Source organism: Streptomyces cavernicola (genome assembly GCF_029968035.1).
In the GTDB taxonomy this organism is placed as follows: domain Bacteria; phylum Actinomycetota; class Actinomycetes; order Streptomycetales; family Streptomycetaceae; genus Streptomyces; species Streptomyces cavernicola.
In genome coordinates, this window is the sequence record NZ_JASCIQ010000004.1 from 170,712 (window position 1) to 227,912 (window position 57,201).

Here is a 57,201-nt window from a genome sequence, read left to right on the forward strand (position 1 = left end):
ATCGCTGTGCGCCATGGGCGGGTTGACGCCGATGCCGGTGCGCAGCGCCATCGAGCACTTTCCCGACGACTTCCTCGCGAGGGAGGGCACGGCATGAGCCTGATCAAGGAGCCGGATTTCGGAACCCCGGAACGGCCCGGCGAGGCGACCGTCTCGGTCGAGGTCGACGGAATGCCCGTGAAGGTGCCCGAGGGCACCTCGGTGATGCGCGCGGCAGCGCTCGCCGGCATCGACATACCCAAACTCTGCGCCACCGACAGCCTCGAACCGTTCGGGTCCTGCCGGCTGTGCGTGGTGGAGATCGACGGCCGTCGCGGCACCCCGGCGTCCTGCACCACGCCGGTCACCGACAGCATGGTCGTACGGACACAGACCCCCAAGGTCGAGAAGCTGCGCCAGAACGTGATGGAGCTGTACATCTCCGACCATCCGCTGGACTGCCTCACCTGCTCCGCCAACGGCGACTGCGAACTGCAGGACATGGCCGGCGTCGTCGGGCTGCGCCAGGTGCGGTACGGCTACGAGGGAGAGAACCATCTCGACGCGGCGCCGGACCTGAGCAACCCCTACTTCGACTTCGAACCGGCCAAGTGCATCTCCTGCTCCCGCTGCGTCCGCGCCTGCGGTGAGGTGCAGGGCACCTTCGCTCTGACCATCGAGGGCCGCGGCTTCGACTCGAAGGTCTCCCCCGGCGCCGGTGAGTCGTTCATGGACTCCGAGTGCGTCTCCTGCGGCGCCTGCGTACAGGCCTGCCCGACGGCGACGCTGCAGGAACGGTCGGTCGTCGAGCTCGGCATGCCGTCCCGCTCGGTGGTCACCACCTGCGCGTACTGCGGGGTCGGTTGCTCCTTCAAGGCCGAGCTGCGCGGTGACGAGCTGGTCCGGATGGTGCCGTACAAGGACGGCGGGGCCAACGAGGGGCACTCCTGCGTCAAGGGCCGCTTCGCCTTCGGCTACGCCACCCACCCCGACCGCGTGCTGAAGCCCATGGTCCGGGAGAGGATCACGGACCCCTGGCGCGAGGTCGAGTGGGACGAGGCCATCCAGACCGTCGCCCGGAAGATGCGCACCATCCAGGAGACGTACGGACCGAGCTCCGTGGGGGCCATCAGCTCCTCGCGGTGCACCAACGAAGAGGTCTACGTCGTCCAGAAGATGGTGCGTGCGGCCTTCGGCAACAACAACATCGACACCTGCGCCCGCGTCTGCCACTCCCCCACCGGTTACGGGCTGAAGCAGACCTTCGGCGAGTCGGCCGGGACGCAGGACTTCCGCTCGGTGTCGAAGGCCGACCTGATCATGGTGATCGGCGCCAACCCCACCGACGGACACCCGGTGTTCGGTTCGCGGATGAAGCGCCGGCTGCGTGAGGGCGCGCAGCTCGTCGTCGTCGATCCGCGCCGTATCGACCTGGTGCGCTCGCCGCACGTCGAGGCCGCGCACCATCTGCAGCTGAAGCCGAGCACGAACGTCGCCGTCATCAACGCCATGGCTCATGTGGTGGTCACCGAAGGCCTGGTCGACCGGTCCTTCGTCGACGAGCGGTGCGAAGGGTTCGACGCGTGGGCGGAGTTCGTCGCACTTCCCGAGAACAGCCCGGAGGCCACCGAGGCCATCACCGGGGTGCCCGCCGCCGAGGTCCGGGCCTCGGCCCGGCTGTACGCGACGGCGCCCAACGCGGCCATCTACTACGGCCTCGGCGTGACGGAGCACAGCCAGGGCTCCACGATGGTCATGGGGATGGCCAACCTGGCGATGGCGTGCGGCAACATCGGCCGGGACGGCGTGGGCGTGAACCCGCTGCGCGGCCAGAACAACGTGCAGGGCTCCTGCGACATGGGCTCGTTCCCGCACGAACTCACCGGCTACCGCCACGTCTCGGACGACGCGGTCCGTACCGTGTTCGAGGAGCTGTGGGGCCGTTCGCTGCTGCCCGAGCCCGGACTGCGGATCCCCAACATGTTCGACGCCGCGATCGACGGCTCCTTCCGGGGCCTGTTCGTGCACGGTGAGGACATCGCGCAGTCCGACCCGAACCTGCAGCACGTCAGCGCGGCGTTGGAGGCCATGGACCTGGTCGTGGTGCAGGACCTGTTCCTCAACGAGACGGCCAAGTTCGCGCACGTCTTCCTGCCCGGCGCGTCCTTCCTGGAGAAGGACGGCACCTTCACCAACGCCGAGCGCCGGATCAACCGGGTGCGGGCGGTGATGAAGCCCAAGACGGGCAAGCACGAGTGGCAGATCGTCTCCGAGATCGCCACCGCCATGGGCTACCCCATGTCGTACGACCACCCCGGTCAGATCATGAGCGAGATCGCCCAGGTCACACCGACCTTCAAGGGCGTCTCCTTCGAGCTCCTCGACGAGCTCGGCAGCGTCCAGTGGCCGTGCAACGACGAGGCCCCGGAGGGCACTCCGACGATGCACGTGGACGGATTCGTGCGCGGCAAGGGCAAGTTCGCCGTCACCGCCTACGTGCCGACGGACGAACGCACCACCTCGCGCTTCCCGTTGGTGCTGACCACGGGCCGCATCCTCAGCCAGTACAACGTCGGGGCGCAGACCCGCCGGACCGGCAACGTCGCGTGGCACGCGGAGGACGTGCTCGAACTGCATCCGCTGGACGCCGAGAACCGCGGCATCACCGACGGCGACATGGTGTCGCTGGCCAGCCGGGTCGGCGGTACGACACTGCGGGCGCGGGTGTCCGACCGGATGCCGCCGGGCGTCGTCTACACGACGTTCCACCACCCGGTCACCGGCGCCAACGTGGTCACCACCGAGAACTCGGACTGGGCGACCAACTGCCCGGAGTACAAGGTGACCGCCGTCCAGGTCGCCCTCGCCCACCCGCTCGGGCGCCACGCCACCGAGTCGTCGGAGACCGACCGGCTCGCGGGGGTGGACTGACGTGGCCGCCGTGCATCCCGAGCAGCGGATGGCGAACCAGATCGCCGCGAACTTCCGGCACGTTCCCGGCGACCGGGCCGCCGAGGCGATCGCGGCCCACATCCGTAAGTTCTGGGACCCCCGGATGCGCCGCCGTCTCCTGGAGGTCGCCGACTCCCGGGCGGACGACCTGGATCCCGTGGTCCTTGCCGCAACGCAGCTGCTGCGACCGCCGCAGGAGGCCCGGGGAGGCTGAACCGCCGGCACCTGACATCGCCTCATCTCCCCCTGCCCGAGGGAGAGATGAGGCGATGTGCTGTACGCCGGAGCCACCGGATCGCGGGGGCCGTCGGCCTCCCTTCTCGGATCAACATCTGCATCGGTATGGCCACCTCATTTTGAATAAGGGATACTGCATACAAAATGCGGGACTCGGCGTACCGACCGGGCTCCGGCACACCACCACGGCCGGCCTGCGCGGCGGCCGCAGGCACGAGACGGACAGGAGCCGCTCATGCTGTTCCGGCAACTCGAGTACTTCGTGGCAGTCGCCAAGGAGAAACACTTCGCGCGCGCCGCAGACGCCTGTTACGTCTCACAGCCGGCGCTGTCGGTCGCCATCGCCAAACTGGAACGGGAGCTCAATGTCACCCTGATCAACCGAGGGCACTCCTTCGAAGGCCTGACGTCGGAGGGCGAGCGGCTCGTCGTCTGGGCCAAGCGGATCCTCGCGGAGCACGACGCGTTCAAGGCCGAGGTGGCCGTCATGCGATCGGGCATCACCGGCACACTGCGGCTGGGGACCGGCCCCACCGTGTCGACGACGACGGCACTGCCCGTGGCCGCGTTCTGCGCGATGCATCCGCTGGCCAGGGTGAAGGTCAACTCCCGGCTGTCCTCCGCCGAGTTGATCCGGCAGCTGCGCGATTTCGAACTGGATGCCGCCATCGCCCACTTCGGACCCGACGACCGGGAGGGCCTGGATGTGGTGCCGCTGTACCAGGAGCAGTACACGCTGCTGGTCCCCGAGCACCTGGCTCCCCCGCACCCGACCATCACCTGGGCGGAGGCGGCCCAGCTGCCGCTGGCGCTGCTCTCGCCGGACATGCGCTTCCGGCAGTTCATCGACCGCGCTTTTCAAGACGCCGGGGCGGCGGCGACCCCCCAGGTGGAGACGGACTCCGTCGCCTCTCTCTACGCCAACGTCGCCTCCGGCGCGTGGGCGAGCATCGTCCCGCACACCTGGCTGAACTCCATGCCGGTGACCGGCGGGACCAGAGCGGTCCGGCTGGTCGAGCCGGACGCGAGAGCGCAGATCTCCGTGGCGATCCACGCGGCGACTCCCGGCCCCATCGCGGCCAGGACGTTCCTCAACGTGGTCGCGGGCTTGTCCCTCGACGAGGTCTTCGCACCGCGGCGGACGGACCTCGCCGCCTTGGCGCGTACCGCCGTCGAGGGGCCGCACGACCGGCCGTTCGCGGATCTCTGCAGCACCGACTGACGGGCGCCGACCGGCGACCGGCAGACCCACCCCATCCACACCCGCCTCCGCCGACCGGCGTCCGCACGCGTCCCGACGCAGCCGGACGCACCTCGCTCACCTTGATAAACGCCGTCAACCAACTGGTTGGCAGCAGATCTTGGACGCGCCGCCCTCATGGCGCGGATGGTGAGGACAGCAGACGAACGAGGCGAACCCTCCAGGGAGGAACCTGACCATGACCGACGCCGTACAGGACGCGGGAGCAGAGGGAGCCGACGAACCGCCCGCGCTCACTGATGGAATCCATCTGGTCGTCGACGCACTGAAGCTCAACGACGTGGAGACCCTCTACGGGGTGGTCGGCATCCCGATCACCGACCTGGCGCGTCTCGCCCAGGCGTCGGGCATCCGCTACATCGGGTTCCGGCACGAGAGCGACGCCGGGCACGCGGCCGCGGCAGCCGGATTCCTCACCCGGAAGCCGGGCATCTGCCTGACCGTGTCCGCGCCGGGATTCCTCAACGGGCTCGTCGCGCTGGCCAACGCCACCACCAACTGCTTCCCGATGGTGCAGATCTCGGGCTCCAGCGAGCAGCACCTCGTCGACCTCCAGCGGGGCGACTACGAGGAGATGGACCAGCTCGCCGCCGCCCGGCCGTTCGCCAAGGCGGCCTACCGGGTCCACCGCGCCGAGGACATCGGCCGCGGCATCGCCCGCGCCATCCGCACCGCGGTCTCCGGACGCCCCGGAGGCGTCTATCTGGACATCCCGGCCGCGGTCCTCGGCGAGGTCATCGACGCCGAGAAGGGCGCGGAGTCGCTCTGGCGGCTCGTCGACCCGGCTCCCCGCCAGGTGCCGCAGGCCGAGGCCGTGGACCGGGCGATCGACCTGCTCGCCGGCGCCGAGCGGCCGCTGGTCGTGCTCGGCAAGGGCGCGGCGTACTCGCAGGCCGACGACCAGATCCGGGAGTTCGTCGAGTCCACGGGCATCCCCTACCTGCCGATGTCGATGGCCAAGGGCCTGCTGCCCGACGACCACCCGCAGTCGGCTGCCACCGCCCGCTCACTCGCCCTGCGCCGGGCGGATGTCGTCATGCTGGTCGGGGCGCGCCTGAACTGGCTGCTCGGCCACGGCGAGGCACCGCAGTGGAATCCGCAGGCCAAGTTCATCCAAGTCGACATCGCCGCAACGGAGATGGACAGCAACCAGCCCATCGCCGCCCCGCTCGTCGGCGACGTCGGCTCGGTCCTCGAAGCCCTCGCCGAGCGGAGCAAGCCCGGCCGGATCAGTGCCCCGGCGCCGTGGCGGGAGGAGCTGGCGGAGCGTTCGGCGAAGAACGTCGCCAAGATGGCCGGCCGCCTCGAGGCCGCCGAGACGGCTCACCCGATGAAGTTCCTGGGCGCGCTGCAGTCCATCCGCGACGTCCTGCACGAGAACCCCCGTGCGTACGTCGTCAACGAAGGCGCCAACGCACTGGACCTGGCCCGCAACACCATCGGCATGCAGGTGCCGCGCCACCGGCTGGACAGCGGCACCTGGGGCGTGATGGGCATCGGTATGGGCTACGCGATCGCCGCCGCCGTCGAGACCGGCGACCCCGTCGTCGCCATCGAGGGCGACAGCGCCTTCGGGTTCAGCGGCATGGAGATCGAAGCGATCTGCCGCTACGACCTGCCGGTCGTCGTCGTGGTCCTCAACAACAGCGGCGTCTACCGCGGCGACGACCCCTCCGCCTCCGACGATCCGGCTCCGACCGCCCTGAAGGCCCGCCACGACCTGATGATCCAGGCGTTCGGCGGCAAGGGCTACCAGGCGACGACACCCGCGGAGGTCGCCACCGCTCTCCGTGAGGCCCTGGCCTCCGGCCGTCCGGCGCTCATCGACTGCGTGATCGACCCGACGGACGGCACGGAGAGCGGCAACATCGCCCACCTCAACCCCAAGGGCATCACCGTCCAGCGCTGAGGAAATCCACCCGCGCACCGCAGATCCACCTTCGAAAAAGGGAAAGCAATCATGACTGAACTGCCTCTCTCCGGGATCAAGGTCATCGACTTCACCGGTGTCCAGGCAGGCCCGGCGTGCACCCAGATGCTCGCGTGGTTCGGGGCCGACGTCCTGAAGGTCGAGCGTCCCGCCGGCGGTGACGTGACACGCAATCAGCTGCGCGACGACCCCGACATCGACGCGCTGTACTTCACCATGCTGAACAGCAACAAGCGCTCCCTGGCCATCAACACCAAGTCCCCCGAAGGCCGGGAGGTCATGGAGAAGCTGATCCGCCAGGCCGACGTTCTGGTGGAGAACTTCGCACCGGGCGCCATGGACCGCATGGGCCTGGACTGGGAGACGCTCCAGAAGTGGAACCCGCGGCTGATCTTCGGCTCCGTCAAGGGCTTCAACGAGGACTCCCCGTGGAACGACCTCAAGGTCTACGAGAACGTGGCCCAGTGCGCCGGCGGTGCGGCCTCGACGACCGGGTTCTGGGACGGACCGCCGACGGTCAGCGGCGCCGCTCTCGGTGACAGCAACACCGGTATGCACCTGCTGATCGGGCTTCTCCTTGCGGTGATCGACCGGGACAAGACCGGGAAGGGCCAGAAGGTGGCGGTGTCCATGCAGGACGCCGTGCTCAACCTGTCCCGGGTCAAGCTGCGCGACCAGCAGCGCCTGGAGAAGGTCGGGTACCTGGAGGAGTACCCGCAGCACCCGCACGGCGAGTTCGGGGACGCCGTGCCGCGCGGCGGCAACGCGGGCGGCGGCGGCCAGCCCGGCTGGGTGCTGAAGTGCAAGGGGTGGGAGGACGACCCCAACGCGTACATCTACTTCACCCTCCAGGAGCAGAACTGGAAGCGGACCGCTGAGGCCATCGGCCACCCCGAGTGGGTCGAAGACCCGGACTACAGCACTCCGCTCGCCCGGCAGCCGCGCATCTTCGAGATCTTCGAGGCGATCGAGAAGTGGCTGGCCGACAAGACGAAGTACGAGGCGGTCGACATCCTCCGCGAGTTCGACGTGCCCTGCGCACCCGTGCTCAGCATGAAGGAGATCGCCAACGACCCCGCGCTGCGCCGGAGCGGGACGGTGGTGGAGGTCGAGCAGAAGGGCCGCGGCAAGTACCTGACCGTCGGCAGCCCCATCAAGTTCTCCCGGTTCAAGCCCGACATCCAGGGCGCCCCGCTGCTCGGCGAGCACACCGAGGAGGTCCTGAACGAACTGGGCTACGACGCGGATGCCATCGCCGGACTGCGCGCCGACAAGATCGTCGCCTGATCCGAGCGCCTCTGGGCGCCTCAGGGTGCCTCTGGGCGCCTCGCGCCGGCCTCCCTCCTCTGTGCGAGGTGAGGCCGGACGTGCCCCATGTGTGGAACCGGCCCCGGGCCAACGGCTCGGGGCCGGTTCCATGCGGTCAACCCGCTCGGCCCCCGTTGCTTGCCGACTCGGCCGGGCCGGCAACACGGCACGCCCGCATCGCGTCGGCGCCGCTCCGCCTCATGCGGCAACAACTGGCTGAAGACCTGCACAGGCACCACGGGACGCCCAACTCCTGTGGTTCGTAAGCCACTTGCCTCCCCAGGGGCGCCCGGCCGGGCCGCGCCCCCGACCGCCACCGACTCTCGTCGGCGCGCGCACCCGCATGGCCGAACACCGGCTCCCGGCGGCCGCTTCACGACCCGTCAGAGCTTCCAGTGCGAACCCACGTCCAAGAAAGCAGGGCAACCTCGTGAGCCGAACGGCAGTGCCTCCCTCCGGCATATCGGAGCAGACCCACGAGCGGGCTTGGTACGAGAGCAGGGCCCCGCGCGCGGCCGGCCCTCGCGCCGTCCTCACCTCCACCGCTCTCAGCGTCGTCGCCCTCACGCTCCTCGCCGGCATCGGCGTGTGGTTGCACCAGGCCGTACTCATCCCGCCGCTCGCGGCGAGCATGGCCCTCATCGCCGGAGCGAGCGCCAGCCCGCTCGCCCAGCCCCGCAACGTGGTCGGCGGCCATGTCGTCGCCGCGCTCACCGGCTATCTGGTCGTCGCCGTCGCCGGTGCCGGGTTCTGGAGTGCCGCGGCGGCGGGCGGCCTGGCGTTGGGCGTCATGCTCCTTTTCCGCGTCAGCCATTCTCCGGCTGCGGCCACCGCGGTCATCGTCGGCCTGGAGCACCCTCCACCCGCGCAGTTCCTTTCGCTCCTCGTCATGTCCGCGGTGCTTCTCGTCCTCATCGGTCTCCTCGGAAACCGCATCAACCGCCGCCACTATCCGGTCTACTGGTGGTGATCGTCGCTCCCGAATTCTCTTGGACCGCGCGGACGCCTGGGCGGCGCATTTTCTTTCCGTATCGCAACTTTGGCCCCACCGGCCGATAATCCGGTGGGGCCAAAGATTTTGCGCTGTCTCGATTTCCGGTGGTGCTGGTCGGGGATTGTCAGCCGAGGCCCAGCCGTGGAATCTCCCGCCCCGGGGAGCGGTCCATCACCATCAGCAGGCCGGATTCACGGGTCCGCCGGTACGCGGCCTCGTCGATGACATCCAGCTGGAACCACACCGCCTTGGCGCCGATGGCAACCGCCTGATCAGCTATTTCACCGGCCAGTGCGGCATTGACGAACACGTCCACGACATCCACCCGGAAGGGGATGTCGGCGAGCGAGGAGTACCCCGGCTCGCCGTGCACCGTCTCCGCCTTGGGGTGGACGGGAACGATCTTCTTTCCTATCCGCTGCAACTTCTCGGCCACCCGATAGGCGGCCCGCTCCGGATTGCCGGACAGGCCGACTATGGCCCAGGTGTCTCCGGCTTCGGTGAGGATTTTCGTCATTGTCGCGTCATCGCTGTATTGCGTCATGACGGCAGTATTAATGAACGTCGAGAAAACCGGAAGCGGTTTCCCAAAACATGGGCAGATAAGCCGGTGCGGGCAATATTTTCCACATCGTCGGCAAATTCCATGGGGGCGGATCTACGAGGCCTCCATTCCCCGCTCCACGCCCCGAGGGTGGCGCCGCCGGCCGCCGAGTCACGTGCTCCGTGGCCTACGCCGCGACTGCTTGCAGTGTACTGTATGCAGTATCCCTTTGTTCACGCCGCTGACTCCGGCGGCGGGAAGGAGAAGCATCGTGGGCGATGTCAGGACCACGGAATCCGTCGCCTGGCTGGCGCAGTCGGCCGTGTGGGAGGCGCCCGAGGCCATCGTGGTGACCGACCCGGAGGGGATCATCCGGTTGTGGAACCGCGGGGCGGAACGCGTGTTCGGCCACTCGGAGGCCGAAGCGGTGGGCCAGAGCCTCGACCTGATCATCCCGGAGAAGCTGCGGGAGCGGCACTGGGAGGGCTACCGCAAAACGATGGCCACCGGCCAGACCCGCTACGGGGACACGCCGTTGAACGTCCCGGCCACCCACCGCGACGGCCACCGCCTCTCGATCGAGTTCAGCGTGGCCCTGTTGCGCGACGACGCAGGCCGTACCGTCGGGATCTCGGCGATCATGCGGGACGTCTCGGACCGCCGCAAGGCCGAGCAGGAGCTGCGCACCAGGCTCGCCGAGGTCGAGCAGCGCCTCGCCCGGGAGTCACAGATGCAGGTGACCGTCGACGAGGACAAGTGCTGTGGCGCGGGCCAGTGCGCGCTGCTCGCGCCGACGGTGTTCGACCAACGGGACGACGACGGAACCGTGGTGCTGCTGAACGCCGCGCCGGACAGGTCCGAGCACACCGCCGTACAGCAGGCGGCCGACAGGTGCCCCTCCGCTGCGATCCGCGTGAGCAGGTCGGCGTGAGCGCATCGGGAAGCGTCCTGGTGGTCGGAGCCTCGGCCGCGGGCCTGGCCACGGTCGAGGCGCTGCGCCGAGGCGGCCACCGGGGCCGGGTGACGGTGCTCGGGGCCGAGCACGCCTCTCCGTACGATCGGCCGCCGCTGTCCAAGCAGATCCTCTCCGGGACATGGCAGCCCGAACGGTCGCGGCTGCGGGACGACGGCGAACTCGCCGGCCTGGACGCCGAGTTCACGCTCGGGGACCCGGCGGTGGGCCTCGATGTGGCGGCTCGTACGGTCCGGACCGCCTCCGGCCGTACGCTGCGAGCGGACACCGTCGTCGTGGCCACCGGCCTTGAGCCGCGGACGTTTCCGGGACAGGCCGGCCTGAAAGGTGTGCACGTGCTGCGCACCCTCGACGACGCGCTGGCGCTGCGGTCGGCCCTGCTCGCCGCCTCCTGCGGGGTCGTGGTCGTCGGAGACGGTGTACTGGGCGCCGAGATCGCGGCCACCGCGCGGACCATGGGGCTGCCCGTCACCCTCGTCGGGCCTCAACCGGCGCCGCTGGCCGGGCAGTTCGGCCCGCTGGTCGCCGGATCGCTGGCCGATCTGCACACCGCCAACGGAGTCGGGCTGCGGCTCGGCACTCCCGTCACAGGGCTGACCGCCCACCGGGAGCACGTCACCGGGGTGCGCACGGCCGGCGGCGAGGTGCTGCCCGCCGGCATGGTCGTGGTCGCGATGGGCGCCGTACCGACGACAGGGTGGCTGGCCGGCAGTGGGCTCACCCTGGACGACGGGCTGGTGTGCGACGCCCGCTGCCGAGCCGCACCGGGCGTCTACGCCGTGGGGGATGTCGCCCGCTGGCACCACGAAGGGATCGGCAGATCTCTGCGGCTGGAGAATCGGAGCAACGCCACCGAGCAGGCCCTGGCCGTCGCCGCCGACATCCTCGGCGACGGTCGCCCGTACACCCCGGTCCCCTACGCCTGGACCGACCAGTTCGACGTCAAGGTCCAGTCGCACGGCTTCCTGGGCGGCGACGCCGATGTGGCCGTCGTGGAAGGCGATCCGGCCCAGGTCCGCTTCGTCGCCCTCTACGGCCGGGGCGGCGTCGTCACCGGCGTACTCGGCTGGAACATGCCGAAGCAGGTCCGCTCGTACCGGCGGCACGTCGTCTCCGCGACTCCCTGGCACGCGTTCGGCCCGGCCGGACGGCAGGCGGGCTGAGGCGGTCGCAAGTGTCGCGGGACGGTGGGCTGTTGCCCGGGTCGCACACGGCCGGGGTGCATTCCGAAGCAGGAGACACGATGTCGGACCCGATTCAGCTCAGGACCTTCCTGACGGTCGCACGGACGCTGAGCTTCACCCACGCGGCGGCTGAGCTCGGCGTACAGCAGTCGACCGTGAGCCGGCGCATCCGCACCCTGGAACAGTCGCTGGGCCGGGAGTTCTTCACCCGGGACACCCACGCGGTGAGCCTCACCGCCGACGGCGAGAGCCTGGTCGACCTGGCCCAGCAGATCCTCACGGAACACCTGCGCGCCGCGGAGCACTTCGCCGCCCCGCGGCGCTGCGGGCCGTTGCGCTTCGGCCTGGCGGAAGAGCTCTCGGAGACCGGTACGACGGCGCTGCTCGCGGAGTTCGTCGAGGGCAACCCGACCGTCCGCATGGAACTCACCGTCAGGTCCAGCAGGCAGCTGACGACCATGCTGCACAACGGCGGCCTCGACCTCGTCTACGGCGAACGGGCGCCCGGCGACGACGGGACCACGAGCAGACTCGCCTGGCAGGACGAGCTGGTCCTCGTCGGCCCGCCGCACACACCCGTCGACCGCCACCGGCCCCTGCCCCTCGTCCTCCCGTCGTACCCGAACAGGTCGGTGACGCGCGGCCTTCGCGCCCTCGGCGCTCAAGGCCGGCCCTGGTCCGCCACGGCGACGAGCAGTGACGCCAACGGCATGTGGGCGGCGGTACGAGCAGGTCTGGGCCTGGCCGTCTCCGCGCGCAGGCTCGTGCCGTACGGGCTGAGCGATCTCACCGGAATCGGTCAGCTCCAGGCCCTGGGTGACATCGAGTTCGTGCTGGCGACGGCGCCGGGCGGCGACCGGGACCGCAAGGCGGCGGTGGTCGAGGAACTCCTGCTGTACGTCGCCGACGCACCGCACCGGCTGGGCCTCCGGCCCGACCGCCCGGATGCGTTCCCCTCGCCGGGCCGCCCGCTTCCGTACCCGTACCGCTGAACTCCTCGCTCGGGTACGCGACTTGTGCGGTCGCCCGGCGGTGAAGGGCCGCAGCCGGGAGCGACCGTGCCGGTCGTAGCCGCTCGTTCGAGGGCTGCGATCAGCACGGTCGCCCGGTCGCTCCTGCGGGATCAGCGTGGCGCTGCGACGTCGGACCCGGCCGACGCCTCGACGTCGGGGCCCTCGGTTCTGGCTGCCTCAGCCGGCTGGGGCAGGAATCGCAGGACGAGGCTCACCAGGAGGGCTGCCGTAAAGGTGACCAGCCCGATGACGGAGAGCGGCATCATGTGCTGGACTCCGCCGACGTACAGCAGGGGCAGTCCCAGCACCGCCACGAGCGTCGACCATGCCTGGATTCGCGCGTTCCGGTTCATCTCAACTACCTCCGGTGCGTTGCCGTCAGTTCAGCAGGAACGTGGTGATCAACCCGACGACGAGCGTGACGCCCACCGCGAACGGCAGCAGGAGCCGCAGCACCTTGCCCTCCTGCCCGGCGATGGCGGCGGTGGTCGTGCCGAGCAGGATCTTGCTGGGCGCGATGGCGCTGGCGGTCGCCGCACCCGCGGTCTGCGCACTGAGGACTGCGGCCGAACTCAGCCCGCCCGCTTGGGCGGTGGCCTGCTGGAAATTGCCGAACAGCAGGTTGCTGGACATGTTGGAGCCGGTGATGAAGGTGCCGAACAGCCCGACCATCGGCGCCAGCAGGAGGTAGATCCCACCGGTCCACACCGCGACCTGGGTGGCCAGCACGGCCGCCTGTCCCGATGCCTGCATCACCTCGGCCATCCCGACCAGCGTGATGACGGCGATGGTGGGTGCCACCGACTTCTCCACCGTGCTGCTGAGGACGCGGCGCCAGGTGCCGCGGTCGAGATGCCCGTGCTTGCGGTAGACCACGTAGCTGATCACCGCGGTCACCAGGAGCAGCGTTCCGGCATGCGTGGCGAACTCGAACCGCTGGGTCGAGCCCTCGGTGACCACCCCGAGCCCGGTGCTGGTCGACGGGAAGCTCAACCCCACACTCGGCCGTGACAGCACCTCGTTCAGCGGGCCGATCAGCAGCACCACGCAGGTGACCACCAGCAGGGTGCCGTACGGGATGAACGCGGCCGACAGCGACATCGGCATCGCGCCTCCCGGGGCGGCGGCGGGCGCGGGAGTCGGCCGCCGCCCTCCGCCCGAGACCGTCTCCGCCGCGCGTGGCGCCGCCGCCACGGCGTCGGCCTGGGGCCGCACCGGCTCCAGTACGCGACTGTTCGTCACGCGCGACGGCCGGCGGTACATCGGCAGCCGGGCGAGGCCGGCCACCACGAGCAGCGCGGCGAGGCCCGCAGCGAATCCGTTCAGGGTCGGATTCCACCGGGCGAGGGCTATCGTGACCCCGCCCTGCGCCAGCGAGATCGCGAGCACCGCCACGAACCCCTCGCGCAGGCCGCGGAATCCGCCGTACATCCAAGAGATCACGAACCCGCCGGCGACCACGACGACCGAGATGAGCAGCGCGGTCTGCCCCGCGGTGGTGGCGGTCTGCCCCGGCGACAGCTTGGTGACCTGCTCAAGGCCGAGCCAGGCGGCGCCCAGGGTGCCGAACGTGTTGTTCCACGCCTGTCCGATGAGGGCGACCGCCACCGCGTAGGCCGGTCGTACTCCGATGCCGATCAGCAGCGGTGCGCACACCGCGACCGGCACGCCGAATCCGGTGATCCCTTGCAGGAATCCGCCGAACACCCAGCCGATCGCCATGATCTGCAGCAGTGGGTGGGCGAATATGCGCGTCATCCCGCGTTGGAGCGGTTCGAACGCATTGGCCTCCTTCGCCACGTCATAGATCAAGATCGCGGCCAGGATGATGTAGATGATGGTGATCGATTCGAAGAAGCCCTTCACGCTCTTCAACCCGATTGCGTCGACCGGCAGTTTGAACACCGTCAGCGCGATCAGGGCGGTCACCATCCAGCCCACGACGCCTGCCTCGGCGGCTCCCCAGCGGCGGAACAGCATGAGGAACAGCAGCAGTCCCAGCGGCACGAAGGCGATCAGCCAGAGCCAGATGTTCGGTTCAAGCCTCATGGCCGTGCTCCTTTCGCCTGTGTTCCGTCACCGTCACCAGCCGAGCGCCAGGCCCTCTCCGCGAGGGTCGGCACCGCCCGCGAGCACGCCGTCGGTGATGCGGATGGCCTGGGCGTGGCCCATCGTGTCGTCCCAGGCGCCGGCCTGACGGACGGGATGTCCGAGGTTTCCGAGGGTGTCGAGGGTCGCTGCGGAGAACCGGCTCTCCATCCGCAGGTCCCGCCGGGCCTCGCCCCAGGTGCGCCCGTACAGCCAGCGCGGCGCGTCGATGGCGGTCTGTACGTCGCAGCCGAAGTCCACGATGCGGGTGACCAGCGCCGTGGAGGTCTGCGGCTGGCCTTCGCCGCCCATCGTTCCGTACACCAGGTACGGCTGTTCGTCGCGGAAGAGCATGCCGGGCATCAGCGTGTGGAAGGTGCGCTTGCCGGGTTCCAGGCGGTTCGGGTGCTCGTCGTCGAGGGAGAAGAACGAGCCGCGGTTCTGCAGGAGGACGCCGGTCTCCCCGCCGATGAACCCGGATCCGAACTCGTGGTAGAGGCTCTGGATGACCGATACGGCGTTGCCTTCGGAGTCCACCACGACGCTGCAGGTGGTGTCGCCGCCCAGGCGCGCGGCCGGCCGCAGCGGGCTCCCCGGTGCGTCCGTGATCCGGCCGGCGAGTTCCGCGGCGTACTCGGCGGACAGCAGATGGTCCATGGGTATGTCGGCGAAGGCGGGGTCGGTGAGGTAGCGGTCGCGGTCGGCGAAGGCCTGCTTGGTGGCTTCGACCAGCAGGTGTACGTAGCCGGGGCCGTGGTGGTCCATCCCGGAGATGTTGAAGTTCTCCAGGATGTTCAGCGCCATGAGGTGGGCGAACCCCTGTGAGTTCGGTCCGTGCTGGTAGGCGCGGTAGCCGCGGTAGGTCGTGCTGATCGGCTCGGTCCAGTCGGAGGAGTGCGCGGCGAAGTCGGCGGCGGTGAGCACGCCGCCCTGGCTCTGCAGGGCGCGGGTGATCTCGTCCGCCACCGGGCCTTGGTAGAAGCCGTCCCGGCCCTTCTGGGCCACCGTTTCCAACGTCTCGGCGAGCTTCGGCAGGGAGAGGACCTCTCCCATCAGCGACGCGCTGCCGCCGGGCAGCATCGTGCTGCGGGTGGCCTCGTGGGTACTGAGCATCTCGGTCAACTCGGCCGTGCACGAGGCCAGGCCGGCGCAGACCGCGAATCCGCTCCGGGCGTAGTTGATGGCGGGGGCCAGCAAGCGCTCCAGCGGCAGCTTGCCGTACCGGTCGTGTGCGGTGCACCAGCTGTCGACGGCGCCGGGCACGGTCACCACCGCCCCTGGGCCCCGGGAGGGAATTTCCTGATGCCCTTGTCGGCGGTAGAAGTCGCGGGTGGCGGCCGCGCCGGCCCGGCCACTGCCGTTGAGCGCGTGCACGCGCCGCGACTGCGCGTCGTAGATCAACCAGAACGCGTCGCCGCCCGGACCGGTCATGTGGGGATAGACCACACCGAGCGTGGCGTTGATCGCGACCGCCGCGTCCACCGCGGAGCCACCCTCCTGCAGGACCTGCAGGCCTGCCGTGGAGGCGAGGTAATGCGGTGAACTCACCATGCCGTTACGGGCGAGCGCCACCGGGCGTGTCGTGCGAGACATAATACGGACTCCTGATCAGGTCGTTCTAGCCTTTAGCCCGCAATTCACCTCTTAGTGCCGCGCCGTGAGCAGCACAGCAACTATTACGGGAGAGCGCGCGGCCCGGATTAATGCCGAAACGGTAAAAGCTATTTTCCTGCGGCACAAGGGCCCGTACGACAAATTTTCGACGATGCGGGCCCTGCCGTCGCGAACACCCGAAAAGGGGCTGCGCGAATTCTCTGCGCGCCACGGGCGGGACGGTTTTTCCTATGAAGGGCTGCCTGGCGACGGGGCAGTTGGGCCGCGCGGGCGGCGGCGCATCCGTGCGGACAGGCGCTATTTACTTTCCGTCAGGTGCAGGAATGTTGCCCGCCGGGCGAACCCGATGGAATTCTGGCCGCCTGGAAATGGTGAATCATAACTGCGGAACGCCGCGCCCAGAATGCTGACGTCGGCTTTGCGGCCGCTGTTCGCCGGAATTCCTTCGAAGTCCGGCCCGGCCTGCTCCGACCGTACGACCGCTGCCCGTACGGCGTTCGTGGCCCACCCGAGGCTGTGGCATCAGCTACCTCCTGTGCGTCGTGGCGGCCCCCGTTCTCCGGTCAGAGCGCGCCGGCGCCCCGGAGTTCCTCGATCTCCTCCGGTGCGTAGCCGAGGGCTCCCAGCACCTCGTCCGTGTGCTCGCCGAGAAGCGGCGAACGCTCCACCTCCACCGGGGAGTCGGACAGTCGCAGGGGACAGCCGACCGTCTTGAAGCTGCCGCGCTCGGGGTGGTCCACCTCGACCACGGTGCCCAGTTCGGCCAGGGTGGGGTCGCCGATGAGTTCCTTCGTCGAGAGGATCGGGCCGCACGGGATGTCGTGGGCGTTGAGCCGGTCCATGACCTCCCACTTGGTGAGCCCGGAGGTCCACTCCTCGATGAGCGAGAAGACCTTGTCGAGGCGGGCGATGCGGGCCTCGGGGGTGGCCCACTCCGGGTCCTCGGCGAGTTCCGGGCGGCCGATCAGCTCGGTGATCGGCTTCCAGCCGACGGGCTGGACGACGACGTAGACGTAGTCATTGGGTCCGCCCGGCGCGCATTTCACGGCCCAGCCGGGCTGACCGCCGCCGGACGCGTTGCCCGAGCGCGGCACCTCGTCGTCGAACGTCTGGTTGGGGTACTCGGCCAGCGGTCCGTGCGTCAGCCGTTGCTGGTCGCGGAGCTTGACCCGGCACAGGTTGAGGACGGCGTCCTGCATGGCCACCATGACGCGCTGGCCGCGCCCGGTGTGCGTGCGCTGGTAAAGGGCGGCGAGAATGCCGGCCACCAGGTGGATGCCGCTGCCGGAGTCGCCGATCTGGGCGCCCGTCGCGGTGGGCGGCCCGTCCTCGAAGCCGGTGGTGCTCATGGCGCCGCCCATGGCCTGCGCCACCACTTCGTACGCCTTGAGGTCCGCGTACCGTCCGGGCCCGAAGCCCTTGATGGACGCGTAGATGAGCCGCTCGTTCAGCTCCTGCAGCCGCTCCCAGGTGAATCCGAAACGGTCCATCACACCGGGACCGAAGTTCTCCACGAGAAGGTCGGCGTCCTGGACGAGCCTGGTGAACACGGCCTTGCCCTGCTCGGACTTCATGTTCACCGTGATGCTGCGCTTGTTGCAGTTCAGCATCGTGAAGTAGAGGCTGTCCGCGTCGGGCACGTCGCGCAGCTGCCCCCGCGTGATGTCACCGCGGCCGGGTGCCTCCACCTTGATCACGTCAGCACCGAGCCAGGCGAGGATCTGCGTGGTCGAGGGCCCTGACTGGACGTGCGTCATGTCGACGACACGGACTCCCTCAAGCGCTTTGGCCATGGTTCCTCCTGAGCCTCAGAGTATACTGTATGCAATGTTGTTTTCGGTGTCCATAGGGACGCTTGGTTCGCCAGAGGTGCAGCCGAGCGCATGACCACCTCGGGCCCGCGGCTGCCCGGCGGTCATCCCTCCACGCGCAGCACGCGCAGCGAGTCCGTCGAACCCGGCACGCCACTCACGCTCCCTGACGCCACCACCACGACATCACCTGGACGGCACGCGCCGATGGAGAGCAGAAGCCGGCTCACCTCGGCCGGCATCGTCTCCGCGGTGGTGGCGGGTGTGAGGACCGCGGACGCGACACCCCAGGAGAGCGACAACTGCGCCCGGACCGACTCGTCGTGGGTGAACGCGTAGAGCGGCAGCGGCGACCGCCGGCGGGCCAGGCGCCGGGCGGTGTCGCCGGTACGGGTGAGGCAGCAGAGGGCCACAGCGCCGAGGCTCCGGCCGACCGCGCACGCCGCCGCCGCGATCGCGTCACCGGCACTGGCACCGTCATCACCGGCACCGGATATGGCACTGGATATGGCACCGGATGCGGCTTGCCCTGGTGCCTCCGCGCCCCAACCCGGCCCGTCGGCCGTGACGGTCTGCGTCTCGGCCGACTCCGCCTCTTCGACGATCCGCGCCATCGTGGCCACCGTGTGCGCGGGATGGGCGCCCACGCTCGTCTCCGCGGACAGCATCACGGCGTCCGTTCCGTCGAGGACCGCGTTGGCGACATCCGACACCTCTGCCCGGGTGGGCCGACGGTCGCTGACCATCGAGTCGAGCATCTGGGTCGCGACGATCACCGGCTTCGCCGCGTCGCGGCAGAGACGAACGGCCCGCTTCTGCACGTTGGGTATCTGCTCCATCGGCATTTCCACACCCAGGTCGCCGCGCGCCACCATCAGGCCGTCGAAGGCCTCCACGATCTCCGGCAGGTCCGCGACGGCCTCCGGCTTCTCCAGCTTGGCGATGACCGGCACCCGTCTGCCGACCTCGTCCATGACCGCGCGTGCGAGCTTCACCTCGTGCGGAGCGCGAACGAAGGACATGGCGACCATGTCGACCCCCGCGCGCAGCGCGAACCTCAGGTCCTCGACGTCCTTGTCCGACAACGAGGGAACGCCGACGGAACTGCCCGGCAGCGAAATGCCCTTGTGGTCGCTGACCGGGCCGCCGTGCACGACCCGGCAGCGGATGTCGCTCCCGCTGACGTCGAGCACGCGCAGTTCGACTCGTCCGTCGTCGACCAACAGGCGGTCGCCCGGCCGCACATCGCCGGCCAGATGACGGTACGTGGTGGAGACGCGGTCGTGGTCGCCCGGACAGTCGTCCGTGGTGATCGCGATCTGCTCGCCGGCCGCCCAGACCACCGGGCCGGCGGCGAACCGCCCCAGCCGGATCTTCGGGCCCTGCAGATCCGCAAGTACACCGACCGCGCGGCCGCGTTCGGCCGCGACCTGGCGAACCATGTCGTAGAGGGCCTGGTGGTCGGAGCGGGTGCCGTGACTGAAGTTGAGCCGTGCCACGTCCATGCCGGCGTCGATGAGCTGCGCGAGCAGCGGCGCCGTGTCGGTGGCAGGTCCGAGGGTGCATACGATTTTTGCTCTGCGGTTCACCGTGCTCCCTGCTGTGTGAGGTGCCTGCCGGGCCCGGGAGCGTCCCACTCGCGGGCCCGGCAGGCGGTTCAGGACGGGCGGTTCGGAAGGTGCCGACAGCCGAACCGGCCCTGGATTTCAGAGGTTTCCGCGCCCGCGGATCACGGTGCCCGCGCTGTGCGAGCAAGGCGACCTCGAAGGCTCGTCGGTCCGCAGTGGGAGATACGAGTGCCGAAAGGCGCGCTCCGGGGCCGCGGCAGCGCAGCTGGTCGGCTGCCGCTCGACGCCGTGGGGGTGGACGGCGTACGCCGGGTCTCGGCCTGCCGCGCATCCGGACGCGGCGATCAGCAGGACGCTCGCGGGTGACCGGCTGCTAGGCGGATACGGGCTGCGCTTCCCTGGCGGCGACTCCCGCGTCCCGCACGGCCGTTGACGTGCCGGTACGCGCGAGGAGGTCTGTGGCGGCGTGTACGGCGCGCAGCGTCGGGGCGTCGGCGCCCGTGATGTCCGCCATCTCCACCACGGCCGTCACGATGGCGTCGAGCTCCAACTGCTTGCCGGCCTCGAGGTCCTGCAGCATCGACGTCTTGTGGTGTCCGACGTTCTCCGCGCCGCGCAGCCGCTTCTCGATGGAGATGTCCGGGGTGCTGCCGACCCTGGCGGCGATGTCGAGGGTCTCCTCCATCATCTGCACCACGAGTTGCCTGGTGTGCGGGTTCTGGCAGATCTCGACCATCGTCGCCCGCGTCAGCGCGCTGAGCGGGTTGAAGGCGACATTGCCCATCAGCTTGATCCAGATGTCGTCGCGCAGGTTCGCCTCGACGGGGCTCTTCAGCCCTCCGGCGATCATCGCCTCGCTCAGCGCCGTGCAGCGCGCGGAGATCTCGCCCGACGGCTCGCCGATGGAGAAGCGTGTGCCCTCCAGATGCCGGATGACGCCGGGCGCCTCGATGACCGTGGCCGGGTAGACCACACAGCCGATGGCCCGCTCCGGTGGCAGCACGGCGCTGGTGGCACCACCGGGGTCGACCGTCTCGATGCGGTGGCCCCGGTACGGCCCGGGAAGGTCGTGGAAGTACCACCACGGGATTCCGTTCTGCGCCGCGACCACGGCCGTGTGCTCGCCGAGCAGCGGTTCCACGAGGGGTGCGCAGGAAGGGTAACTGTGCGCTTTCAGGCCGAGAAAGACGTAATCGACGGGCCCTACCTCGGCCGGGTCGTGCGTGGCGTTCGGATGTGCCACGAAGTCACCGCGTGGGCTGATCACGCGCACTCCGCTCTCCCGCATCGCACGCAGGTGCTCTCCTCGCGCGATGAGGTGGACCTCGGCTCCACCCCGGTGCAATGCGGCGCCCCAGTAGGCGCCGATCGCTCCGGCGCCGACGACTGCGATCTTCACTGTGACTCCTCCCTATAGGTTTGGATACTGTATACACTTCCTGTTTACGCTGTCCACCCCTGCCCTGCGGCAGCACGACCCATGACCTCTGCAGCGGGAGGCGGTACCCTCAGCTTCCGTCTTTCGTCGACCGTATACTCAAACCAATTCGGGTCCAGGGCCTCGCGTCCGGGCCGACTCGACCGAACCGGGGAGTAGGGCATGACGAACGGAAGCCGCTCAGCAGCGGCTGGGCGCAAGACACCCACAGGGACAGCCGTACGCCGCGAAGTGCGCACGGTGGAACGGCCGGTGCCGCTGCGGCAGGCCGTCTACGACGCCATTGCCGACATGATCATCACGCGGGTGCTGCAGCCCGGCGAGCACATCGTGGAGACCGAACTCGCCGCCCAGCTCGGGGTGAGCCGACAGCCCGTACGGGAAGCACTGCAGCGCCTCTGCACCGAGGGGTGGGTCGACCTGAGGCCGGCCCAGGGGGCGTTCGTCCACATGCCCACGAAAGAGGAAGCCGACCATCTGATGGCGGTGCGCGCCCTGTTGGAGTCGGAGTCCGCGCTGCTGGCCGCGGAGCGAGCCACCCCGAAGGACATCGAGCGCCTGTGGGAGCTCCAGGAGGCGGGCGAGAAGGCGCTCGCCGCCGACGATTCCGAGGGTCTTGTCGCGGCCAACGCGAACCTGCACGCCGAGTTGATGCAGATCGCGGGCAACTCCGTGCTCATCGAGCACATCGCCATGGTCGACCGGCGCATGCGCTGGTACTACGCGCCGATCGCCCTGGTTCGTGGACGCAAGGCCTGGGACGAGCACGCCTCCCTCATCCGGGCCGTCGCCGCCCACAATGCCCAGCACGCCTGCGAGTTGATGCGCCGTCATACGGAAACGACGCGCACGATGTACGCCGAGCAGCACGAAACCTCGGACTGACGGACGCCTCCGGTCGGGCGTCTTCGCCCTCTCGACCGGGTTGACCGAGTCGTTCACCGGGTTCACGGAGTTGGGCCCCAAGGCAGCAGCTGTCGTCTCGCAGCTGCTGCCTTCGCCGTGTCCGGGACCACCACAGCTCTCGCCCCTCAACCCCTTCCACTCCCCCGTCGACCGCTTCGAGCGAGCACGCAGAACTGAGGCCGATCAGGGATTGCATACAGTATCCCGAGCGCTTATTCTCCTCGCATGCCGCAGGCCATCGACGCCCGCGGCCGGGAGGCAGACTGATGGACCTGTACGAATTCCAAGCGCGTGACCTCTTCGCCTCGCACGGCGTCCCGGTACCACCCGCGGTCGTGGCCGAGACGCCGGAGCAGGCCCGTGCCGCCGCCGCGGAGATCGGCGCTCCGGTGATGGTCAAGGCTCAAGTGAAGACAGGCGGCAGAGGCAAGGCCGGCGGCGTGAAGATGGCCGCGACGCCGCTCGACGCCGCATCCATGGCCGAAGACATCCTCGGTATGGACATCAAGGGCCACACGGTCCGCCGGGTGCTGATCTCACCGGCCAGCGACATCGCGGAGGAGTACTACGTCTCCTTCCTGCTCGACCGCGCGAGCCGCACCTTCCTCGCGATGGCATCGGCGGAGGGCGGGATGGAGATCGAGCAACTCGCGGCGGAGAAGCCCGAAGCCCTGGCGCGGATCCCCGTCGGCCCCGCCACCGGAGTCGACCGGGAGACGGCGCGCGCGATCGTCACTGCCGCGGGGTTTCCGGCAACGGTCGCGGAGGCGGCCGCCGAGGCGATCATGAAGCTGTGGGAGACGTTCGTCAGCGAGGACGCCCTGCTGGTGGAGGTCAACCCGCTGGTGCGTGACGCGAACGACCGCATCGTGGCGCTTGACGGCAAGGTCTCGCTGGACGACAACGCCCGCTTCCGGCACCAGGATCACGCGGCTCTCGCAGTCACCGACTGCGCGGACCCGTTGGAGGCCAGGGCGCGGGAGAAGGGCCTCAACTACGTCAAGCTCGACGGCCAGGTCGGTGTCATCGGCAACGGCGCGGGTCTGGTGATGTCCACGCTGGACGTCGTCGCGTACGCCGGTGAGCGCCATGACGGGCTGCGGCCCGCGAACTTCCTCGACATCGGGGGCGGGGCCTCCGCCGAGGTGATGGCGAACGGTCTCGACATCATCCTCAGCGACCCGGACGTGCGCAGCGTTCTGGTGAACGTCTTCGGCGGGATCACCTCCTGCGACGCCGTCGCCGACGGCATCGTCCAGGCCTTCCGGCTTCTTGAGAGCCGGAGGGATCCGGTGAACCGGCCCGTGGTGGTCCGCCTGGACGGCAACAACGCCGAGCAGGGCCGGGCGATCCTCGACCAGGCGGATCTGCCGGGCGTGCGGCAGGTGCATTCCATGGACGGCGCCGCCGAGGCGGCCACCGAACTCGCGGCCGCAGGAGCGTGACAGGCGATGGCCATCTTTCTCACCGAGCACAGCAAGGTCATCGTCCAGGGCATGACCGGCGCCGAAGGCATGAAGCACACCGCCAAGATGTGTGCCGCCGGAACGGCCGTCGTCGGTGGCGTGAATCCCCGTAAGGCCGGTCAGAAGGTCGATGTCGGCGGCACGCCCGTGCCGGTTTTCGGCACGGTGGCGGAGGCGATGGAGGCCACCGGGGCCGATGTCTCCGTGGTGTTCGTGCCGCCCGCGTTCACCAAGGACGCCGTGGTGGAGGCGATCGACGCGGGGATCGGCATGTGTGTCGTGATCACCGAGGGGGTCCCCGTTCACGACGCGGCCACCATCTGGGCCCACGCCACCGCGAAGGGCGACGTCACACGCGTCATCGGCCCGAACTGTCCCGGCGTCATCAGCCCCGGCAAGTCCAACGCCGGCATCATCCCCGCCGACATCACCGGGCCGGGACGGATCGGCCTGGTCTCCAAGTCCGGCACTCTCACCTACCAGATGATGTACGAGCTGCGCGACATCGGGTTCTCCACCTCGGTCGGCATCGGCGGGGACCCGGTCATCGGCACGACCCACATCGACGTGCTCCGTGCCTTCCAGGACGACCCGGAGACCGACGTCATCGTGATGATCGGCGAGATCGGCGGCGACGCCGAGGAACGCGCCGCCGCCTACATCCGCGAGCACGTCACGAAGCCCGTGATCGGCTACGTCGCCGGCTTCACCGCTCCGGAGGGCCGGACGATGGGCCATGCCGGCGCCATCGTCTCCGGCTCCTCGGGCACCGCGCAGGCCAAGCAGAAGGCGCTGGAGGCCGCGGGCGTGCGGGTCGGAAGGACACCGAGCGAGGCGGCGGCGCTGGTCCGTCAGGTGGTGCAACGCCCATGAATCCCTTGGCCAGTCGGACCGCCCGAGCAGCCGCCGAGCAACGCCCTGCCCACTCATAGCCAGGAAGAAGAAACATGACGCTGATCGGAGTTCCCCGGGAGACCGCGACAGATGAACACCGCGTCGCCCTGGTGCCCAAGGTGGTCGAGCGGCTGAAGGCCCTGGGACTCGCCGTGGTGGTGGAGGGCGGGGCCGGTGGTGGGGCGCTGATCCCCGACGGGAGTTACAAGGAAGCGGGCGCCACGATCGGTGATCCGTGGTCGGCCGAGATCGTGGTGAAGGTGAACCCACCCACGCCCCGGGAGATCGGCCTGCTGCGGCGGGGGTCCACCGTGGTCGGCTTCCTGGCGCCCCGCACCAGTCCCGAGATCGCGGACGAACTGCGCCGGGCGGGCGTCACCGGCCTGGCGATGGAGTCGGTGCCCCGGATCTCCCGGGCGCAGTCCATGGACGCACTGTCCTCCCAGGCCAACGTCGCCGGTTACAAGGCGGTCCTGCTGGCCGCCGAACGCTCCACCCGCTTCTTCCCCATGCTCACCACGGCCGCCGGAACGGTGAAGCCGGCCACCGTGCTCGTACTGGGAGTGGGTGTCGCGGGTCTGCAGGCGCTGGCCACGGCCAAGCGCCTGGGGGCGCGCACCACCGGTTTCGACGTACGGCCGGAAGTCGCCGAACAGGTCCGGTCGCTGGGCGCGCAGTGGCTCGAGTTGGGCGTCGAGGCGGCTGGCGACGGCGGCTACGCCCGTGCGCTGACCCCGGAGGAACAGGCGGAGCAGCAACGGCGGTTGGCCGAGGCGATCTCCGGTTTCGACGCCGTGATCACCACCGCGCTCGTTCCGGGGCGCCCGGCGCCGAGGCTGGTCACGGCCGAGGCGGTGCGCCGGATGCGGCCCGGCAGCGTGGTCGTCGACCTGGCCGGGGAGACCGGCGGCAACTGCGAACTCACCGTGCCCGGCGAGACGGTGGTGCGGCACGACGTCACTGTCTGCTCGCCGCTGAACCTGCCGGCGACGATGCCCGAGCACGCCAGCGAGCTGTACGCCCGCAACGTGGCGGCACTGCTCGAACTCACGGTGGCCGACGGGGAGTTCAAGCCGGACTTCTCCGACGAGATCCTCGCCGCCTGCCGTGTGACAGAAGACAGCGACCAGTTGACGGAGACGCGATGATGCTCCTTGCCTACCTGGCGATCCTGGTGCTGGCCGGCTTCGTCGGCCACGCCGTGATCTCCAAGGTTCCCAACACCCTGCACACCCCCCTGATGTCCGGTACCAACGCGATCCACGGCGTCGTCCTGCTCGGCGGCCTGGTCCTCGCCCGTACCGCGACGAGCGTGTTCGACCAGGTGCTCATGGTCGTCGCCATCGCCTTCGGCACCATCAATGTGGTCGGCGGGTTCCTGGTGACGGACCGGATGCTCGGAATGTTCAAGAAGAAGCCGAACAGCGCCGCGGACACCGCCGCCACGGCCGTACCCGCAAAGGCAGTCGGCCATGAGTGAACTGATCACGATTCTCTACATCGTCGCGTTCGCCCTGTTCATCCACGGGCTCGCGGGTCTGACCGGTCCTCGGACGGCGGTACGCGGCAACCTCACGGCGGGCATCGGCATGCTGATCGCCGTCGTGGCCACCCTGTTGACGCCCGGGATGCGGAACTGGTGGCTGATCGCGCTCGGCCTGGTGATCGGCACGGTGGTCGGGGTGCCGGCGGCGCGACGTGTCAAGATGACCGCCGTCCCGCAGATGGTGGCGCTGTTCAACGGAGTCGGCGGCGGGGCCGTCGCCCTCATCTCGTGGGTGGAGTTCCGGCACAGCCAGGGCTACGCGACGGTGGCCGAGTACGTCACCGTCACCTCGCTGTTCGCCGCGATCGTCGGCTCGGTGTCGTTCTGGGGATCGCTGATCGCCTTCGGCAAGCTGCAGGAGATCCTGCCGGGCAGGCCGATCGGCCTCGGCCGGGGCCAGCAGCCGGTCAACCTGATGCTCCTGGTCGCCGCGGTGGGCTGTGCGGTCGCCATCGGGCTGGGGGTGAACCGGGGATCCGAGCTTCTCATCGTCGCGCTCCTTGCCGCATCGGCGGTGCTCGGTGTGATGGTGGTGCTGCCGATCGGCGGTGCCGACATGCCCGTGGTGATCTCGCTGCTGAACGCGCTCACGGGGCTGTCCGCCGCGGCCACCGGCCTGGCCCTGGACAACACCGTGATGATCGTGGCAGGCATGATCGTCGGCGCGTCCGGCACCATCCTGACCAACCTGATGGCCAAGGCGATGAACCGGTCGGTTCCCGCCATCGTCGCCGGTGGATTCGGTGGAACGGACGCCGCAGCGGGCCCGGGTGGCGGCCCGACAGATCAGACGGTCCGTCAGACCAGTGCCGCCGACGCGGCGATCCAGATGGCCTACGCCAGCCAGGTCGTCGTCGTCCCCGGCTACGGCATGGCCGTGGCGCAGGCCCAGCACGCGGTACGCGAGATGGCCGGCCTGCTGGAGGAACGCGGCGTGGAGGTCAAGCACGCCATCCACCCTGTCGCCGGGCGGATGCCGGGCCACATGAACGTGCTGCTCGCCGAGGCCGACGTACCGTACAAGCAGCTCAAGGAGATGGATGAGATCAACGGGGAGTTCGGCCGGACCGACGTGGTCCTGGTGATCGGCGCCAACGACGTCACCAACCCCGCGGCCCGCTCGAATCCCAGCTCGCCCATCTACGGGATGCCGATCCTCAACGTGGACCACGCGCAGTCCGTCATCGTGCTCAAGCGCTCGATGAACCCCGGGTTCGCCGGCATCGAGAACGAGCTGTACTACGACCGCAAGACAGCGATGCTCTTCGGCGACGCCAAGTCCTCCGTCGCCGAGATCACCGAGGAGTTGAAGGTCCTGTAGGACCCCGAGAGGCCGGCAGGCATGTGCGGCGCCCACCCCGCGGGGTGGGCGCCGCAGGCCGATCGTCCCTCCGGTGATTCAACCGGACTCGGCCAGGCCCAGTGCCACGTCGACGATCATGTCTTCCTGGCCGCCGACGAGACCCCGCTCGCCGACCTCCACCAGGATCGAGCGGACGTCGACGCCGTAGCGCTCCGCGGCCGTCTCCGCATGGCGGAGGAAGGAGCCGTACACCCCCGCGTACCCGAGAGTCAGCGTCTCGCGGTCGACGCGGACGGGGCGGTCCTGGAGCGGGCGGACCAGGTCGTCCGCGGCGTCCTGCAGGGCGAACAGGTCGCAGTCGTGGTTCCAGCCGTTGAGGTTCGCGACGGCGATGAACGCCTCCAGCGGGGTGTTGCCCGCGCCCGCGCCCTGGCCGGCGAGCGAGGCGTCGACGCGGGTGACGCCCTCCTCGACCGCGATCATCGAGTTGGCGACCGACAGGGACAGGTTCTCGTGCGCGTGCACGCCGATCTCGGTCGCCGGGTCGAGGACGTCCCGGTAGGCGCGGACGCGCTCGCGGACGCCGTCCATCATCAGCCGGCCACCGGAGTCGGTGACGTACACGCAGTTCGCTCCGTACGACTCCATCAGCCTGGCCTGGTCCGCGAGGGTCTTGGCGTCGGCCATGTGACTCATCATCAGGAAGCCGGACACATCCATGCCCAACTCACGGGCGGTGGCGATGTGTTGGGCGGAGACATCGGCCTCCGTGCAGTGGGTGGCCACGCGGACCGAGCGCACACCGAGCGCGTAGGCCTGCTTGAGCTCCTCGATGGTGCCGATGCCGGGCAGCAGCAGGGTGGTGAGCCGGGCGTTCCGGATGTGCGCGGCGGCGGTCTCGATCCACTCCCAGTCGGTGTGGCTGCCGGGACCGTAGTTGAGGGAACCGCCCGCCAGGCCGTCGCCGTGCGAGACCTCGATGCCGTCGACTCCGGCGGCGTCGAGGGCGGCGACGATCCTGCCGAGCTGCTCCGGCTCGATGCGGTGCCGGATGGCGTGCATGCCGTCCCGCAGGGTGACGTCCTGGATGAAGAGCCTGTCGACGGTCATGCGTCCGCTCCCTGGAGTTCGTTGCTGTGGGCGGCCATGGCCTCGGCCATGCGGACGGCCGCGCTGGTCATGATGTCGAGGTTGCCGGCGTAGGCGGGCAGGTAGTGCGCGGCGCCCTCCACCTCCAGGAACACCGACACCTGGTGGGTGACGGGGTCGGCGGTCAGGGTGTGCACCGGCTGGTCGGCCGGGACCGGCGTGATCTGCACCTGCTGCTTGAGCCGGTAGCCGGGCACGTACGCCGACACCTGCTCGACCATCGTGGCGACGGAGGCGCGGATCCGGTCGTGCGCGGTCTCGTCCGGGGCGTTCACCAGGGCGAGCACCGTGTCACGCATGATCAGCGGCGGCTCGGCCGGGTTGAGGATGATGACGGCCTTGCCGCGGCCGGCGCCGCCCACGCTCTCGATGGCGTGGCTGGTGGTCTCCGTGAACTCGTCGATGTTGGCGCGGGTGCCGGGGCCGGCGCTCTTCGACGCGATCGACGCGACGATCTCGGCGTACGGCACCGGGGCGACCCGGGAGATCGCGGCGACGACGGGGATCGTGGCCTGGCCGCCGCAGGTGACCATGTTGACGTTCTCGGCGGCGACGTGCTCGGCGAGGTTGACCGCCGGGATCACCATCGGGCCGATGGCCGCCGGGGTCAGGTCGACGAGCTGCTTGCCGTGCGGGGCGAGCACCGCGGCGTTGGCGACATGCGCCTTGGCGGAGGTGGCGTCGAAGACGATCCCGATGTCTTCGAAGCCGTCCATCCGGACCAGGCCCTCGACGCCCTCGGCCGTGACCGGGACGCCGAGCCGCCGGGCGCGGGCGAGGCCGTCGGAGGCGGGGTCGATGCCGACCATCGCGCCCATCTCCAGGGTGTCGGACAGGCGCAGCACCTTGATCATCAGGTCGGTGCCGATATTGCCCGAGCCGATGATGGCCACCTTGGTCTTCATGCGGAGGTTCCTTCGTCGGAGGAGGGGACGGAGAGTACGGAGGCCGCGTCGGACCCGTCCGGCGCGGGGAAGCGGACAGAGACCGGGCCGAGGCCCGTGATGTCGGCGGTGAACGCGTCGCCGGCCTGGGCGACCACCATCGGTCCGAGTGCGCCGGAGAGGACGACTTCACCCGCGCGCAGCGGGGAGTCGATCTCGCGGGCGGTACGGGCCAGCCAGGCCAGCGCGCTGAGCGGGTCGCCGAGGCAGGCCGCGCCGGTGCCGCTGGAGACGGTCTCCCCTGCTCGGGCGAGCGTCATCGTGGCGTCGACCGGCTCGAACCCGGCCAGGGGCCGCTGCGCCGGGCCGAGCACGTACAGGGCGCTCGAACCGTTGTCGGCGACCGTGTCGCCGAAGGTGATGTCCCAGTCGGCGATGCGGCTGTCCACGATCTCCAGGGCGGGACTCGCGTAGGCCACGGCGGCCCGCACCTGCGCGTCGTCGAGCGGGCCCTCGGCGAGGTCCGCCCCCAGGACGAAGGCGATCTCGGCCTCGACCTTCGGCTGGATGAGCAGTCCGGCGGGCACCGGTGCGCCGTCGGCGACCTGCATGTCGTCGAAGAGGACGCCGAAGTCCGGCTGGTCCACGCCGAGTTGGGCCTGCACGGCGGGAGAGGTCAGGCCGATCTTGCGTCCGGTGACGCGGGCGCCGTGCTCCAGACGGTGTGCGGTGAGCAACTCCTGTACGGCGTAGGCGGACTTGACGTCGTCGGCGCCGATCAGGTCGCGTACCGGGGCGCAGGGTGTGCGGGCGGCGGCGGCCTGCAGCAGACGCTGTGCGGCCTCGGTCACGGCACCGCTGCCGCGGGGGGTCTCGTTCATGTCCTCAGCTTGGACACCGGGTCCGCCGGACGCCCAGGAAAAAGTTCCGTGAGACGGAACTGTCGTCGGAAGAGGCGTGTGGCGGCGTCAGTGCCGGCGCAGCTCTGCTCGCCGCCCGAGCGTGGCGCTGATCCCGGCCGCCGCCGCACGGACGCCGGCGGCGTGCCGGGACGGCTGGAAGCGGTGCACCGGTCCGGTGACGCTGACGGCGCCGAGGATCTCGTCCGCCGGGCCGAAGATGCCCGACGCCACGCAGACGATGCCGACGGCTGATTCCTCGTACTCGAACGCGACCCCCGTCGTGGCGACGTCGGCGAGCTGGCGTGCCAGGACATCGACGTTGGTGATGGTTCTGGGGGCCCGGCGTTCCATCGGTCCGTGCAGGACCGCGTCGCGGACGTCGTCCGGTGCGTGCGCCAGGAGCACTTTGCCGAGGGCCGTCGAGTGCAGCGGCATGCGCCCGCCGAGCCGGGAGGGGGAGGCTGCCTGCCGGTGGCCGCCCATCTTCGCCACGTAGACCACCTCGGTGCCTTCGCGGACCCCCAGGTGGACCAGCTCGTGCGTGCGCACGTACAGGTCTTCCATGAAGGGGGTCGCCACTTCCAGCAGGCCCCGTTCGACCGAGGCGCGCATGCCGAGTTCGAAGACGAGCCCGGACAGGCGGTAGCGGCCGTCCACGCGGTCGAGCAGTTTCGCGGCCACGAGATCGCCGAGGACGCGGTGCAGTGTGCCCTTGGGGAACTCCGTGCGGCGTTGGAGTTCGGCGAATCCCAGCGTCGTGTCGTCCACGGTGAACGCCTGCAGGACGGCGAGCGCCTTGCTCAGCACACCGCTGGGGCCGTTCTCGCTCATGCGGCTCCGTCCTTCGTCTGCCTTCTGCGGTGGGGAGAAAACGACTGTACGGGGAGCGCCTCGCGGACCCGGACGGGATGCGGCCCTCCGGGTCCGGGCAGGGCATTCCGCCGCACGCCGCCGTGCGGGCCGCCATCAGGCCGCCGTCACGCCGCCGTGCGGGCCGCCATCACGCCGAACCCGGCGATGTACTCCCGGATCGGACGGTAGAACGAGTGCTCCACCTCGTACGGGCCGGCCGCGCCGAGCGCCGCGAACGCGGCCACCCAGGTGCGGACCTCGTGCGCGGAGTTGCCCGCGTCCTCGGCCATCTGGCGCGGGGTCATGGCATCGACGGGCGCCAGATCGCCGGAGGCGAACGTCGCCATCAGGGCCCGGTCCCATTCGGGGTTGAGGTCGCGGATGGTCGCCGTGCCCGCCGTGAACGCCTTCGCCGTGTCGATGACCCGCTGCTGGCGTGCGTCCCGCGCGGCGGCCGTCGGATGGCGGCCGTCGAGCAGCATCGCGCGTACGGCTTCGCCCGCGGTGGCCCACTGCGGCACCGGCGGGTCGTGCGACAGTCCGCCCGAACCCAGGACGAGGACCCGTTCGTCCTTGAGTGTGGCCAGGAAGCCGCCGATGGTCTCGCCGAGCCTGCGCACGCGCCGCATGGTCACGAACGGCTCGGCGACGCCGTTGACGAAGACCGGGATGGTCGGCACCGTGTCGATGCCGCCGAACAGGATCTCGAGCGGCTGGATCGCCCCGTGGTCGACCTCCATGCGGCGTGAGATGGCCACGTCGATATCGCGGTCGGCGACCCACTGGGCCAGCTCCTCGGCGCGCTCGGCCGGCACGTTCAGCGGCCCTTCGGTGGTGCCGTAGTCGCCGACGCCCACCGCCTCGTAGCCGATGCAGAACGGTGGCATCAGGTCGTAGAAGAAGCCGTTGTAGTGGTCCGGCGCGAAGGACACGACCAGCGTCGGGTCGTAGTCCTCGACGAATGCGCGCGCGTCGGCGAAGGCGCCTTGGACCGCGCCCGCGACCTCGGCGGGCGGTTCGGCGTGGTCGAGCAGCGGGCTGTGCGACATCGTGACGAGAGCGAGGGTCATGCCCGCACTCCTTCCTCGTGGACGGCCGTGGTCCGGTCGGTGAGCAGCGAACCGGCTCGGCAGACCGCGGCGAGGGCCTGCGGCGCCTGCCGGGTCAGCGAGGCGGCGGCGACGAAGCGGTCGGGGCGCAGCAGGACCAGGCCGCAGGCGCGCACGTCGAACCAGTCCTTGAGGGCCCCGGAGGTGTCACCGACGACGGTGACCGGCGCCGGCGAGTCCGCGTACCGCTTCTCCGCCCAGGCGCGCTGGGTCTCCGGCACGAACGAGACCAGCTTGACGCGGTGGCGGCGGACGAGGTCGAGATCGTCGGCGGACAGGAACGCCGTCGGGTCGGTGCCCCACGTCGCGAGGGTCCACCAGTCTCCGGTCACGTCGTCGAGGAGGACGTCGGTGGCGTCGGCGGTGCTGACCCGCGGCTGGATGAACTGCAGCCCCACCGGGGAGAGTTCGCCCGCGGAGTCGACGAACGGCGCCAGTCCCCCGGTCCGGCCCTTGAACCCGGTCCTGTTCTTGAAGCCGGTCCCGTTCTTGAACCCGGCGCGCGCCCGGCCGGGCGTGAGGTCGGCCTGGTCGACGACGACACCTGCGGCGTAGCGCGGCATCGGCTTGAACCGCAGCTCGGTGAAGTACGACTTCCACTTCGGGACGGCGTTGAGGGCGGTGGCGGCCACGTCACGGACCTTGCCTCCGAGGCGGCCCATCTTCATGACCGTGCCCGCCGCCATGTTCACATCGATCATGTCGGCGGCGTGCTTGCGGCGCTCCACGGTGTACGTGTCGAGCAGGGCGTCGTCGGCGTCACCCGCGAGGACGGCGGTGAGCTTCCATGCCAGGTTCGTCGCGTCCCGGATGCCGGAGTTCCAGCCCTGGCCGAGCCAGACCGGCATCAGGTGGGCGGCGTCACCCGCGATGAAGACCCGGCCCTTGCGGAAGTCGGAGGCGACGCGGCCGTGATGGGTGAAGGTGCGCTGGTTGATGATCTTCAGGGCGGACGGGTCCGGGACGTGCCGGGCGAGCAGCGAGTGCATGAACGCCCGGTCGTCGCACAGGTCGGTCGGCTCGTCGTCGTGAAGCATGAACTCCCAGCGGCGGACGCCCTGCGGCAGACCGATGGAGACGTACGGGCGACGGGGGTCGGCGCCCAGATAGACCGAGGGGGTGCCGATCGGGTCGTTCTCGACGTCGACCACGACCCAGCGGGTGGACGGGGACTTGCCCTCGAAGCTCACTCCCATCCATTTGCGGGTGAAGGAGCTGCCGCCCTCGCAGCCGACGGCGTAGCGGGCGGTCAGGGTGACCGTCTCGACGGTGTCGTCGTCGGCGCCGGGACGTTCCGCCGTCACCGCGACGTGGTCGCCGCGGTCCTCGATGCCCACGACGCGGTGCCCGAAGCGCAGCCCGGTGCCGTCGAACCGGTCGAGGCCGGCGGCCAGTTCCCGGTCGACCAGCGGCTGGATGAAGCCGTGCTTGCGGGGGTAGCCGAACTCCTGCGTGCCCGGGTTGTTCGTGGCGAGAACCTGACCGGTGCCGTTGACCAGGCGCACCACATGGTGCGGGACCGTGAAGGGCTGCACCCGCTCCCACAGGCCGGCCGTGTGCAGGGTGCGGATCGACTCGTCGTCGAGGCCGACCCCTCGCGGGTAGTCGATCAGCTCGTGCCGGGCCTCCAGGACAGTGGCACGGTGGCCGCGTACACCGATCAGGTTGGCCAGGGTGAGGCCCACCGGTCCGGCTCCGATGACGACGACGTCAGTGTCGTAGGTGGTCATGGGGTGTTTCCGATCGGGTGAGCAGGCGTCAGTTGTGGGACAGGAAGTCGATGACGAGGCGGTTGAACTCCGCGGCGTGCTCGATCATCGCCCAGTGACCGCAGCGATTGAGCAGCACGAGGCGGGAGTTCGGGATGTCGGCGAGCAGACGCAGGCTGGTCTCGTAGTGCAGGACGCGGTCGTCCCTGCCGTGGATCAGCAGGGTCGGCGTCTGGATTCCGGAGATCTTGTCGCGGTCCACCTTGATCGGGATCGGGGCGCCGTGCGCGAGACCCTCGACGTAGTTCTTCAGGTGGTCGGGGCGGGCGAGCGCCGCCTCGGAGCGGGCCCGGGTCAGTTCCGGGGTGGCGAAGCGCTCCTTGTCGTACGTCATGATCTCGACGAGCGCCTTCATGTTCTCGGGGCTCGCGTCCTTGTACGCCTTGACCAGCACCTTCAGACCCTCGCTCGGGCCGTCGGCCGGAGCGAAGAGGGAGGCGGGGCCGCGGCCGAGGGAGGCGCCCATGGTCACGAGGTGCGTGATGCGCTCGGGGTGCAGGGTCGCGAAGCGGACCGCGGTGTGGGCGCCCATCGAGTTGCCGACCAGGGCCGCCTTGTCGAGGCCGAGGGCGTCGAGGAACTCGACGAGGGTCGCGTCGTGGTCCATGTCGGCGGTGGCCTGGGCGTCGGAATCGCCCCAGCCCGGCATGTCGGGAGCGACGACGTGGAAGCCCGCGTCGGCGATCGTGCCGATGTTGCCGGAGAAGTTGGACCAGCCGGTCGCACCCGGGCCCGAGCCGTGCAGCAGTACCACCGGCGTGGCATCGGCCTCGCCCGCCTCGTAGTACCGCAGACGCATGCCTGACGGCAGCTCGATGTCACGCGACGCGGCTTCCTTGGTGATGGCCATGACGGGGGCTCCTCGACCGTCGTGCGTTATATGAACGCTAGTGAACGATAGTTGCACAACGTGGCTCATGGAACGCGTACGTCACGGGAATGTCAAGCGACCGAAGCCGTCCCGAGCGGGCGACGAGCGCGCCGACCGGCCTGACGGGGCGCCATGCCCCACCCGTAAACTGCCCGGATGAGCGACGAGCGGGCAGCCGCCTCCCCGGCCGGCGGCGACACCTCCAAGGGGCAGACGCGACAGGGTGGCGCAGCGGGCAAAGGCGCGTCGGGATCTCAGACTCTCGCCCGGGGGCTGCAGGCCCTCGAGGCCATCGCCGGCCGGCCGCAGGGGCTGACGGTGCAGGACGTGGCGCAGCACCTCGGAGTGCACCGCACGATCGCCTACCGGATCCTGGTCACGCTCACCGATTTCCGCCTGGCCGTGCGGACCTCCGACGGCCGCTACCGCGCAGGATCCGGCATGGTGACGCTGGCCCGCGGGTACGCGGCCGGCATACGCGAGGCGGCCCTCCCGATCCTGCGGCGCACCGCCGACGAACTCGGCGCCACCGTCGCCCTGATCGCCGCGGAGGGCGACGAGCAGGTCGCGGTCGCGGTCGTCGAGCCCCGCACCGTCGACTACCACCTCGGTTACCGCGTGGGCAGCCGCCACCCCTTGGGGATCGGCGCCGCGGGCCTCGCGCTGTCCTCGCTGCGGCTGCCCTCACCGGGCGAACCGGCCGACGCCGCCGAGGTGCGCGAGCGCGGATACGCCCGCACATTCGGCGAGATCGAACCCGGCGCGTACGGCGTCGCCGTGCCGCTGCACACCGCCGACCCCGGCCTGCACCTCTGCGTCAACCTCATCACCACCCGCAAGGACGTGGCCGACGGCGCCGTGCCGACGATGCTGAGGGTCGCCGAGGAGATCTCGACACTGGGCTGAGCGGCCGACCCCGCTCGTCCGCCGGCATCCGGAGAGCGACTCCCCCGCCCCGGACCGATCCCCAGATTTGATCGATCATTGCTGAGCCTCTTGACGGCGCGCTCCTCCCTGGCGGACCGTGTTCGCTATCTACACGCCCTAGTGCGGATTACGCACCACTCGAGGGTGGCGGCCAGGCGAACAAGTGCCGGCCGCGTTCACCCGGCGCGTTCACCGTCCGCCGTGCGCCGACCCATCCGGAGCCACAGATGCCCACCCATGACGCTGCGCGTCGCACTGAATCCCGGCGAATCGCCCTGTCCAGTTTCGTCGGCAGCGCCATCGAGTTCTACGACTTCCTGCTGTACGGAGCCGCCGCCGCGCTCGTCTTCAACGAGCTCTTCTTCACCGATCTCAGCGCCCTCGCCGGGACCATCGCCGCCTTCGGCACCCTCGCCGTGGGCTACGTCGCCCGCCCGCTCGGCGGCATCGTCTTCGGTCACTTCGGCGACCGCGTCGGCCGCAAGTCGATGCTCGTGATGACCATGACGATCATGGCGATCGCCAGCTTCGCCATCGGCCTGCTGCCCACCTACGACGTGATCGGCATCTGGGCGCCGGTCCTGCTCGTCACCTGCCGTCTCGTACAAGGCATCGCGGTCGGTGGCGAATGGGGCGGCGCGGCCCTGATGGCCATGGAGCACGCGGGCGAGGGGCGGCGCGGACTGATGGCCTCCTTCGCCAACATGGGCGGCCCGGCCGGCGCCGTGCTCGCCACCGCCGTCTTCGCCGGCTTCTCGGCGCTGCCCGAGGATCAGTTCCTGAGCTGGGGCTGGCGGGTGCCGTTCCTGCTCAGCCTCGGCCTGATGGCCATCGGCCTGTTCATCCGGCTCAAGGTCACCGAGAGCCCGGTCTTCGTGGCGGCGCAGCAGCGCGCCGCCCAGGAGCAGAAGGCGGCCAAGCAAGAGGCCCCGCTCGTCACCGTGCTGCGCCGCTACCCGAAGAACATCGTGCTGTCCTGCCTGAGCGGCTGTGCCGCACTGGTCATCCAGTCGCTGCTCGCCACCTTCATGCTCACGTACGCGACCGGCGTCGGCTTCGAGCGCTCCACGGTGCTCTGGGCCCAGGTCGTCTCCTCGGCGCTGCACGTCTTCACGATCCCCGCCTTCGCGATGCTCTCCGACCGGATCGGGCGCCGCCCGGTCATGATCGCCGGCGCGCTGGCCACCGCGGCGTGCGCGTATCCGCTGTTCGCCCTGGTCAACAGCGGTTCCACGGCGCTGCTGTTCGCCGCCTACATCCTGGGCAACCCGATCCTGCAGGCTTCGATGTACGGACCGATGGCGGCGTTCGTCAGCGAGATGTTCGGCACCAGGGCCCGCTACACCGGGGCCTCGCTCGGCTACCAGTTGGCGACCACGCTGGGCGCGGGCACCGCCCCCCTGATCGCCTCCAGCCTGCTGGCGGCTTCGGGGGGCGGAACCAACTCCGGGACGGTCAGCCTCTACATCATCGGTGTGTGCCTGGTCAGTTCGGTGGCGATCGCCCTGACCGGGGAGTCGCATCGCGCCGACATCGGAGAGTCCGCCGAGCCCCGGGGCGAACGGGCCGACGAAGCGGCGACGGTCTGAGCTACCGCGGTGCGCTCATGGCTGCCGGACCGTTTCCACGCCCTGTTCGGCAAGCAGCCGCACCAGCCGGGCGACCGGCAGGGCAGGCGTACGATGGCCCGCCCTGCCGGTCATCTCCTCGTTCGCGACGAGCGCGTTGAGGACCGCTTCCTCGACGGACTGGACGACGGCGTCGTAGAAGGGGTTGATCCGTCCGGCGGGGATCGCGCGCATCGAGTCGTACGTCTCCTCGCCGCTGAAGGACGAGGCGAGCGCGCCCTCGTTCGCCGTGGAGAACGCGAGGAAGATGTCCCCGGAGAAATGCGATCCGGTGGTGCCGGTGCGAGCCAGGCCCAGCGGGATGCGGCGGGCCAGAGCCTTGCACTGGTGGGGCAGGAGCGGCGCGTCCGTGGCGATGACGACGATGACGGAACCGGATCCCTCGGGCGGCGCGGCCACCGCGGCGTTCGCCTGGCGGCTCTCCTGCATCGGGTTGTCGGCGAGCAGGCCGCGGCCCACCGGACGGCCGGCGACGGTCAGTTCGTGGCGCGAGCCGAAGTTGGCCTGCACGAAGGCGGCGACGGTGAAGTCCTCGCCGCCGTACGGGACCCGGCGGGACGCCGTGCCGTTGCCGCCCTTGTACGCGTAGCAGTTCATGCCCGTGCCGCCGCCGACGGAGCCCTCCTCCACGGGGCCTGTGCCGGCCCCGTCGATGGCGGCCACCGCGTGCTCCGGCTGGAGGTGCGGGGCGTTGATGTCGTTGAGGTAGCCGTCGTACGTCTCGCCGACCACCGGAAGCAGCCAGCCCTCGCGCAGTTCGGGCTTGTTGGCGACCATCCAGTCGATGGCACCGCGGTGCGCCGTGCCCACTGCGTGCGTGTTGGTGAGCAGAAGCGGTGTGTGGAACTGGCCCGCCTCCTCGATCCAGTGGCTGCCGGTGAGCTCCCCGTTGCCGTTGAGGGAGTACAGGCCGGCCGCGACGGGGACTCCCACCCCGTCGCGGCCACGCGGCAGGACCGCGGTGACGCCGGTGCGGACGTCCTCGCCCTCGACCAGGGTGACCGTGCCGACCTGGACGCCGGACACATCGGTGATCGCGTTGGCCGGCCCCGGTGTCCCGTCGAAGGGGATGCCGAGGGCACGGGCGCGCGGCTTGCCGGAAGGGGTGTGCAGGTGAGCGGGGGTGGTGGCAGTCATGGGGCGATCCTAGGAAGCCGGGACGAGGGCAGGGACCGGGTCGGTCGGCTGCACGTCCTCCTCGCGCACTGACTCTGCGGCGCGATGCCGGACGCCCACGCCGTGGGGTTGCCGCAGGGCGGGCCCTCGCCCAACCGGGGGTGCGTCTGCCGGTCGGGAAGGCGTGTCCAGATGGGCGGGTGCGTCAGGGGTGTTTCCATTGCGGCTCGTTGCACCCTTCTTGAAGCGGAGCGTGGTCCGGTGCTGCTGACACTGCACGAGCGTGAGCGCTTGATGATCTACACGGCTGCCAAGCTCGCCGCCGAGCGCAGAGAACGCGGTGTGAAGCTCAACCTTCCCGAGGCGACGGCCCTCATCTCGTCGTTTCTGTTGGAAGGCGCACGGGACGGCCGTTCGGTGACCGATCTCATGGAGGCCGGTCGGGACGTGCTCGAACGGGACGACGTGATGGAAGGCGTGCCCGAGATGCTCGCCCAGTTGCAGGTGGAAGCGACCTTTCCGGACGGCACCAAGCTGATCACCGTGACGGGGCCGATCTCATGACCCGCGGCGAGCACCCCAGCGACGATCCGGGCGGTTCGGGGCGGAAGGGCGCGTCACGGCACCCGCACAGCGGTCCGAGCACTCCGAGCCTGCCGCGGCGGGCCGGGACCGGCGAGAGGCAGGCACCCCGGCAGCACTACACCGGCGAACAGCCGCACATCGACCGTCCGTTGATCCCCGGGGAGATCCTCTACGGCGACGGTCCGGTGGTGATCAACGAGGGCAAGGACGCAGTCACCATGCGTGTGATCAACACAGGAGACCGGCCTGTACAGGTCGGGTCGCACTATCACTTCGCCGAGGCGAACCCGGCGCTGGAGTTCGACCGGAAGGCGGCGTGGGGCAGGCGGCTGAGTGTGCTGTCGGGCGGGTCGATGCGGTTCGAGCCGGGCGCGCTGGTGGAGGTGGTGCTGATTCCGATCGCGGGGCAGCGCGTCGTCGCCGGGCTGCGGGGAGAGTGCGGAGGGCCGCTCGATGGCTGACGTCGAACGCCGGGAGTACGCGGCCGCGTTCGGCCCCACCACCGGGGACCGGATCCGCCTGGCGGACACCAACCTGTTCATCGAGGTCGAGGAGGACCGCTGCGCCGGCGGTGACGAAGCGGTCTTCGGCGGCGGCAAGTCCATCCGCGAGTCGATGGGCCAGTCCCGTGCCACCCGGGCGGAGGGGACGCCTGACCTGGTCATCACCGGCGCCGTCGTCCTGGACCACTGGGGTGTGGTGAAGGCCGACGTGGGCATCCGCGACGGCCGGATCACCGCCCTGGGCAAGGCCGGCAACCCGGAGACCATGGACGGCGTGCACCCCGACCTGGTCATCGGCCCCTCGACGGAGATCGCCGCGGGCAACGGCATGATCCTGACCGCGGGCACCATCGACACGCATGTGCACTTCGTCGGCCCGGACATGTTCGAGGAGGCCCTGGCCGCGGGCACGACGACGGTGGTCGGCGGCGGTACCGGGCCGACCCAGGGCTCCCTTGCGACGCTGGCGACACCGGGCTCGTGGTGGCTGGAGCGGATGCTGGAGTCGCTCGAACCCTGGCCGGTCAACGTGCTGCTCCTGGCCCGCGGCAACACGGTCTCCCCCGACGCGCTGTGGGAGCAACTGCGGGGCGGGGCGGCCGGGTTCAAGGTCCACGAGGACTGGGGGGCGACCCCCGCGGCGGTCGACGCGGCCCTGACCGTCGCCGACGCGGCGGGTGTGCAGGTCGCGATCCACAGCGACACCCTCAACGAGGCCGGGTTCGTGGAGGATCTGCTCGCCGCGGTCAAGGGCCGTACGTTCCACGCTTTTCACACCGAGGGCGCGGGCGGCGGCCACGCTCCGGACATCATCCGGATCGCTGCGGAGCCGTACGTGCTGCCCGCCTCCACCAACCCGACCCGGCCTTTCACGCACAACACCATCGCCGAGCACCTGGACATGGTGATGGTGGCCCACCATCTCAACCCGCAGATCCCGAACGACCTGGCCTTCGCCGAGAGCCGGGTCCGGGCGGGCACCATCGCCGCCGAGGACGTGCTGCAGGACCTGGGCGCGCTGTCGATCATGTCCTCGGACGCACAGGCGATGGGCCGGATCGGTGAGGTGGTGTCCCGGACCTGGCAGACCGCCCACCGGATGAAGGAGCTGCGCGGGTCACTGCCCGGCGACGGCCGGGCCGACAACCACCGGGCCCGCCGCTACATCGCGAAGTACACCATCTGTCCTGCCGTCGCCCACGGTCTGGAAGGCGAGGTCGGCTCGGTCGAACCGGGCAAGACGGCCGACCTGGTGCTGTGGCAGCCGGCGCTGTTCGGGGTGCGGCCGACCATCGTGTTCAAGGGCGGTATGGCGGCCTCTGCCGCGCTCGGCGACCCCAACGCATCGGTACCCACCCCGCATCCGGTCCTGCCGCGCCTCGGCTTCAACGCCAAGAGTCCGTCGGCGGCGTCGACGAGCGTCGCGTTCGTCTCGCCGGCCGCGATCGAGGACGGTCTGGCCGAGCGGCTCACCGGGGTCACGCGCCCACTGGTGCCGGTCCGGAGCGTACGGGGCCGCGGCAAGGCCGACTTGCCGGAGAACACCGCACTGCCCCGCATCGAGGTCGACCCCGACACGTACAGCGTCCGCGTCGACGGCGAGCTGATCGAGCACGAACCCGCCCACGAGCTGCCCCTGACGCAGCGCTACTTCCTCTTCTAGATGACGACATCGACCACCGCGACGACGACGCCGGCGGCGCCGACCACGCCGGACCGCCCCTCACCACCGCCGGTTCCGGACTCCTTCGCCGCGCTGCTCCTGCTCGCCGACGGGCGTCTCCCCGCGGGGGCGCACGCGCACTCCGGGGGACTTGAGGCAGCCGTCGCCCTGGAGGACCTGCAGGACCTCACCGGCCTCGAGGCGTTCCTGCGCGGTCGGGTGGCGACCGTGGGTCATGTCGCAGCGGCATTCTCCGCCGCTGCGTGCGCGAGCGTACGGTCCGGTCTCCCGGTGACGGGCGGCAGCGGCACCGCCGCCGAACTGAGCCGACTCGACGACGAGTTGGAGGCACGGACCCCGTCCCCGGCGCTGCGCACCGCGTCCCGCAGGCTGGGCCGTCAACTGTTGCGCTGCGGCCTGCGGGTGTGGCCGCACAGCACCCTCGACGAGCTCGCCGCGGCCACCCGACGCGGTCCGCACCAGCCGGTCGCGCTGGGTGCCGTCGCGGCCGTCGCCGGTCTGGAACCGCGGGCCGTCGCCTGGGCTGCCGTGCACGACTCGGTCATGGTCCCGGCGACCGCCGCTGTCCGGCTGCTCGGGCTCGACCCCTATTCCGTCTACGCGGTACTCGCTCGGCTCGGCGACCGGCTCGACGCCGTGGCCACCGCCGCCGCCGCGCAGGCACACGCCGCCCCAGCGGATCTCCCCGCCTGGGGCGCACCGTTGCTCGATGTCTCCACCGAACTGCACGCCACCTGGGAGGTGCGTCTCTTTGCATCTTGACCATGCACGATCCGACACGTACGACGAAGAGCGGTCCGAGGGACAGCCGGACGGTTCCCGGTCCCCCGCGGGCACGACGCCGCCCTCGCCGGGCAGGGGAGGTCAGGCACCTCTGCGGATCGGGATCGGCGGTCCCGTCGGCTCCGGCAAGACCGCTCTCGTGGCCGCACTGTGCCGCGCGTTGAGCGCCGAGTGCCAACTGGCGGTCGTGACCAACGACATCTACACCACCGAGGACGCCGACTTCCTGCTGCGCCATGGTGTGCTGCCCGCCGAGCGGGTCCGGGCCGTGGAGACCGGCTGCTGCCCGCACACCGCCATCCGGGACGACATCTCGGCCAACCTGGAAGCCATCGAGGACCTCCAGGGAAGCCTCCCGCCTCTGGACCTCGTGCTGGTGGAGAGCGGCGGGGACAACCTCACCGCCACGTTCAGCAACGGTCTGGTCGACCATCAGGTCTTCGTCGTCGACGTAGCCGGCGGCGACAAGGTTCCACGCAAGGGCGGTCCCGGGGTCACCCGGGCCGACCTGCTCGTCATCAACAAGACCGACCTCGCGGTGAACGTCGGTGCCGATCTGGAGGTGATGGCACGCGACGCCCACGCGCAGCGCGGCAACCTGCCGGTGCTGTTCACCTCGCTGACCGAGGACCCGGGCGCCACGGCCGTCGCCGCGTGGATCCGGGAACTCCTCTCCGTACCCGCCCGCTGATGCGAGCCCGCGCGGAGCTCGCGGTCGCGCTCACCGCGGGTGCGGGCGGCCGGGACCGCAGCCGGGTCGCCCGGCTGCGGTCGGACGGCCCGCTGCTGCTGCGGCCCGCCATCGCCACCGGCCCCGAGCCGCTGCGGCGTTGGGACCTGACCGGCCGGGGCACCGCCCGGATCTCCCGCGCCGCCGGCGCCGGCGGTCCGCTGGGCGGCGACCACCTGCGGTTCCACGTGGATGTCGGCGCCGGCGCCGCCCTCGTACTGCGGGACGTGTCGGCGACCCTGGCCCTGCCCGGTCCGCACGGCGAGCCCTCCCGGATCCGGACGACGGTGCGGGTCGGCCGGAAGGCCACCTTGGTATGGCTGCCCGAGCCGGTCATCGCCGCGCGCGGCTGCGACCACCACATCAGGACGGACGTCGTGCTGGAGCCGGGCGCGCGCCTGCTGCTGCGCGAGGAACTGCTGCTCGGCCGGCACGGGGAGCAGCCCGGGACCGTCAGGCAGCGGCTCCGGGTCTGCCGGGGAGACCGGCCGCTGTACGACCAGGAACTGGCGGTCGGCCCCGGCGCCCCCGGCTGGCAGGGGCCGGCCGTCACCGGTGGGCGTCGGGCGCTGGGTTCACTGCTCGTGGTCGATCCGCAGTGGGGCGCCGAACGGGACGGTCTGCCCGCCGTGACCGCCCACCCGGACACCGCGGTCCTTCCGCTGTCCGATTCCGCGGTACTGGTCACGGCCCTGGCGGAGGACGCGATCGCCCTTCGCCGTCGGCTGGACGACGGCGTGGCCGAGCTGGAGCGGACGGCAGCGCCGGTGGCCCGGTAGCCGGAGGCGGGCGCCCCGGTGAAGGCCCAGGTGATGACGGACCGTTGATGACGGACCGTCTATGGCAGGGACGGAACCCGGGCGGGGCGGCCGTTCTGCCACTGCTCCCAGACCGCAGCCAGTTCCGCGTCGATCTCCGGAGCCACCGTGTCCAGGAGTCGTACCTGCGCCGCCGGTCCCGCCAGTTCCATGAGGGAGGGGTGGTGCGGGCCCGGGGGGCGGAAACCGAGGGCCGTGACCGCACCGATCACGCGGTGGGGCCCCAGAATGCCGGGGAGTTCGCGCAGGTCCGGGTCCGTCAGGTCGAGGTCCTCGATCAGCAGCTCGTGACCGTCGTAGGTGGCGCGGGTGGTGGCCCGGACGGTGCCCCCGCGCTCGCCGGAGCGTCCGAGGACGAGGGTGTCCCGCCACAGCATCCGCGCTCCGGCCGCCAGGCGGACGTCCATCGAGCGGGTCACCCGGGCGCCGTCGCAGACCACGAACGGGCGGGCGTCCCAGTGCAGTTCACCGCCTTCGGCTATGTCGACACGGGCCCGCCACCGGGATCTGCCGCCGCGGTGGTCGTAGGCGACCAGGCCGGAGGGCTCCACCAGCTCCAGGCGGGCCCCGCGGCCGACTGAGATGTGCAGCGTCAGATCGTCGCCGGCGAGCAGCCCGGCCCGGGTATTGACCAGGGCGATCCGTACCCGGTCAGGGGCCGGCAGGAGGGGGCGGGGGGCGAGGAAGGCGCCGGGGCGCAGTTCGCGGACGAGGGTGCGCTCGTCGTCGGCGCGCTCCACGGCGACGACCGTGGGGTCGGCCGGCTCGGCCTGGGCCGTCGTGTGCCAGGTCACGAGTCGTGGCTGTGGGAGTGACCGTGGGAGTGACTGTGGGGCGCCATCGGTCCCGGGTCGGTGGGGATGTGGGTGCCGTCGCGGTGGCGGGCGAGCACCGAACGGACCCAGTCGGCGAGTTCGGCGATCGCTCCCGGGTCGTTCTTGGAGAGCGCGAGAACCGGCAGGCCGTTGCGGGCGCTCCGGGCGTCGGTGACCATGGCGGCCACATCGACGTCGACGTACGGCGCCAGGTCGGTCTTGTTGACGATCAGGAGGTCGGCGCCGGTGATGCCGGGGCCGCCCTTGCGCGCCACGTCGCCGCCGCCCGCGACGTCGATGCAGAACAACTGGGCATCGGCGAGAGCCGGGCTGAAGGTGGCGGTGAGGTTGTCACCGCCGCTCTCCACGAGCACCAGGTCCAGGGGCCCGTACGCCTCCTCCAGGTCCTCGACGGCGTCGAGGTTGGCGCTGACGTCGTCGCGGATCGCGGTGTGCGGGCAGGCGCCGGTCTCCACCGCCTTGATGCGTTCCGTGGGCAGCACTCCGGCGGAGCGCAGGAAGCGGGCGTCCTCGTCGGTGTAGATGTCGTTGGTGACGACGGCCATGGCGAGTTCGCCGGCGAGTTCCCGGCACAGGGTGGCGAGGATCGAGCTCTTGCCGGTGCCGACGGGGCCCGCGACGCCGAGCCGGAGGGCCCGCGGGGTGCCGGGGGTCTGGGGGTGGTGCGGGTGGGTCTGCTGCTGGTCAGGCATGGAAGAGTCTCCGTTCTTGTCGTGCGTGCTGGAGCGCCCACTGTTCGGTGAGCAGAGGTGTACGGGCGGGCAGTTCGGCCGGGGTCCGTACGGCGAGGGCCTCCTGAACCGCGGCCGTGGCGTCCGGCTCGGCGGCGAGGATCCAGGCGACCGTGTCGAGGGGGTCACCCGGCAGCAGCTTGAGCGCGGCCGAGGTGACCGTCTGCAGTTCGTCGTAGACGACCGCGTGTGCCAGGTCCTCCTCCGAGACGTTCATGACGGCTCCGAGCGCGCCGAGTGCGACCGGCCGCAGTGGGCGGGGGCGGATCGTGGACAGGGCGGTGACCGCCGGGTGTTCCGGGGCCAGCCTGCGGGCGAGCCGGTGCACACCGCGGCCCAGTGCCGCCGACGCGTCGCGCAGGGGCGCGGCGGGTGTCCGGGCGGCGAGGGCCCGCTGTACGGGACCGTAGTCCACCGGGTTCCGTCCGGCGGCCCGCAGGGCGAGGACGGTTGCCGCCGCCTCGGTGACGGCCGCGGTGCGCAGCCGGGCCCGCAGCAGTGCGGGGATCCGGTCGCGGGTGAGCCCGGCCGCGACGGACGGTTCGAGTCCGGCGCTGTAGGTGTACGCGCCGACCGGGAGTCGGCCGTCGCCGAGCAGGAGGGGTGCCAGGCCCGGCATCAGAACAGGGAGTACCGCTGGGCGAGCGGCAGTTCGGCGGCCGGGGCGGGCTCGACGGGCTCTCCGTCGATCCGGATGGCGAAGGTCTCCGGGTCGACGTCGATGTCGGGGAGCGCCGTGTTGTTGGGGAGGTCGGCCTTGGTGAGGTGGCGGGTGGGCCGTACGGCGACCAACTCCCGTTCCAGGCCGAGGTGTTCGGCGAGGCCGTGCTCCAGGGCCGCCGGGGCGACGAAGCTGACCGAGAGGTGTGGGGCGGCGCCGGCCGCGGCGGTGGGGCGGAGCAGCACGGGCTGGGTGGTGGGGATGGCGGCGTTGGCGTCGCCGAGGGGCGCGTACACCACCATGCCGCCCTTGATGACGGCCGCGGGGCGGATGCCGAAGAAGGCGGGGTCCCACAGCACCAGGTCGGCGAGCTTGCCGGGTTCGACGGAGCCGACGACGTGGTCGATGCCGTGGGCGACGGCCGGGCAGATCGTGTACTTGGCGACGTAGCGGCGGGCGCGTTCGTTGTCGGCGGGCAGTGCGCTGTCGCGGTCGCCGAAGCGCTGCTTCATGGTGTGGGCGACCTGCCAGGTGCGGCAGATGACCTCACCGATGCGTCCCATGGCCTGGGCGTCGGAGGAGGTGATGGACAGCGCTCCGATGTCGTGCAGGACGTCTTCGGCGGCGATGGTGGTGGCGCGGATGCGGGACTCCGCGAAGGCGAGGTCCTCGGGGACGCGCGGGTTGAGGTGGTGGCACACCATCAGCATGTCGAGATGCTCGGCGACGGTGTTCACGGTGTGCGGGAGGGTCGGATTGGTGGACGCCGGAAGGATGTTGGGGTGGGAGGCGACGGTGATGATGTCGGGTGCGTGGCCTCCTCCGGCGCCTTCCGCGTGGAAGACGTGGATGCCGCGTCCGGCGATGGCGTCGAGGGTTCCTTCGACGTAGCCCACCTCGTTGAGACTGTCGGCGTGCAGGGCGACTTGGAGGCCGTGGGCGTCGGCCGCCTTCAGCGCGGCGTCGATGGCGGCGGGGGTGGCGCCCCAGTCCTCATGCACCTTGTAGCCTCCGGCGCCGCCGAGCGCCGCTTCGCGCAGGGCTTCCTCGCCGACCGTCGAACCCTTGGCGAACAGCAGGATGTTGAGCGGTACGCGGTCCAGGGAGCGGTGGATCATCGTGAGGTTCCAGGCGCCCGGGGTGACCGTGGTGGCCTTCGATCCCTCGGTGGCGCCGGTGCCGCCGCCGATGACGGTGGTGGTGCCGGTGGCGAGGGCCTCGTGCAGTGTCTCGGGCATCAGGAAGTGCACGTGCGTGTCGACGGCTCCGGCGGTGAGGATGCGGCCCTCGCCGGAGACCACATCGGTACCGGGGCCGATCACCAGGTCGGGGTGGACGCCGTCGCTGATGTCGGGGTTCCCGGAGCGGCCGAGGGCCACGATCCTGCCCGCCCGGACGCCGACGTCCGTCTTGACGACGCCCCAGTGGTCGAGGACGACGACATTGGTGATGACGAGGTCGAGGGCGCCGTCGGCGCGCGGGGTGGTGGCCTGGCCCATGGATTCACGGATGGACTTGCCGCCGCCGAACACGGCCTCGTCGCCGCCGAAGCAGCGGTCTTCCTCGACCTCGATCCAGAGGTCGGTGTCGGCGAGGCGCACGCGGTCGCCGGTGGTGGGTCCGTAGAGCGACGCGTAGGCGGCGCGGGTCAGTTGTGCCATGTCAGCTGTTGTCCGTTCGTGCGGTACGGGTGCCGGGCAGGACGATGCCGGGCACTGCCCGACGTCCGCCCAGCTCGACGAGGCCGACCTCGACACCGACTCCGGGTTCGAATCGCAGGGACGTGCCGGAGGGAATATCGAGCCGGAAACCCTCGGCAAGGGACCGGTCGAAGGAAAGCGCGGGATTCGCTTCGGAGAAATGCAGATGAGATCCGACTTGAATGGGGCGGTCGCCCTCGTTCACGACGGCCAGCTGCCGTTGAGCGCGCGTGTCATTTATTTTCAGTACGCCGGACCCGGTCCGGATCTCGCCGGGGATCACGGGATCGGCGAGGTGATCGTGACGAGCTTGCGCCCGTCCGGGAAGGTCGCCTCGACCTGGACGTCATGCAGCATCTCCGGAACGCCTTCGAGCACGTCAGCGCGGGTGAGGACCTGTCGCCCCTCGGCCATCAGGTCACTCACGCGGGCACCCTCGCGGGCCCGCTCCATCGCCCAGCAGGCGAGCAGTGCGACAGCCTCCGGGTAATTCAGTCGTACGCCGCGGGCCCGCCGGTCACGGGCCACCATTCCGGCGACATTCAAAAGCAGCTTTTCCGTGTCGGACGGAGTCAGAAACATGGGGAACCTCCGCGGGAGGCCGTCACCGGAATTCCCGGAATTACTTCACTCACGCTCTTCTTATAAGCCTCCCGACCTCGCCGTGGCAACTCACCCCGCACCTCGATAAGTCTCTTTCTGCCCTTATCGCCCTCCATATACGGGCAAAACAGGCAAAACTTTTTACCTTTGGGGCCCGATACGGGCGTCCGCGCGCGAACTCGCCAGGGCTGCGTAGCCTTCCGTCATGATCCCGATGATCCGCGCCGCCAGCCTGCGCGGCTTCGTCCCGCTCGTGGAGGGACTGGGCGGTGACGCGGACGGGCTGCTCGCCCGGTTCGGCCTCACACGGCAGGGTCTGGAATCCGACGAGGACCTCATCCCGATCACCGCCAACGACCTCGTCCTCGACTCGGCAGCGGACGAACTCGGCTGCCCGGACTTCGGCCTGCGCCTGGCCGAGGCACAGGACTTGAGCATCCTCGGCCCGCTGGCGGTGGTGATCGAGTCGTCCTCGACGGTCGCCGAGGCGCTCGCCGTCGCGTCGACGTACATGTTCGTCCACAGTCCGGCGCTCAGCGTCGCGGTCGAGGCCGACCCTCGGCGAGGACGCGGTGTCGTCGCTCTGACCTATCGGAAGGACGTGCACGAGTCGCCGTACTCCCCACAGGCGATCGAGCTCGGGCTCGGACTGTTCTACCGGGTCTCGGTGATGCTGGTCGGCAGCCGGGCGGGGCTGCGCTCCATCGAGATCCCGCACCGCCCCCTGTCCCCCGTCTCCCGCTACACCGGGTTCTTCGGCGCCGACGTCGCCTTCGGCCGGCCGACCGCGGCGCTCCGGGTGGAACGGCGCCTTCTCGACGAGCAGTTCGCCACCGCCGACGAGGCGATCCGGCGCCTGGCGGTGGAGTACCTCGCCGGCCACTACCCGGACCCCGCACGGAAGTTGTCCACGCAGGTCCGGCGCGCGCTGGCCGGGAGCCTGGGCACCGCCCCGCCGGCGATCGCCGGCGTCGCACGGCTCCTCTCCGTGCACCCGCGCACCCTCCAGCGCAAACTCGCCGCCGAGGGCGCCTCGTTCGCATCGATCCTCGACGAAGTACGACGCGACGCGGCCCATCGTCACCTCACCACGTCCGACCTCCCGCTGGGGCAGGTCGCGGCGCTCGTCGGATTCACCGAGCAGTCCACTCTCAGCCATGCCGTGAGGCGCTGGTACGGCAGCAGCCCGCGCGAGCTGCGCCGGACAGCACGGCGGACCACCCCGTCGAAGTGACCCGAGCTGTCGCGCTGAAACAAGTCTCCGGCCCCGTCCAGACTGCACTCTGAGGTCAGCAGCGACCCCGAGGAGGGACTCATGGTGCAGTCGGCACAGCGATCCGGCCCGGACCTCACCGAGATCGGCGCCCGCCCGATCCCCGAGTTCGACGGCGTGCACGACGTCTGGCCGCGTGGTGAACGGCTCGCGGCCGTCCGGGAGGCGGCGACGGCGTACAAGGCGCGTTTCACCGCGCAGGGCCAGGTCCGCGGGGTGAAGTCGGTGGACATCGCGGCGGCTCCGTACCCGGTCGACTACGCCTTCCACAACGCCGTCTCGGTGCCCACCCTGCCGTTGATCTCGATGATCAACCGCATGGTCGTCGTCCAGTACGACGACTGGAGCGGCGTGCCACGGACGCTGGTGTTCGAGCCCACGGTCCCCGACGGCTCCGCGGAAGCGCCGTTCTACCGGCATCTGCAGAGGTTCATGGCCAAGGTTCCGGGCGGCGACCTGATCGGGAGGGCCGTCCTCAGGTACTACAACGAACCCGGCGATGTCCTGACGAAGTTGGGCCTGACCGCCGACGACATCGACTTCTGCACCTTCGACCACTTGCACGTGCAGGACCCGCGGATGATCCTCGGCTCCACCGAGACGATCGAGGGCGAGAGCGAACCGCGCCGACCGCTGTTCGGCGACGCGAGGATGCTCGTGCACAGCCGCGAGCTGGCGACACTCCGGTCGCTGCACCCGATGCAGTGGGCGTGGTACGTCGACGGCGGGCTCGGCGGTGTGGACCCGGCGAAGTTCGTGACCTTCGACGGCGACATCGAACTCGGCCCCGGCGTCACCCTGTTGTGGACGCCCGGCCACACCGACGGCAACCACTCGCTGGTGATCAACACCCCGGACGGCGTCTGGGTCTCGTCGGAGAACGGCATCTCCCTGGACAACTGGCAGCCCGAGCTGTCGAAGATCCCCGGCGTGCGCAGATACCACGAACGGTTCGGCCGCGAGATCTGCCCGAACGCCAACACCCTCGAGGACTCCCTCGACCAGTACGACTCGATGGTCAAGGAGAAGATCCTGGCCGACCCCTGCAAGCGGGACCCGCGCTGGCTCCAGATCCTGCCCTCGACCGAACTCGCTCCGTGGAAGCGGTTCTGGCCCGTCGTTCCCACCTACGTACACGGCGGGATCGCGTACGGCGAGATCAAGGCGGGGCTGCGGTGACCCGCTCCCCCGCAGGAGCTGTCGTCACCGGTGCGGGCCGCGGCCTGGGCAGACAGCTCGCCCGGCTCCTCCTCGCACGCGGCTACCAGGTCCTCGTCACCGACGTGAACCCGGCCTCGGCACAGGAGGCGGCCGACGAACTCGGCGACGGGGCCACCGCGTTGGCGGTCGACGTCCGCGACCAGGCCCAGGTCGAGGCGGCACGCGACGCGATCGTATCCCGGGCGGGCCGCCTGGACGTGTGGGTGAACAACGCCGGAGTGCTGGTCACCGGCCCGGCCTGGGAGCAGGACGAGGCCGGCCGCCGGCTGATGCTCGACGTCAACGCCCTCGGCACGATCAACGGCACGGTCGCCGCGATCAGCGCGATGCGCAGAACCGGCGGCGGACACGTGGTCAACATCGTCTCCCTCGCCGGCCTGACCGCCGTGGCCGGCGAGGCTGTCTACGCGGCGTCCAAGCACGCGGCGATCGGCTTCAGCCTGAGCACGATGGCCGACCTCAGGCTCGCGGGCGTCAGGGATGTCGACATCTCCTGCGTCTGCCCGGACGGCATCTGGACCCCGATGCTGCACGACAAGCTCGACGACCCCGGCTCCGCACTGTCGTTCTCCGGGAAGCTGCTCAAGGCCGAGGAGGTCGTCGAAGCGGTCCGCACCGTGCTCGACAAACCCCGCCTGGTCACCGCGCTCCCGGGCCGGCGCGGCCTCGCGGCCCGGCTCGCCTCGCTGGCGCCGAGGCTCGGACTGGCCGCCGCACCGCTCGTCGTCGCCCGGGGCCGGCGTACCCAGAAGCGACTGCTGGCAGACCTCCGGCAGAGGGGCGCCCCGAAGGCTTGAACCCGCGCTCCCGCGCCCCGGCCACGGGGGCCTCGGCCGCCGCCTCGATGGCGTCGACCGCCCTGACGCGAGGTCAGGAGCGCGGTTCAGGCACTCAGGCGGGACCGGCCTCGAAGTGCAGCTCGATCGTCCGGGCGGCCGGCCGGTTGGCGTGACGCGGAAGGACGTCGAGGCCGCACGATCGCGAGCCGAGGCCGTGCTGGGCGGCGTCGATGTGGAGCCGGTAGCCGTCCGTGGCCGGCAGCTCGTGGGGGTGGCCCGCGGCAGCGGTCTGCTGCGGGGACCAGCGGCTGACGGTGAACCCGGGCCGGCGGCCCTGCAGATCGGGTTCCGTGCGCAGCGTGAGTACGCGTTCATGACGGTCGGACAGGACGAGTTCGCGCAGGTCGCTGCGGTGGCCGCTCTCCTGCGGGCGGGCGTAGCGGAAGGTGAGGTCGTCGACGGCGGCGTCGAACCGGCCCACCAGTGCGGCGGCGCGGCTGTCCGGGTACGACTCACCGGGTCCGGTGCCGAACCAGGAGGCCCGGGAGATCCCGGCGGGCAGGTCGAAGCAGATTCCGGTGCGCGGCCACGCGGTCGTCCACCCGGTACTCGGAACGATGTCGGCCCTGAGGCCGATCCCGTTGCCGCTGCTCCACCACCGGTACGTCACGTCGACGCTCTTCGCGCTGTTCGCGGCGCTCACGCGCACGCGGACGAGCACACCGTGGGCTCCGGTCTGCACCTGGTCGACGCGGTGCACGAGACGGTCGAGGCCCTCCCGCCGCCACCGCTCGGCAGCACTCGGCCCAGGGGCGCCATGGCCGAAGGTGAGCTCCGGGTCGGCCTCTTCGTAGGACGGGAATCCGTCGGCGAGATCGTTGTCGGTGGGCGCGCGCCACAGTTCCAGGCGGGGGCCGGTGATCGGCAGCCGTCCGAGGCGTACGAGGCGGCCCGTGAGCCCGTCGAACGCGGCGGCTCCGAGTTCGACCGCCGGGCTCGGAGCGTGCCGTGCGGGCGGATCGGCCGGTCCCGCGGGCCGAGGGGCAACGGTCGCCGTCTCGCGGTGACGCAACGTCAGATCTGGTCTGTGCAAGGGGAATCCGGACTGCGGTGTCACATCGTGCTGTGCGGCGGCGACCACATGCCCGGCCGGTGCCCACGACGTGTCCTGGGCGAGCACGGCACGGACGGTGAGCCAGTGCTCGGCCGAGGGATCCGCTTCCGCAGCGGGCAGAGCCTGCGGCGGAAGGGTGGTCACGGAGCTTTCACCGGCGGGCACGGGCGGGACCGGCAGCCGGTCGGCGGCGACGTGGTGCCCGTCCCGCTCAAGAAGCCACTCGAAGGCCAGGTGGGCGGTGGAGAGCGAGTGGTGACGGTTGTGCACCGTGACCGTCGGAGCGGCCCGGTCCGTCCGCCCCGCCCCGTCGTCGAACGCGAGACGCACCGGCGCGCTCACGGCCTTGAACTCGGCAAGGCCCGGTGTGGGGACGTCGTCGGAGCGCACGAGGCCGTCCATCACGAAATTCCCGTCGTGCACCGTCTCGCCGAAGTCCCCGCCATAGGCGTGGAACGGCGTGCCGTCGGCTGAGCGGGTCAGGATGCCGTGGTCTCGCCACTCCCAGACGAAGCCGCCGTGCAGCTTCGGGTGGGCGTCGAAGAGCGCGTCGTACTCGGCGAGCGCGCCGGGACCGTTGCCCATCGCGTGCGCGTACTCACACAGCAGGAAGGGTTTGGCGCGCTGCCTGGCGGATTCGGCCGGGTTGCAGCCGAGGAGCTGTCCGGTGACGGCACCGCTGCCGATGGATTCGGTCTCCTCCAGGTTCGCGTACATCCGCGAGTACACGTCGGTGTACTGGCCGGTGTAGTCGCCCTCGTAGTGCACCGGACGGTCCGGGTCCCTGTGGTGGACCCAGTGCGACATCGCGGCGAGGTTGCGACCGGTTCCGGACTCGTTGCCCAGGGACCACATCACGATCGAGGGGTGGTTCTTGTCGCGTTCCACGGTGCGTTCGATCCGGTCGAGGTACTGCACCTCGAAGCGGGGGTCGTCGCTGGGGTTTCCCGCCCAGTCCAGGAAGGTGTAGCCGTGCGTTTCGAGGTCGCACTCGTCGATCACCCAGAAGCCGTACTCGTCGGCGAGGTCCAGCAGGCGGGGATGCGGCGGATAGTGACTGGTCCGGATCGCGTTGACGTTGTGCCGCTTCATCAACTCCAGGTCGGCGCGGGCGTGTTCCTCGTCGAAGACGCGGCCGCGCTCGGGGTGCGTCTCGTGACGGTTCACGCCGCGGAAGACGACGCGGCGGCCGTTCACGGTGAAGGCGTCACCGACGATGCGGACCGTACGGAAACCGATGCGGAGGGAGACCGTCTCGCCCCGTGACGCGATGTCGGCGTCGTACAGCCGTGGATTCTCGGCGCTCCAGGGCTCCACGACGCCGGCCGCCACCGGGGCGACGTCCGCCGCGGAGTGCCAGGTCTCCTCGATGCCGAGTTCGGGAACGCTCAGCGTGACGGGGAACGCCTCGGGGCGGGCGACGAGTTCGGCCGTCAGCCGGCCCGCGCCGGTGACGTGGTCATAGTCGGACCTGACCCACACGTCGTCGACACAGCCGGCCGGACGGCCCAGAACGGTGACGTCGCGGAAGATACCGGGGAGCCACCACTGGTCCTGGTCCTCCAGGTAGCTCCCGGTCGACCACTGGTGCACGCGGACCACGAGCACGTTCCCCGCGGGCCGGACCAGCTCGGTGATGTCGAACTCCTGGGCCAGGCGCGACGCTTTGCCGGTGCCGACCTCCACCCCGTTGAGCCACACCCGGTAGGCCGACTCGACTCCGTCGAAGCGCAACAGCGTCCGCTCGGCCGCCCACTCGGCGGGCAGGTCGAAGCCGCGCCGGTGGTCGCCGGTCGGGTTCTCGTCGGGGACCCTGGGCGCGTCTATGGGGAAGGGGTACTGCACGTTCGTGTACGCGGGCCGTCCGTACGCGCCGTCGCCGTGCAGCACCCAGTGCGAGGGCACGGGGAGGGTGTCCCATGCCGTGTCGTCGAAGCCGGGGTCGGCGACCGTGTCATCGAGGCCCAGCGGCGAAGGCGCGTACCGGAAACGCCAGTCGCCGTCGAGGCGCAGCGCGGGCGCGTCCGTGCACACCCAGGAGCGTGCCGGGACGCGCCTTCCTGTGCCCGGCTCGAAGTCCTCGTAGTACGTCATGGTGGCCATGCGGGTCTGCCATTCCTTCGAACGCGGATGAGATGTCGTCGGTACAGCGAACGCTGCGGAGACAGCTAGCCCTTGACCGCTCCGTCGGACAGACCGCCGCGCCAGTACTTCTGCAGCACGATCATCGCGCCGATCAGCGGGACGACCGAGACGAGCGCGCCGCCCGTGGTGAGCCGGTAGAACTCCGGCAGGCGGTCCACCTGGCTGCTCCAGTTGTGCAGCCCCAGCGTGACCGGATACAGGGATTCGTCGGCGAGCATGACCAGGGGCAGGAAGAAGTTGTTCCAGATGAAGACGAGTTGGAACAGGAAGACCGTCACCAGCGCCGGGAGCATGGTGCGCAGTCCCAGCTTGTGGAAGATGCCCAGTTCGCCCGCGCCGTCGATGCGGCCGGCTTCGATGACCGAGGTGTCCACGGACGTCTCGGCGTAGATCCGGCACAGCAGGAGCCCGAACGGGGACACCAGTGACGGGATCAGCACGCTCAGGTGGGTGTTGGCCAGGCCGAGGGAGCTGAACAGCAGGAACATCGGCAACGCGAGGGCGGTCCCCGGCACGAGGACGCCGCCGAGAACGGTGCCGAAGACGAGGCGCTTCCCGCGGAATTCGTACTTGGCGAGCGCATAGCCCCCCGCCGCGGCGAAGTATGTCGCCAGAGCGGCGCCCACGCCGGCGTAGAGCAGGGAGTTGAGCAGCCAGCGTACGAAGATGCCGCCGTTGTAGGTGAAGACCAGGGCGAGGTTGTCCCACAGGGCGAAGGTGGGGGCGAGAGCGAATCCGTTGGTCGCGAACAGGTCGGAGGTGGTCTTGGTCGCGGCCACGACGACGTAGTAGACGGGGACGAGGAAGTAGAGCGCGACGGTCACGAGGAGCGCCGTGACCGGGATCGTGGTCCTCGGCGTGCGCCTGGCCTTTCCCGCGGCGGGGATGCGGGTGGGTGCGGTCGTCACTTGCGGGCCTTCCTCTCCGGCCGGGACGTGCGGTGGGTCGCCAGCATGAAGGCGAAGGACAGTACGAAGGCGACCAGTGCGATCAGTACGGCCTGCGCGGAGGCGAGCCCGTACTCGTTGTAGGCGAACGCGTTGGTGTAGGCGGCCAGGTTGGGGGTGTACTCGGTGTCGATCGCCGGGGAGGCGTTGGCGAGTACCAGCGGCTCGGCGAAGAGCTGCAGCGTCCCGATGATCGAGAAGACCGTCGCCAGGTTCACCGCCGGGCGGATGAGGGGGAGTTGGATCGACCAGGCGATCCGGAACGCTCCGGCGCCGTCGACCCGGGCGGCCTCGTAGATCTCCCCGGGGATGGACTTGAGCTGGGCGATGACGATGAGCATGTTGTATCCGGTGTACGTCCAGGTCACGATGTTCGCGATGGACCAGAGCACCGAGTCGGCGCCCAGGAAGTCCAGTTCGATCCCCACCAGACCGGCGACGTCGAGCAGTGGGCTGAGCCCGGGGACGTAGAGGAAGCTCCACAGGATCGTCGCGATGACGCCAGGAACGCCGTACGGCAGGAAGTAGGCCGTGCGGAAGAACTGCGGACACTTCGCGCTCGCCGATTCGAGCAGCAGGGCGAGCACCGTGCAGAAGGCGATCATGACGGGTACCTGCACGATGCCGAACAGCAGCACGCGTCCGAAACTCGTGAGGAAGCCGCCGCCGGAGAGCGCCTGCACGTAGTTGTCCCAGCCCGCGAACGCGACCTGGATGCCCTCTTCGCCGAACAGGCCCTGACGTGTCGTGGTGGTGAAGCTCTGCCCGACCGCGGTGGCGATGGGCAGGACGAAGGTGAACGCGAACACCGCCAGGAAGGGCGCGAGGAGCACCCATGCCGCAGTCGTCTGTTTCCGCTGCTGCCCGGACCTGGCCCGGCCCGCGCCACCCGCCGGGGCGGGGGTGCCGCGGCGCTCCGGAGTCCTCGTCGTCGTTGTGCTCACTGCTTCCCCTCCCGCACGCGCAGCCCCTTGTCCCTGAACGCCCGCACCACCGTCGACTGAGCCTGGGCCACCGAGTCGACGAACGACTGACCGCTGGTCAGCTTCTTGCGGAACCCGTTGGCCAGTGCGTCGCTGGTGAGCTTCGTCAGGGGCGACCAGGTCCAGTCCGGGTTGGTCTGTGTGACCGCTCGCGCGAAGACCTCCTCGTTGTAGCGCTGACCGCCGAACCACTCGCTGGGCTCGCGCCGCTTCGCGCCGATGTAGTGGCGCGCCGGGGACCAGCCGATGCCCAGATGCTCGATCTCCGCGTCGATGCCCTCGGGAGTGCTGGTGAGCCACTCGATGAACGCCAACGCCTCGGCCGGGTGCGCGGAGTTGGCGAGCACCGCGGCGGTGGACCCGCCGTGGTGGGCCGAGCCGAAACCCTCCTTTCCCCAGACCGGCAGCGGGGCGACGCGCCACTTGCCGGCTCCGCCGGAGACCTCCTGCACCAGTGCGTCACCCCAGGAGCCGCAGGTGGCACCCACGATCCGGCCTTCGGCTGCGGCCGCGTACCAGGCGGGCGAGAACAGCTCGCTGGAGACGTTGACGAGGTCGTCGTCGACGGCCTCGTCGAAGAAGCGGGCGACGTTCAGGGTCTTGTCGTCGGTCATGTCGACGACCCACTCGTCCCCGGCCGTTCGGAACCACACGGCTCCTGCCTGCGCGGCGAGACCCGTGAAGACCGAGCCGTCGCTGACCGCGAACGAGTCGAGGTAGTGCCGTGAGCCGAGTCTGCGGATCTCGGCGGCCAGCTCCGCCCACTCCGCCCAGGTCCGCGGCGGCCGGCCGCCGACCCGGTCGAGCAGGCCGGGCTGGTGGAAGAAGCCCATCGGGCCTGAATCCTGGGGTATGCCGTAGACCCCGCCGTTGAAGGAGACCTGACGCC

52 protein-coding genes (2 of these 52 running past the window's edge) are annotated in these 57,201 nt (G+C 70.3%); 27 read left to right on the forward strand and 25 right to left on the reverse strand.

From position 1 onward, the window contains the following. From QIS96_RS05700 to QIS96_RS05730, 7 genes are all read left to right on the forward strand, one after another. Positions 1-97, forward strand: the 3' end of a protein-coding gene (locus QIS96_RS05700; protein WP_282541263.1) for a formate dehydrogenase beta subunit. Its footprint begins 1,496 nt before the window's first position; only the last 97 of its 1,593 coding nucleotides appear in the window; its start codon lies off the left edge, out of view; the stop codon is at positions 95-97. After that, positions 94-2,910 (forward strand): formate dehydrogenase subunit alpha, encoded by a 2,817-nt coding sequence (gene fdhF, locus QIS96_RS05705; protein ID WP_282541264.1) that lies wholly within the window; start codon positions 94-96, stop codon positions 2,908-2,910. Before QIS96_RS05700 ends, fdhF begins: the two co-directional genes overlap by 4 nt. Position 2,911: 1 nt before the next feature. Next, positions 2,912-3,145, forward strand: coding sequence for a formate dehydrogenase subunit delta (locus QIS96_RS05710; protein ID WP_349017368.1), 234 nt, complete (start codon positions 2,912-2,914; stop codon positions 3,143-3,145). A gap of 258 nt (positions 3,146-3,403) precedes the next feature. After that, positions 3,404-4,390 (forward strand): LysR family transcriptional regulator, encoded by a 987-nt coding sequence (locus QIS96_RS05715; RefSeq protein WP_282541265.1) that lies wholly within the window; start codon positions 3,404-3,406, stop codon positions 4,388-4,390. Between the two features lie 217 nt (positions 4,391-4,607). Then, a complete protein-coding gene (oxc, locus tag QIS96_RS05720) occupies positions 4,608-6,338 on the forward strand; it encodes an oxalyl-CoA decarboxylase (protein ID WP_282541266.1) in 1,731 nt (576 codons plus the stop codon). A gap of 51 nt (positions 6,339-6,389) precedes the next feature. Continuing rightward, a complete protein-coding gene (gene frc, locus QIS96_RS05725; RefSeq protein WP_282541267.1) occupies positions 6,390-7,646 on the forward strand; it encodes a formyl-CoA transferase in 1,257 nt (418 codons plus the stop codon). Positions 7,647-8,097: 451 nt separating this feature from the next. Next, positions 8,098-8,637: an HPP family protein gene (locus tag QIS96_RS05730; RefSeq protein ID WP_282541268.1), complete on the forward strand. Its 540-nt coding sequence runs from the start codon at positions 8,098-8,100 to the stop codon at positions 8,635-8,637. 148 nt (positions 8,638-8,785) lie between these two features. Here the strand turns inward: QIS96_RS05730 and QIS96_RS05735 are convergent, their stop codons facing one another. Further along, positions 8,786-9,205, reverse strand: a complete 420-nt coding sequence (locus tag QIS96_RS05735) for a CoA-binding protein (RefSeq protein WP_282541269.1) — start codon at positions 9,203-9,205, stop codon at positions 8,786-8,788. A gap of 271 nt (positions 9,206-9,476) precedes the next feature. Between QIS96_RS05735 and QIS96_RS37810 the strand changes: the two genes are divergently transcribed. The 3 genes from QIS96_RS37810 (at position 9,477) to QIS96_RS05755 (ending at position 12,354) form a co-directional block, all read left to right on the forward strand. Beyond that, positions 9,477-10,136 carry a PAS domain S-box protein gene (locus QIS96_RS37810; protein WP_408907128.1) on the forward strand — a complete coding sequence of 220 codons (660 nt, stop codon included), beginning with the start codon at positions 9,477-9,479 and terminating at the stop codon, positions 10,134-10,136. After that, positions 10,133-11,341, forward strand: a complete 1,209-nt coding sequence (locus QIS96_RS05750; RefSeq protein ID WP_282541270.1) for an NAD(P)/FAD-dependent oxidoreductase — start codon at positions 10,133-10,135, stop codon at positions 11,339-11,341. The genes QIS96_RS37810 and QIS96_RS05750 overlap by 4 nt, the downstream gene beginning before the upstream one ends. 80 nt (positions 11,342-11,421) lie before the next feature. Further along, complete coding sequence (locus QIS96_RS05755) at positions 11,422-12,354, forward strand: LysR family transcriptional regulator (protein ID WP_282541271.1); 933 nt, start codon at positions 11,422-11,424, stop codon at positions 12,352-12,354. Positions 12,355-12,485: 131 nt separating this feature from the next. On the opposite strand, the gene QIS96_RS05760 is transcribed toward QIS96_RS05755, so the two are convergent. From QIS96_RS05760 to QIS96_RS05785, 6 genes are all read right to left on the reverse strand, one after another. After that, a complete protein-coding gene (locus tag QIS96_RS05760) occupies positions 12,486-12,683 on the reverse strand; it encodes a hypothetical protein (protein WP_282541272.1) in 198 nt (65 codons plus the stop codon). A 70-nt stretch (positions 12,684-12,753) separates the two neighbouring features. Further along, positions 12,754-14,382: an L-lactate permease gene (locus QIS96_RS05765; RefSeq protein ID WP_282541273.1), complete on the reverse strand. Its 1,629-nt coding sequence runs from the start codon at positions 14,380-14,382 to the stop codon at positions 12,754-12,756. Between the two features lie 75 nt (positions 14,383-14,457). After that, positions 14,458-16,056, reverse strand: a complete 1,599-nt coding sequence (gene ggt / locus QIS96_RS05770) for a gamma-glutamyltransferase (RefSeq protein WP_282541274.1) — start codon at positions 16,054-16,056, stop codon at positions 14,458-14,460. Between the two features lie 584 nt (positions 16,057-16,640). Further along, entirely contained in the window at positions 16,641-17,870 is a 1,230-nt protein-coding gene (frc, locus tag QIS96_RS05775) for a formyl-CoA transferase (protein ID WP_282541275.1), read from the reverse strand. Positions 17,871-17,992: 122 nt separating this feature from the next. After that, a complete protein-coding gene (gene pyk / locus QIS96_RS05780) occupies positions 17,993-19,477 on the reverse strand; it encodes a pyruvate kinase (RefSeq protein WP_282541276.1) in 1,485 nt (494 codons plus the stop codon). Positions 19,478-19,829: 352 nt separating this feature from the next. Next, positions 19,830-20,855, reverse strand: coding sequence for a 2-dehydropantoate 2-reductase (locus tag QIS96_RS05785; RefSeq protein ID WP_282541277.1), 1,026 nt, complete (start codon positions 20,853-20,855; stop codon positions 19,830-19,832). Between the two features lie 201 nt (positions 20,856-21,056). On the opposite strand from QIS96_RS05785, the gene QIS96_RS05790 reads away from it, so the two are divergent. The 6 genes from QIS96_RS05790 to QIS96_RS05815 all read left to right on the forward strand — a co-directional run bounded on the left by QIS96_RS05790 (position 21,057) and on the right by QIS96_RS05815 (position 27,027). Then, positions 21,057-21,779: a GntR family transcriptional regulator gene (locus tag QIS96_RS05790; RefSeq protein ID WP_282541278.1), complete on the forward strand. Its 723-nt coding sequence runs from the start codon at positions 21,057-21,059 to the stop codon at positions 21,777-21,779. A 287-nt stretch (positions 21,780-22,066) separates the two neighbouring features. Beyond that, a complete protein-coding gene (sucC, locus tag QIS96_RS05795) occupies positions 22,067-23,245 on the forward strand; it encodes an ADP-forming succinate--CoA ligase subunit beta (RefSeq protein ID WP_282541279.1) in 1,179 nt (392 codons plus the stop codon). A gap of 6 nt (positions 23,246-23,251) precedes the next feature. Then, a complete protein-coding gene (sucD, locus tag QIS96_RS05800) occupies positions 23,252-24,139 on the forward strand; it encodes a succinate--CoA ligase subunit alpha (protein ID WP_282541280.1) in 888 nt (295 codons plus the stop codon). A gap of 74 nt (positions 24,140-24,213) precedes the next feature. Beyond that, entirely contained in the window at positions 24,214-25,308 is a 1,095-nt protein-coding gene (locus QIS96_RS05805; protein WP_282541281.1) for a Re/Si-specific NAD(P)(+) transhydrogenase subunit alpha, read from the forward strand. Further along, on the forward strand, positions 25,305-25,640 hold the full coding sequence (locus tag QIS96_RS05810; RefSeq protein ID WP_282541282.1) for an NAD(P) transhydrogenase subunit alpha: 336 nt from the start codon (positions 25,305-25,307) through the stop codon (positions 25,638-25,640). The genes QIS96_RS05805 and QIS96_RS05810 overlap by 4 nt, the downstream gene beginning before the upstream one ends. After that, on the forward strand, positions 25,633-27,027 hold the full coding sequence (locus QIS96_RS05815; RefSeq protein ID WP_282541283.1) for an NAD(P)(+) transhydrogenase (Re/Si-specific) subunit beta: 1,395 nt from the start codon (positions 25,633-25,635) through the stop codon (positions 27,025-27,027). Before QIS96_RS05810 ends, QIS96_RS05815 begins: the two co-directional genes overlap by 8 nt. Positions 27,028-27,105: 78 nt before the next feature. On the opposite strand, the gene dmpG is transcribed toward QIS96_RS05815, so the two are convergent. The 7 genes from dmpG to QIS96_RS05850 form a co-directional block, all read right to left on the reverse strand. After that, entirely contained in the window at positions 27,106-28,119 is a 1,014-nt protein-coding gene (gene dmpG, locus QIS96_RS05820; RefSeq protein ID WP_282541284.1) for a 4-hydroxy-2-oxovalerate aldolase, read from the reverse strand. Then, positions 28,116-29,063, reverse strand: coding sequence for an acetaldehyde dehydrogenase (acetylating) (locus QIS96_RS05825; RefSeq protein ID WP_282541285.1), 948 nt, complete (start codon positions 29,061-29,063; stop codon positions 28,116-28,118). Before QIS96_RS05825 ends, dmpG begins: the two co-directional genes overlap by 4 nt. Next, on the reverse strand, positions 29,060-29,923 hold the full coding sequence (locus QIS96_RS05830) for a 2-keto-4-pentenoate hydratase (protein ID WP_282541286.1): 864 nt from the start codon (positions 29,921-29,923) through the stop codon (positions 29,060-29,062). Before QIS96_RS05830 ends, QIS96_RS05825 begins: the two co-directional genes overlap by 4 nt. Before the next feature lie 87 nt (positions 29,924-30,010). Beyond that, positions 30,011-30,775 carry an IclR family transcriptional regulator gene (locus tag QIS96_RS05835; protein ID WP_282541287.1) on the reverse strand — a complete coding sequence of 255 codons (765 nt, stop codon included), beginning with the start codon at positions 30,773-30,775 and terminating at the stop codon, positions 30,011-30,013. Positions 30,776-30,921: 146 nt separating this feature from the next. Then, positions 30,922-31,866 (reverse strand): 3-carboxyethylcatechol 2,3-dioxygenase, encoded by a 945-nt coding sequence (locus QIS96_RS05840; protein ID WP_282541288.1) that lies wholly within the window; start codon positions 31,864-31,866, stop codon positions 30,922-30,924. Beyond that, positions 31,863-33,635 carry a bifunctional 3-(3-hydroxy-phenyl)propionate/3-hydroxycinnamic acid hydroxylase MhpA gene (gene mhpA, locus QIS96_RS05845; protein WP_282541289.1) on the reverse strand — a complete coding sequence of 591 codons (1,773 nt, stop codon included), beginning with the start codon at positions 33,633-33,635 and terminating at the stop codon, positions 31,863-31,865. Before mhpA ends, QIS96_RS05840 begins: the two co-directional genes overlap by 4 nt. 28 nt (positions 33,636-33,663) lie before the next feature. Further along, complete coding sequence (locus QIS96_RS05850) at positions 33,664-34,524, reverse strand: alpha/beta fold hydrolase (protein WP_282541290.1); 861 nt, start codon at positions 34,522-34,524, stop codon at positions 33,664-33,666. A 177-nt stretch (positions 34,525-34,701) separates the two neighbouring features. Here QIS96_RS05850 and QIS96_RS05855 point away from each other — a divergent pair, with 177 nt between their 5' ends. After that, complete coding sequence (locus QIS96_RS05855) at positions 34,702-35,451, forward strand: IclR family transcriptional regulator (RefSeq protein WP_282541291.1); 750 nt, start codon at positions 34,702-34,704, stop codon at positions 35,449-35,451. A 248-nt stretch (positions 35,452-35,699) separates the two neighbouring features. Beyond that, positions 35,700-37,061: an MFS transporter gene (locus QIS96_RS05860; RefSeq protein ID WP_282541292.1), complete on the forward strand. Its 1,362-nt coding sequence runs from the start codon at positions 35,700-35,702 to the stop codon at positions 37,059-37,061. A 15-nt stretch (positions 37,062-37,076) separates the two neighbouring features. Here QIS96_RS05860 and QIS96_RS05865 read toward each other — a convergent pair whose 3' ends face one another. Then, positions 37,077-38,237: a DmpA family aminopeptidase gene (locus QIS96_RS05865; protein ID WP_282541293.1), complete on the reverse strand. Its 1,161-nt coding sequence runs from the start codon at positions 38,235-38,237 to the stop codon at positions 37,077-37,079. A 240-nt stretch (positions 38,238-38,477) separates the two neighbouring features. On the opposite strand from QIS96_RS05865, the gene QIS96_RS05870 reads away from it, so the two are divergent. From QIS96_RS05870 to QIS96_RS05895, 6 genes are all read left to right on the forward strand, one after another. Further along, complete coding sequence (locus QIS96_RS05870) at positions 38,478-38,780, forward strand: urease subunit gamma (RefSeq protein ID WP_282541294.1); 303 nt, start codon at positions 38,478-38,480, stop codon at positions 38,778-38,780. 170 nt (positions 38,781-38,950) lie between these two features. Beyond that, positions 38,951-39,262 (forward strand): urease subunit beta, encoded by a 312-nt coding sequence (locus tag QIS96_RS05875; RefSeq protein ID WP_282541368.1) that lies wholly within the window; start codon positions 38,951-38,953, stop codon positions 39,260-39,262. Then, positions 39,255-40,967, forward strand: a complete 1,713-nt coding sequence (locus QIS96_RS05880) for an urease subunit alpha (RefSeq protein ID WP_282541295.1) — start codon at positions 39,255-39,257, stop codon at positions 40,965-40,967. The genes QIS96_RS05875 and QIS96_RS05880 overlap by 8 nt, the downstream gene beginning before the upstream one ends. Further along, on the forward strand, positions 40,968-41,750 hold the full coding sequence (locus QIS96_RS05885) for an urease accessory protein UreF (RefSeq protein WP_282541296.1): 783 nt from the start codon (positions 40,968-40,970) through the stop codon (positions 41,748-41,750). Beyond that, positions 41,740-42,462 carry an urease accessory protein UreG gene (gene ureG, locus QIS96_RS05890; RefSeq protein ID WP_408907129.1) on the forward strand — a complete coding sequence of 241 codons (723 nt, stop codon included), beginning with the start codon at positions 41,740-41,742 and terminating at the stop codon, positions 42,460-42,462. Before QIS96_RS05885 ends, ureG (QIS96_RS05890) begins: the two co-directional genes overlap by 11 nt. After that, positions 42,462-43,280, forward strand: coding sequence for an urease accessory protein UreD (locus tag QIS96_RS05895; protein WP_282541297.1), 819 nt, complete (start codon positions 42,462-42,464; stop codon positions 43,278-43,280). The genes ureG (QIS96_RS05890) and QIS96_RS05895 overlap by 1 nt, the downstream gene beginning before the upstream one ends. A gap of 59 nt (positions 43,281-43,339) precedes the next feature. Here QIS96_RS05895 and QIS96_RS05900 read toward each other — a convergent pair whose 3' ends face one another. Genes QIS96_RS05900 through QIS96_RS05925 form a run of 6 tightly spaced genes read right to left on the reverse strand, consistent with a single transcriptional unit; the run spans position 43,340 to position 47,829 of the window. After that, on the reverse strand, positions 43,340-44,113 hold the full coding sequence (locus QIS96_RS05900) for an urease accessory protein UreD (protein WP_408907130.1): 774 nt from the start codon (positions 44,111-44,113) through the stop codon (positions 43,340-43,342). Beyond that, the gene (gene ureG, locus QIS96_RS05905; RefSeq protein ID WP_282541298.1) at positions 44,110-44,847 is read right to left on the reverse strand and encodes an urease accessory protein UreG; all 738 of its coding nucleotides are present in this window, start codon (positions 44,845-44,847) and stop codon (positions 44,110-44,112) included. The genes QIS96_RS05900 and ureG (QIS96_RS05905) overlap by 4 nt, the downstream gene beginning before the upstream one ends. Further along, the gene (locus tag QIS96_RS05910; protein WP_282541299.1) at positions 44,840-45,505 is read right to left on the reverse strand and encodes an urease accessory protein UreF; all 666 of its coding nucleotides are present in this window, start codon (positions 45,503-45,505) and stop codon (positions 44,840-44,842) included. Before QIS96_RS05910 ends, ureG (QIS96_RS05905) begins: the two co-directional genes overlap by 8 nt. After that, on the reverse strand, positions 45,505-47,208 hold the full coding sequence (locus QIS96_RS05915) for an urease subunit alpha (protein WP_282541300.1): 1,704 nt from the start codon (positions 47,206-47,208) through the stop codon (positions 45,505-45,507). Before QIS96_RS05915 ends, QIS96_RS05910 begins: the two co-directional genes overlap by 1 nt. A 1-nt stretch (position 47,209) precedes the next feature. Next, positions 47,210-47,530, reverse strand: a complete 321-nt coding sequence (gene ureB / locus QIS96_RS05920) for an urease subunit beta (protein WP_282541301.1) — start codon at positions 47,528-47,530, stop codon at positions 47,210-47,212. Then, the gene (locus tag QIS96_RS05925) at positions 47,527-47,829 is read right to left on the reverse strand and encodes an urease subunit gamma (RefSeq protein WP_282541302.1); all 303 of its coding nucleotides are present in this window, start codon (positions 47,827-47,829) and stop codon (positions 47,527-47,529) included. The genes ureB and QIS96_RS05925 overlap by 4 nt, the downstream gene beginning before the upstream one ends. A gap of 226 nt (positions 47,830-48,055) precedes the next feature. Here QIS96_RS05925 and QIS96_RS05930 point away from each other — a divergent pair, with 226 nt between their 5' ends. From QIS96_RS05930 to QIS96_RS05940, 3 genes are all read left to right on the forward strand, one after another. Further along, positions 48,056-49,084, forward strand: coding sequence for an AraC family transcriptional regulator (locus QIS96_RS05930; RefSeq protein WP_282541303.1), 1,029 nt, complete (start codon positions 48,056-48,058; stop codon positions 49,082-49,084). A gap of 81 nt (positions 49,085-49,165) precedes the next feature. Beyond that, positions 49,166-50,302, forward strand: a complete 1,137-nt coding sequence (locus QIS96_RS05935) for an MBL fold metallo-hydrolase (RefSeq protein ID WP_282541304.1) — start codon at positions 49,166-49,168, stop codon at positions 50,300-50,302. After that, positions 50,299-51,141: an SDR family oxidoreductase gene (locus tag QIS96_RS05940; RefSeq protein ID WP_282541305.1), complete on the forward strand. Its 843-nt coding sequence runs from the start codon at positions 50,299-50,301 to the stop codon at positions 51,139-51,141. Before QIS96_RS05935 ends, QIS96_RS05940 begins: the two co-directional genes overlap by 4 nt. Positions 51,142-51,235: 94 nt before the next feature. On the opposite strand, the gene QIS96_RS05945 is transcribed toward QIS96_RS05940, so the two are convergent. From QIS96_RS05945 to QIS96_RS05960, 4 genes are all read right to left on the reverse strand, one after another. After that, positions 51,236-54,340, reverse strand: a complete 3,105-nt coding sequence (locus QIS96_RS05945; protein ID WP_282541306.1) for a glycoside hydrolase family 2 TIM barrel-domain containing protein — start codon at positions 54,338-54,340, stop codon at positions 51,236-51,238. 65 nt (positions 54,341-54,405) lie between these two features. Further along, positions 54,406-55,290 carry a carbohydrate ABC transporter permease gene (locus tag QIS96_RS05950; RefSeq protein WP_282541307.1) on the reverse strand — a complete coding sequence of 295 codons (885 nt, stop codon included), beginning with the start codon at positions 55,288-55,290 and terminating at the stop codon, positions 54,406-54,408. Then, positions 55,287-56,273 carry a carbohydrate ABC transporter permease gene (locus tag QIS96_RS05955; RefSeq protein ID WP_282541308.1) on the reverse strand — a complete coding sequence of 329 codons (987 nt, stop codon included), beginning with the start codon at positions 56,271-56,273 and terminating at the stop codon, positions 55,287-55,289. The genes QIS96_RS05950 and QIS96_RS05955 overlap by 4 nt, the downstream gene beginning before the upstream one ends. Further along, a protein-coding gene (locus tag QIS96_RS05960; RefSeq protein ID WP_282541309.1) for an ABC transporter substrate-binding protein crosses the window boundary here: on the reverse strand, positions 56,270-57,201 show its 3' portion. 418 nt of this gene lie beyond the right edge of the window; only the last 932 of its 1,350 coding nucleotides appear in the window; the start codon falls outside the window, past its right edge; it ends in the stop codon at positions 56,270-56,272. The genes QIS96_RS05955 and QIS96_RS05960 overlap by 4 nt, the downstream gene beginning before the upstream one ends.

What these genes read in the sequence shown, in the direction of transcription:
- fdhF (WP_282541264.1), top strand. Translation starts at nt 94, where the DNA reads ATGAGCCTGATCAAGGAGCCGGATTTCGGAACCCCGGAACGGCCCGGC.
- QIS96_RS05715 (WP_282541265.1), top strand. Translation starts at nt 3,404, where the DNA reads ATGCTGTTCCGGCAACTCGAGTACTTCGTGGCAGTCGCCAAGGAGAAA.
- oxc (WP_282541266.1), top strand. Translation starts at nt 4,608, where the DNA reads ATGACCGACGCCGTACAGGACGCGGGAGCAGAGGGAGCCGACGAACCG.
- frc (WP_282541267.1), top strand. Translation starts at nt 6,390, where the DNA reads ATGACTGAACTGCCTCTCTCCGGGATCAAGGTCATCGACTTCACCGGT.
- QIS96_RS05735 (WP_282541269.1), bottom strand. Translation starts at nt 9,205, where the DNA reads ATGACGCAATACAGCGATGACGCGACAATGACGAAAATCCTCACCGAA.
- QIS96_RS05755 (WP_282541271.1), top strand. Translation starts at nt 11,422, where the DNA reads ATGTCGGACCCGATTCAGCTCAGGACCTTCCTGACGGTCGCACGGACG.
- ggt (WP_282541274.1), bottom strand. Translation starts at nt 16,056, where the DNA reads ATGTCTCGCACGACACGCCCGGTGGCGCTCGCCCGTAACGGCATGGTG.
- frc (WP_282541275.1), bottom strand. Translation starts at nt 17,870, where the DNA reads ATGGCCAAAGCGCTTGAGGGAGTCCGTGTCGTCGACATGACGCACGTC.
- QIS96_RS05790 (WP_282541278.1), top strand. Translation starts at nt 21,057, where the DNA reads ATGACGAACGGAAGCCGCTCAGCAGCGGCTGGGCGCAAGACACCCACA.
- sucC (WP_282541279.1), top strand. Translation starts at nt 22,067, where the DNA reads ATGGACCTGTACGAATTCCAAGCGCGTGACCTCTTCGCCTCGCACGGC.
- sucD (WP_282541280.1), top strand. Translation starts at nt 23,252, where the DNA reads ATGGCCATCTTTCTCACCGAGCACAGCAAGGTCATCGTCCAGGGCATG.
- QIS96_RS05805 (WP_282541281.1), top strand. Translation starts at nt 24,214, where the DNA reads ATGACGCTGATCGGAGTTCCCCGGGAGACCGCGACAGATGAACACCGC.
- QIS96_RS05810 (WP_282541282.1), top strand. Translation starts at nt 25,305, where the DNA reads ATGATGCTCCTTGCCTACCTGGCGATCCTGGTGCTGGCCGGCTTCGTC.
- QIS96_RS05815 (WP_282541283.1), top strand. Translation starts at nt 25,633, where the DNA reads ATGAGTGAACTGATCACGATTCTCTACATCGTCGCGTTCGCCCTGTTC.
- dmpG (WP_282541284.1), bottom strand. Translation starts at nt 28,119, where the DNA reads ATGACCGTCGACAGGCTCTTCATCCAGGACGTCACCCTGCGGGACGGC.
- QIS96_RS05825 (WP_282541285.1), bottom strand. Translation starts at nt 29,063, where the DNA reads ATGAAGACCAAGGTGGCCATCATCGGCTCGGGCAATATCGGCACCGAC.
- QIS96_RS05830 (WP_282541286.1), bottom strand. Translation starts at nt 29,923, where the DNA reads ATGAACGAGACCCCCCGCGGCAGCGGTGCCGTGACCGAGGCCGCACAG.
- QIS96_RS05835 (WP_282541287.1), bottom strand. Translation starts at nt 30,775, where the DNA reads ATGAGCGAGAACGGCCCCAGCGGTGTGCTGAGCAAGGCGCTCGCCGTC.
- QIS96_RS05840 (WP_282541288.1), bottom strand. Translation starts at nt 31,866, where the DNA reads ATGACCCTCGCTCTCGTCACGATGTCGCACAGCCCGCTGCTCGACCAC.
- mhpA (WP_282541289.1), bottom strand. Translation starts at nt 33,635, where the DNA reads ATGACCACCTACGACACTGACGTCGTCGTCATCGGAGCCGGACCGGTG.
- QIS96_RS05850 (WP_282541290.1), bottom strand. Translation starts at nt 34,524, where the DNA reads ATGGCCATCACCAAGGAAGCCGCGTCGCGTGACATCGAGCTGCCGTCA.
- QIS96_RS05855 (WP_282541291.1), top strand. Translation starts at nt 34,702, where the DNA reads ATGAGCGACGAGCGGGCAGCCGCCTCCCCGGCCGGCGGCGACACCTCC.
- QIS96_RS05860 (WP_282541292.1), top strand. Translation starts at nt 35,700, where the DNA reads ATGCCCACCCATGACGCTGCGCGTCGCACTGAATCCCGGCGAATCGCC.
- QIS96_RS05865 (WP_282541293.1), bottom strand. Translation starts at nt 38,237, where the DNA reads ATGACTGCCACCACCCCCGCTCACCTGCACACCCCTTCCGGCAAGCCG.
- QIS96_RS05880 (WP_282541295.1), top strand. Translation starts at nt 39,255, where the DNA reads ATGGCTGACGTCGAACGCCGGGAGTACGCGGCCGCGTTCGGCCCCACC.
- QIS96_RS05885 (WP_282541296.1), top strand. Translation starts at nt 40,968, where the DNA reads ATGACGACATCGACCACCGCGACGACGACGCCGGCGGCGCCGACCACG.
- QIS96_RS05895 (WP_282541297.1), top strand. Translation starts at nt 42,462, where the DNA reads ATGCGAGCCCGCGCGGAGCTCGCGGTCGCGCTCACCGCGGGTGCGGGC.
- ureG (WP_282541298.1), bottom strand. Translation starts at nt 44,847, where the DNA reads ATGCCTGACCAGCAGCAGACCCACCCGCACCACCCCCAGACCCCCGGC.
- QIS96_RS05910 (WP_282541299.1), bottom strand. Translation starts at nt 45,505, where the DNA reads ATGCCGGGCCTGGCACCCCTCCTGCTCGGCGACGGCCGACTCCCGGTC.
- QIS96_RS05915 (WP_282541300.1), bottom strand. Translation starts at nt 47,208, where the DNA reads ATGGCACAACTGACCCGCGCCGCCTACGCGTCGCTCTACGGACCCACC.
- QIS96_RS05925 (WP_282541302.1), bottom strand. Translation starts at nt 47,829, where the DNA reads ATGTTTCTGACTCCGTCCGACACGGAAAAGCTGCTTTTGAATGTCGCC.
- QIS96_RS05930 (WP_282541303.1), top strand. Translation starts at nt 48,056, where the DNA reads ATGATCCCGATGATCCGCGCCGCCAGCCTGCGCGGCTTCGTCCCGCTC.
- QIS96_RS05935 (WP_282541304.1), top strand. Translation starts at nt 49,166, where the DNA reads ATGGTGCAGTCGGCACAGCGATCCGGCCCGGACCTCACCGAGATCGGC.
- QIS96_RS05945 (WP_282541306.1), bottom strand. Translation starts at nt 54,340, where the DNA reads ATGGCCACCATGACGTACTACGAGGACTTCGAGCCGGGCACAGGAAGG.